This window comes from Pseudomonas sp. 2FE (genome assembly GCF_005503735.1).
In the GTDB taxonomy this organism is placed as follows: Bacteria; Pseudomonadota; Gammaproteobacteria; order Pseudomonadales; family Pseudomonadaceae; genus Aquipseudomonas.
The window spans coordinates 795,426-853,096 of record NZ_SCMO01000001.1 but is presented as its reverse complement, the minus strand read 5'-3'; the positions used below and the strand labels follow the sequence as shown (position 1 = coordinate 853,096).

Sequence of the window (57,671 nt, the reverse complement as noted above, 5' to 3'; positions counted from 1 at the left end):
CTTGTCGATACAGAGCGCAGCCGTCAGGCCAGCAGTTCCCAGCACCATCGCCTCACGCAGCGAGAGGCCTCGCGGACGCTTGATCGCCCAGGCGGCCGGCACCCGAATGTACTGAGCGAAGCCGCCCGCGGTGTTCATCCCCAGATCGTAACCGGTGATGATCACCTCATCGCCAATGACGAACTCGGCCACGCTCGACTCGGCCACCACGCCCGCCGCATCGATGCCTGGCGTATGCGGGTAGTTGCGGGTCACTCCGCGGTTACCGCTGGCCGAGAGTGCATCCTTGTAGTTGAGCGAGGAGTACTGCACGCGGATCAACAGCTCGCCGGCCGGCAGCTCGGAGGTGTCGCGCTCGACCAGCTCCTGCTCGAATACACCGGCCGCGCCTTCGCTGACCAGTAGCGCCTTGAATTTGCTCATCCCGCTCTCCTGACTACTAGAAACTCAGTTGGCCGAAACCTATTAGCCGCAGCATGATCACCAAAACCGCTGCTGCTGGAGCCGGCTCCACCAGCTCAGCAGCAACCGATCGAGCGCGACACTGGCCGCCAGGCCGACACGCTCCTGCAGGCTTTTCTTCTGCGCGTAGTGCAGTTGGAACACATCGGCCACTTTGGCACGCTCGGCGAGGTATTCATCGCTGGTCTTCAACTCGTCGACCAGTTGCTTACCTAGCGCAGCCTGGCCCAGCCAGATCTCGCCGGTGGCGACCTCAGCGATGGTCAGTTGTGGGCGGTAACGGGCAACGAAGTTCTTGAACAGCTCGTGAGTGATCTCCAGGTCTTCCTGAAACTTCTCGCGACCCTTTTCGGTGTTCTCGCCAAATATCGTCAGCGTGCGCTTGTACTCACCGGCGGTGAGCACTTCGAAATCAATTTCGTGCTTTTTCAGCAAGCGATGGACGTTCGGCAACTGCGCCACCACGCCGATGGAGCCGAGGATGGCAAAGGGTGAAGAGATAATTCTGTCGCCGATGCAGGCCATCATGTAACCGCCGCTGGCAGCGACCTTGTCCACGCAGACCGTCAGCGGAACCCCAGCCTGACGGATGCGCGCCAGTTGCGAAGAGGCCAAGCCGTAGCTGTGCACCATGCCACCACCGCTCTCCAGGCGCAGTACCACTTCATCCTGCGCCGTCGCCAGGCTCAGCAGCGCGGTGACTTCATGGCGCAGGTGCTCGGTAGCCGAAGCCCTGATATCACCATCGAAGTCCAGCACGAAGACGCGCGGCTTATGCTTGCCAGTCTTCTTTGCCAGCTTGGCGGCCTTAGCCTCTTGTTTGTGAATGGCCTTCAGTTGCTCCTTATCCAACACCGACTGCTGCAAACGCTCATGCAGCGCCTTATAGAAGTCGTTGAGTTTATGTACGTCCAACTGGCCGCCGCGCTTGCGATCTTTGCCGCGCAGGACGGCAATCGCCACCAGCACCACTAGAATGGCCACAACCAGCGTTACCGTCTTGGCCAGAAAGCCAGCGTACTCGGCTAAAAACTCCACGCGTTCCCCCTCAGGTTTCCTTGCGGCCGCCCGGCTTTAGGCGGCATTCATGTCGCCAAGCATACCGACGCAGCCTGTCGCCGACCAGCGGCGAGCATGGGCAGGCTGACTGGCAGCGAACAGGCACAAAGCGATGCCGCGCAATTCAAACAAGCGTATGTTTTTTCGTTGACAGGCCCAATCTATCCTCATACCCTCGCGAAACTTTCACCTTTGCAGGATGACGCTAACGTGGGCAGCATCTACCTGATTCGCCATGGCCAAGCCTCGTTCGGCGCGGCCGACTACGATGTGCTATCTGAGCTCGGTATTCGCCAGGCCGAAGTATTGGGCAAGCACCTGGTCGAGCTCGGCGTGCGCTTCGATCGTTGCCTGAGTGGCAATCTGCTCCGCCAGCAGCACACCGCCAAGGCCGCCCTCGCCCAGTTCAGCGCCGTTGGCCTGGCCGTGCCGGAAATCGAAACAGACACCGCCTTCAACGAATTCGATGCCGACGCGGTGATCCGCGCCCTGCTCCCGGACTTGCTTCCAGAAGAACCCGAAGCCCTGCATGTATTACGGAATGCTGCGCAGAACCGCGCCGAATTTCAGCGCCTGTTCGCGCGCCTGATCGGTCGCTGGATCTCCGGCGAGCATGACCAGCCGGGCCTGGAAAGCTGGCAAGGGTTCGTCGATAAAGTGCAGGCGGGCCTCGAACGCATTCTCGAACAAGCTTCCAGCAAGGATAACGTTGGCGTGTTCACCTCCGGCGGCACCATCACCGCGCTGCTGCGGCTGATTACTGGAGTGCCTTCGGACAAGGCCTTCGAGCTTAACTGGCAAATCGTCAACACCTCGCTCAACCGCCTGAAGTTCCGCGGTCGCGAGGTGGCCTTGGCTTCCTTCAACAGTCATGTGCATCTGCAACTGTTGAAGGCGCCGGAACTCATCACTTACCGCTGAGTTTCGGCCCACTGTGGCCCGCAAGGCCGCGAGAAAAACCTGAAAACTATAAAGGATCGAACCATGACCACAGTTGCTGACATCGCCCAAACCATGCAATCCAAGTTCAACTCCACCGCCGCCGCTGGCCTGGACCTGGTATTCGGCTTCAAAATCGAAGATGGCGAGAATTTCTTCCTGACTGTCAAGGATGGCGCTTGCGAGCTGAGCCAAGGTGAATCGGCCAACGCCAACGTGACCCTGATCATGAACACTGAAACCCTGCAAGGCATCACCAGCGGCGAAACCGACGGCATGCAGGCGTTCATGGGCGGCAAACTGCGCGCCGAAGGCGACATGATGCTGGCGATGAAGCTGGGCGAGCTGTTCCCGGTCTAAGCATCTAAGCTGGTGCAGCACGATAAAAACCGGAGTCTTGGGACTCCGGTTTTTTTTCGCCATCAGTCTGACTTCAGAGAGCGATCAGGCAGGCTGATTAACTGGCAACACGCTCGCCAATAAGGGACCGCGCAGCTTGTGACGCATCCCTAGCGGCATTAGATTAGCCAATAGTCGAAGGCCCCCATCATAAGTAGAAGGGATAAGTATGGCGCTTACTGACCAGTCCACCCGTATCCGCAATGGCGAAGAGCTCGACTCCGCCATCATTGACCAGTACCTCAAGGCGCATATTCCCGGCCTGACTGGCGAGCCACGCATCAGCCAGTTCCCCGGCGGTGCCTCAAACCTGACTTACCTGCTCGAATACCCGAATCAGGAGTTCGTCCTGCGGCGTCCGCCCTTTGGCCATAAAGCCAAATCGGCGCACGACATGGGCCGCGAGTACCGCATTCTCAATCAGCTCAACGCCGGTTTCCCTTACTGCCCGAAAGCCTACCTGCACTGCACCGACGAGTCGGTGATTGGCGCCGAGTTCTATGTGATGGAGCGGGTCAACGGCATCATTCTGCGTGCCGACCTGCCGCCCGAACTAAAACTGGATGAGTCGCAAACCCGTGCTCTGTGCAAAAGTTTCATCGACAAGTTCGTCGACCTGCACAACGTCGATTACCACGCCTGCGGCCTCGGCGACCTGGGCAAGCCGGAAGGCTATGTCCAGCGCCAGATCCGCGGCTGGGGCGACCGCTACGAGAAAGCCCTGACCCCCGACGCGCCGACCTGGGCAACCACCAGAGCCTGGCTGCAGGACAAGATGCCGGCCGACCATCACAAGTCGAGCATCGTGCATAACGACTACCGCTTCGACAACGTCATCCTCGACCCGGCCAACCCGATGCAGATCATCGGCGTACTGGATTGGGAGCTGACCACCATCGGCGACCCGCTGATGGACCTGGGCAACACCCTGGCCTACTGGATCGAAGCCAATGACCCGCCGCCGGTGCAACTGATGCGCCGTCAGCCGAGTAATGCGCCAGGCATGCTGACCCGCCAGGAGTTCGTCGACTACTACGCCGAGCGCTCGGGCATCGAGATCAAGAATTTCGACTTCTACTACACCTACGGCCTGTTCCGGCTGGCCGGCATAGTGCAGCAGATTTACTACCGCTTCTTCCACGGCCAAACCCAGGACAAACGCTTCGAGCAGTTCATTCAGATGAACAAGCTGCTGGAGCACATGAGCCTGCAAGTCATCGACAAATCGACGCTGTAATCCGGCTTAGAACTTTCGGCCCATAGCTCTAGCTTCATAACAAGGGGAACCCCATGTCCAAGACCACACTGTTCGACCTCGACGGCAAAATCGCCTTCGTCTCAGGTGCCAGCCGCGGTATCGGTGAAGCCATCGCCAAACTGCTGGCTCAGCAAGGCGCCCATGTGATCGTCTCCAGCCGCAAGATCGAAGGCTGCCAGGCCGTGGCCGACGCGATCATCGCGGCTGGCGGCAAAGCCACGGCTATCGCCTGCCACATCGGCGAGATGGAACAGATTCAGAGCGTGTTTGCGCAAATCCGCGAGCAGTTCGGTCGCCTGGACATCCTGGTCAACAACGCCGCCACTAACCCGCAGTTCTGCAATGTCTTGGATACCGACCTGTCGGCCTTCCAGAAGACCGTGGATGTGAACATCCGCGGCTACTTCTTCATGTCCATCGAAGCCGGCAAGCTGATGCGTGAGAATGGCAAAGGTAGCATCATCAACGTTGCCTCGATCAACGGCGTATCGCCGGGAATGTTCCAAGGCATCTATTCGGTGACCAAAGCTGCGGTGATCAATATGACCAAGGTGTTCGCCAAGGAATGCGCGCAGTTCGGCATCCGCTGCAACGCGCTGCTGCCAGGCCTGACCGACACCAAGTTCGCCTCTGCCCTGGTGAAGAACGACGCGATCCTGAATACCGCGCTGCAGCAGATTCCGCTCAAGCGCGTGGCAGACCCCAGCGAAATGGCCGGCACCGTACTGTACCTGGCCAGCGATGCGTCCAGCTACACCACCGGCGTGGCGCTGAACGTGGATGGCGGCTTCCTCTCCTGAGTGATCGCAACCATCGAAAAAGGGACCTTAAGGTCCCTTTTTTTACAACGTGCAACACCGCTCCGGTTATTGCCAGTCTTTCAACGCCTGATCCGCCGCCTGATTCAGCGGCTGCGCCAGCAAGCCCGTCGGCGACAGGCTGACGGCATACACGGCGCCATCTGCCATCGGCAGGTAAGTCACCCGCAGTGCCTGCGGCTTGAACAGAAAGAGATCGTGCTGCCCCAGCCGCAGCCAGCGCCAGAGATCGACGCCATACGGGCTGTGCGCCAAGGTTGCCTGCGCATGCTGGGCCAGTTCCTGCTGTTCGATAGCGAGGAAACGGCCGGAGAGTGTTTCCAGGCGGTAACCCGGTTGCAAGCCGATCAGCGCCGCCAAGCCTTGCCATTGAAACATCCGCGCATCCAGCTGCCAGAGGTCACCTTCCAGGGGCACAGTGCGCTCCTCTGCGCCTTCCAGCAGGTTGACGCGATAGCGTTGCGGGCCGTCCGCCTGAAAGCTCAGGGTCACCAGCGGCTTGCCTTCGGGCAGCGACGTGTAACCGAGCAAATCATAGGCGACCAGCCCGACCAGCCCGGCTAACGCCAGAAACGCCAAGCCAAAGGTGCCGCGCAGCCAGCCGAGAAACCAATGCCGATTGAACAGGATGCGCGCAGCGACCAACACGGCCAGCAATGCCAGCAGCGCTATGCCCCAAGCCAAACCGTCGTACTGCATAAGCCCAATTCCTTCCGCCTGAAATAGCCGGCATTATGCGCAGCAACCCCGCAGCCGAACAGCCAGCTCGCTGCACAATCGGACACTAGTCGACTTTTTATGCCCTTTCCTTTCGAGCTCGTGGTTGACCCCGCCACCCTGACGATTCTTGCTATCGTGGCTTTTTTAGCCGGTTTTATCGACGCCATTGCTGGCGGCGGCGGCCTGCTGACCATTCCAGCACTACTCACCGCCGGGCTGCCACCGCATCTGGTGCTCGGCACCAACAAGCTGTGCGCCACCTTTGGTTCGGCTACCGCCAGCTACACCTTCTACCGCCGCAAGTTGTTCGCTCCCCGGCAATGGCGTAACGCGCTGATCGGCACCGCGATTGGCGCCCTGCTCGGCGCCGGTTTGGCCCATTGGCTGCCAGCCGCCTGGCTGAATCAGATGCTGCCGGCAGTGGTCTTCGCTTGCGGGCTTTATCTGCTGTTCGGCCGCACGCCAGCCGCCCCGCTTAACCCGGATGCGCCCATCGCCACAGGTCGCCAGTGGCCACAGGGTCTGGGCCTGGGTTTTTACGATGGTGTTGCCGGGCCCGGCACCGGTGCCTTCTGGACGGTCAGCAGCCTACTGCTCTACCCGCTCAACCTGCTACGCGCCAGCGGCGTGGCGCGCAGCATGAACTTCGTCAGCAATGCCGCGGCGCTGGCGGTATTTATCGTCTCGGGGCAGGTTGCCTGGTTGCTCGGCATCAGCATGGGAATCGCCTTGATGGCCGGAGCATTTCTCGGTGCTCACACAGCCATCAAGGGCGGGGCGAAGTTTATCCGCCCGGTCTTCATTCTGGTGGTGTTGGCGCTGACCGCGCGGCTAGCCTGGCAACACTGGTTCGGCATGGCCTAGGCGGCGTGCCACATAGAGGTCGATCAGATAACGCGCAATCGAGCGCGCGGCCGGCAGTGGCGGCAGATTATCCAGCCTAAACCAGCGCGCATCCTCGATCTCGTCGGGCTGCATGACGATCTCGCCACCGGCATATTCGGCGTGGTAACCCAGCATCAGCGAATGTGGAAACGGCCAACCCTGGCTGCCCAGATACTGCAGATTCTGAATTTCCAGCCCGACTTCCTCGCGAACCTCGCGCGCCACGCAATGCTCGACCGACTCCCCCGGCTCGACGAAGCCCGCCAAGGTGCTGTACATGCCTGGGACATAACGCGGAGAACGCGCCAACAGGATCTCATCCCCGCGCGTCACCAGCACGATCATGCTCGGCGAGAGACGCGGGTAATGCTGCTGCTCGCAGCTCGGACAGTACATCGCCCGCTCAGTGGCCGAGCGCTGCATGCGAGCACCGCAACTGCCGCAGAAACGGTACTGATCGGCCCAAGTCGCGACCTGGGCGGCAAATCCAAGCAGCCTGAAAGTGTCGAAGTCGGCCTGCAGCAGGAACTGACGCAACCCTTGCCAGGCACAACCGGAAACGTCCGCTGCCTGGTCGAAATCAAGCAGATAGATCGGCTCGCCATCGAAATAGCCAAGGCCCTGTTCATCGCTAATCGGGAGATCCTGGCGCTTGAGCCAATCGCGAGGGAACAATACCCCGTTACTGTCGGCTAGAAAATTCTGTCGGTAATGCGCCAGTGCCCACCCGCCGGTTTGCTGGGGGTCGAGTACCGCAGGCTGCCAGCGCCGACTCATCAGGCCGCCACCGGCAGGCCCAAAGCGCGCACGCTGTCGGCGGCCAGATCCAACACGCTGGGACTGGTTTCCGGGCGCAGCACCGCACCGCCTTCCAAGTAGTATTCCAAGCTGGTCAGGGCATCGGCCAGGGTTTCCAACATCTGCTCGGACGGCATCTGCGGGGTCTCGAGCATCTGCTTCTGGATGTACTCGCCACAGGCGCCGACCAGGAGTGCCGCGCGCTCCTGATTTAGGAACCACAGCCCACCGCGCACAGCCTGCAGACTGAACGGGACATTGGCCAAGTGCAGCTTATCGCCATTCGATTCGAGATAAGAGGTGATCGCCCGCTTGGCCAAAGCCAAGCCTGCCTGAGCCTCGTCGACCACCACGATGCGCGCCTCGGTAAGCTGATGTTGGGCAAAGGAGGTCGCCTCGTCGCCGGGCTGCGCCTCGAGTAGGCGGCTGTCACGCCCCTCGCCGCGCTCCAGGCTGGCGACCATGCTTTCCACATAGAGCACCGCATCGGCCAACTTGAGCAGCATCTGCGGCTCCGCCGGAGTGGCTTCACTCCAGCCGGCGACCACTTGCAGCTGACTGCCGAGAGTCGCGCCAGCGGAGTTCAAGCCGACCATGCCGAGGGTCTTCGCCAGCTTGCCCAGCAGCGCATGCAAATGACTCAACCGTTCACTGTCGACCGTGCCGCGCTCGATCAAGTCGAGCAGGTCTTTGACACTGGTCAGCTCTTCACGAATCGCCGAAGACAACGAACGCATCACCGCCCGACCCGGGCCAGCCAGACGCTGGTATTCCTCTTCCAGCAACTGGTCGGTGAACGGCAGCGCCGTAAGCCCGAATGTCTCGCACATCTGAGTCGCCAGCGGGCCGCGGCTATCGGCCAACGCCACTAGATAAAGCAGCTCCTTGAGCAGGCTGCGCGGCGCTTCGTACTGAGCATTGCCAAGCAGTAGCTTGAGTTCGCGATCGATCCGCGCAAACAGCTGCTTGCGCGACTTACGCGGCAACAGTTGGCCATCGACCTGCGCTTCCAGCGCGGCGGCACCAATCCAGCACAGGCGCCCACGGGCTTCACCGGCAAACAGGTTATCCAGGCGACTCAGGGCACGACCCATGAGCCTCAGGCTAGCCTGCTGGTTTTGTTCACGAATGAAGCCGAGCAAACCGATTTGATACATATGCCGCAGACGTCGGGCTTCTGCGTTTTGCGCCACGGCATCGGGGGCCGGAGCGGTAGTCTGCGGGCGCACCTGGTCGAGCCGCGCGCTGAAGAAAAAGCTCTCCGGCAAGGCTGGCTGGGCGCCGGCCTGACGCAGATCGTTGATCGCCGGCAGCAGCAGCTCCGGCAGCTCTTGGCGATGGATCTCGACGTTTTCCAGATAGCGGCGCAACACATGCAGCGCATTGCTTAACGCCGACAACTGCCCATCACGCTCTTCACCCGCGCCGGCGGGAATGTCGGTCGCCTGTTGCAGCACCTCCTGTGCCAGTAACTCGGCACCGGCCAGCTCAATCAAATTGAGAGTGCCGCGCACTTGCTGCAGGTATTCGACGGCCTGCTGCAAAAGGCTGCCGTTGTGCCGCTCCGCAATAAACTGCTCGAGACTCAGCTCGGCTTCTTCCATGGTGGCGAACAACTCGTCGCGCACCAGACTAAGGGACGTGGCTCCAGAAACCATGGCCTAGTGCGCCTCCCGCGCCGATGATGAAAACAGTTGCTGGTACTGCATCAGTCGGCGAATTCCGGCTTTTGCTTGCTCATATGCGCGGTCATTGCCACACGTAAATCAGCGGATTGCAACATCGCGGCGTTCCAGGTCGCGATGTACTCCAGGCCATCGTCGACCCGGTGGTCGCGCATGTAGCCAATCATCTTCTTGGTGCCGCGGATGGCGATCGGCGACTTGCCCGCAATCTCGTGGGCGATGGCCAACACCCCGTCGAGGAGTGCCGCTGGATCGGCAAAGGTGCGATTGACCAGGCCGATGCTGCGCGCCTCTTCACCGCCGATGGTGCGCCCGGTAAAGGCCAGTTCGCGCATCATGCCGTCACCAATGATCCGCGGCAGGCGCTGTAGGGTGCCGACGTCGGCGGCCATCCCCATGTCGATTTCTTTGATCGAGAACTGCGCATCGACCGTCGCATAGCGCATGTCGCACGCCGAAATCAGGTCGATGGCGCCACCCAGGCAATAACCTTGAATAGCCGCCAGCACCGGTTTGCGGCAGGCATCCACGGCATTGAAAGAGGCCTGCAACTCGAGAATTTTGCGCCGCAGCGCTTCGGCGTTACGACCGACGTCTTTGCCCAGCTGACTGCCAGCCTGAGCCAACAGCATCAGGTCGATACCGGAGGAGAAATGCTTGCCGGCCCCTGACAGCACCACCACCCGAACTTCGTCGGTCACATCGATCCAGCGGAAGATCTCGATGATCTCCGTCCAGAAGTCGGCGTTCATGGCGTTGATCTTTTCCGGGCGATTGATCACCACATGGGCGATCTTATCTGCCAACTCGACACGAAAAGCTTTGTAGTCGGACACGACAGTCATCCTCGGCACAGGCGGCGCGGGCGCGCATAAAAATATTGTTATGGCTAAAACCGCCCAACTATAACAAGCGTGCCATAAATGTCGATGCCGGCCTCTGTGACGCAGGACACGCAGCCAGACTTCAAAACACTTTTGAGTAGCCGAGTTAAACTATTGATCTTTTTAGAATCTAGCTGTCAAGTTGTAGCCTCTTCAGAACCAGGATAAGACGATGTCCAACTCGCTCGCCGCTGCTTTCGGGCAGAACTTCCTCGGCCACTCGCCACGCTGGTATAAGCAGTGCCTCGTGCTTTTTTTGCTCATCAACCCGCTGCTGCTCTGGCTGCTGGGACCGGTGGCAGCCGGCTGGTTGCTGGTCGGCGAGTTCATCTTCTGCCTGGCCATGGCGCTCAAATGCTACCCGCTGCAACCCGGCGGCCTGCTGGTACTGGAAGCGCTGCTACTCGACCTGGCCAATCCAGAGGCGCTGTATCAGGAGCTGGTGCATAACTTCCCGGTGATTCTGCTGCTGATGTTTATGGTCGCGGGCATCTATTTTATGAAGGGACTGCTGCTCTTCCTGTTTTCTCGCCTGCTGCTCGATATCCGCTCCAAGCCGCTGCTGGGGCTGCTGTTTTGCCTGATGGCGGCTTTTCTCTCGGCCTTTCTCGATGCCTTGACCGTGACGGCAGTGATCATCAGTGTCGGCGTGGGTTTCTACTCGGTCTATCACCGGGTGGCCTCGGGTAAGAGCCCGCACGACGATTCCGCCGACGACTCCGATCAGGACGTGGTGGAGCTGCACCGTGAGGATCTGGAGGAGTTCCGCGCCTTTCTGCGCAGCCTGCTGATGCACGGCGCCGTGGGCACCGCCCTCGGCGGGGTCAGCACCCTGGTCGGCGAGCCGCAAAACCTGCTGGTCGGCCACGAGGTCGGCTGGAACTTTATCGACTTCTTCCGCGAGATGGCCCCGGTCTCCATGCCGGTGCTGGCCGCCGGGCTGGTGACCTGCGTGCTGCTGGAGAAGCTCGCTTGGTTCGGCTATGGCACTCAGCTGCCCACTGCGGTTCGCCAGGTGCTGGCCGACTTCAGCGCGGCGGAAGCGGCGCGCCGCACTCAGGCGCAACGAGCGGCGCTGGTGGTGCAGGGCGTGGCGGCACTGATCCTGATTCTCGGCCTGGCCTTCCATGTGGCCGAGGCGGGCCTGATCGGCCTGCTGGTGATCGTGTTGATCACCAGCCTCACCGGCATCACCGATGAGCACCAGATCGGCAGAGCGTTCCAGGACGCCCTACCCTTTACCGCCCTGTTGGTGGTGTTTTTCGCGGTGGTGGCGGTGATTCACCAGCAACAGTTGTTCACCCCGATCATTCAGGCAGTACTGGCACTACCGGCAGAGCAGCAACCGGGCATGTTGTTTATCGCTAATGGGCTGCTTTCGGCGATCAGCGACAACGTCTTCGTGGCCACCATCTACATCACCGAAGTGAAGCAGGCCTTCCTGGCCGGCAAGATGAGCCGCGAGCACTTCGAGGCGCTGAGCGTCGCGATCAACACCGGCACCAACCTGCCGAGCGTGGCCACCCCCAACGGCCAGGCGGCCTTCCTCTTCCTGCTGACCTCGGCCATCGCGCCGCTGGTGCGGCTGTCCTACCTGCGCATGGTGTGGATGGCGCTGCCTTACACCATCGTCATGAGCCTGCTCGGCTGGTGGGCCGTTAGCCACTGGCTGTAACTGATTCCGCCCCCCGACAGCCCCACCATCCGGCCCTGCGCGGCGCGCAGGGTTCCCGCCGGCCATCGCGCGCCGAAGGGCCATCCCTGACCCATCGGCACTTTCACGGCATCTCTGCCGCTCAACCCCCTGCACGACGATTGCGCTTGGCCTCCTGAAGGGGCGCTGTCCCCGCTCCACCTCTTGCTTCACATTCCTCAGGCAGCAGCGGCTTTGCTGGATGTGGGAGCGAATTTATTCGCGATGGGGCAGCACCGAGTCGCTCTTGTTCGCGGATAAATCCGCTCCTACAGGATGCAATCCACGGTATAGCAGCGTCCGTTCGGGCTGTCCTGATGTTGTAGGCCATGCACGTCGGCAACGAAGCCCGGGAAGCTGCAATCGAAGGTCCGCGCGAATTCCAGGTAATCGATGATCGAGCGCGTCGTCTTGGTAAAGCGCTCGCCCGGCATGATCAGCGGAATACCCGGCGGATAAGGCACCAACATCACCGCGGCAATCCGCCCTTGCAACTGGTCAATCGGCACCGCCTCGACCTCACCGCGCACCAGTTGATTGTAGGCATCCGCCGGTTTCATGGCGATTTCCGGCAGCACGGTATACATGCGTTTCAGCGCCTTGGCGGTAGCGTTGTCGCGGTAGCACGCATGCAGCGCGTCGCACAGATCGCGCAGGCCCATGCCGTTGTAGCGCGCATCGGCCTTGGCGATGGAAGGCAAGGCATCCAGCAACGACAGATTGGCGTCGTAATGCCGCTTGAACTCCAGCAACTCGGTGAGCAGCGTGCTCCATTTGCCCTTGGTGATGCCCATGGAGAACAACACCAGGAAGGAATACAGACCGGTCTTTTCCACCACCAGCCCACGCTCCCAGAGGAACTTGCTGACCACCGCCGCGGGGATACCGCGCTCACTGAGCGCCCCGCCAGCGCTCAGGCCCGGCGTCACCAAGGTGACTTTGATCGGGTCGAGCAGCACGTAGTCATCCGCCACCTCCCCGAAGCCATGCCAATCGGCTTGCGGCTTGAGCAGCCAGTCGCCGGTGGCCACATGGTCGATGCCTTCCGCCAACGGCGGCTGCCAGATGCTGAACCACCAGTCGTCCGCCGTGAGGTTCTGCCGCAGATTGGCCAGGGCGCGGCGGAAGCTCAGCGCCTCGTCGAAGGTTTCCTGGATCAGCGAACGCCCGGCCGGACCCTCCATCATCGCCGAGGCCACGTCCAGCGAGGCGATGATGCCGTACTGCGGCGAGGTCGAGATGTGCATCATGAAGGCTTCATTGAAGCGATCGCGATCCAGCTGCCGGCTACCGCCGTCTTGCACATGGATCATCGAGGCCTGGCTGAAGGCGGCGAGCAGCTTGTGGGTCGAGTGGGTGCTGAACACCAAGGGGCCGCTGTCCTCACGCGAGGTGCCCATGCCATAGCGACCGGCGTAGAACTCATGGAAGGCGGCGTAGGCGTACCAGGCCTCATCGAAATGCAGCACCTCGACGCTGTCGCCGAGGGTCTGCTTGATCAGCTCGGCGTTGTAGCACAGGCCGTCGTAGGTCGAATTGGTCACGACCGCCAACTTGACCTTCGGCGCCCGCCCCTTGGCCAGCGGACTGGCGTCGATCTTGGCTTGGATCGACTCGCGGGTGAACTCGCTCAGGGGAATCGGCCCGATGATGCCCAGCTCGTTGCGCGCAGGCGTCAGATAGAGCGGGATCGCGCCGGTCATGATGATCGCGTGCAGAATCGACTTGTGGCAGTTGCGATCCACCAGCACCAGATCGTCACGCCCGACCATCGAATGCCAGACGATCTTGTTCGCCGTCGAGGTGCCATTGATCACGAAGTAGGTGTGATCGGCGCCGAAGTTACGCGCCGCGCGGGCCTCGGCTTCCGCCAAGGGGCCGGTATGATCGAGCAGCGAGCCGAGTTCCGGCACCGACACCGAGAGGTCGGAGCGCAAAGTGTTCTCGCCGAAAAACTGGTGAAAGGCCTGCCCCACCGGACTCTTGCGATAGGCCACACCACCGCCGTGGCCGGGGGTGTGCCAGGAATAGTTGGACTCTGCCGTGTGCTGCACCAGCGCCTTGAAGAACGGCGGCAACAGGCACTCCAGGTAATTGCGCGCCGCGCGAGCTACCTGGCGGGCGAGAAAAGGCACGGTGTCTTCGAACAGATAGAGCAGACCGCGCAGCTGATTGAGATCGGTCATGGCTTCGGCCGGCGCGTTCTCGATGGTCACCTGCTCGCCCAGAGCGAAGATTGGCAGTTGCGGCGCGCGCACCCGCGCCACCCGGATCAGCTCGATCACATCGTGCAACAGGCGCTGGTTCTCGCCCGCACCTTCGGCAGCGACCAGGATGCAGGCCAGGCCATGGTGAGTCGACGCGACGATGCGCCCTTCGGCCGAACTGCCGGTGGCGATGATGGTGAAACCTTCCAGTTCCAGCTCGCGGGCAATCTCGCGTACCCGATCACCGGCCACGGTGTCGGCCTTGATGTCGCGGTGCACGATAAGGACGGGGAATTTTAGGTCTTTGTACATTGTCGCAGCGCCCTAAGAGTGGCGGAACCAGGTCCGCCTATGCCCTCAGCTTAGGCTCTGTTACAGAACCTGGGGCTCGCCCGATTGGACATAACCCCCACTGCTTCACGCTGTACGAAAAGGTCGCTGGCCGATAAATCGGCGCCAGCTTCAGGCTTCGATCTTCGGTTGCTCCATCTGCACCCAGAGCGGTGGAGCGCCGGCGGCCTTTTCGATAATCGCCAGCCGTGCGGCATGCGCGGCCAACTCTTCGGTACTGGCGCGGATCACCCGCGTAGGCTGACGATCCGCCGGCAAGCGGCGAATTTCACTGGCCTGACTACCGCCGCTGGCGCCATGGCCGTCCGAAGCATTGCCGGCCAGGGACAGGCTGGTCTGGCCACCCGTCATGTTCAGGTAGACGTCGGCGAGAATCTCGGCGTCGAGCAAGGCGCCGTGCAGCTCACGCCCGGAGTTGTCGACCCCATAGCGCTTGCACAAGGCATCGAGGTTGTTGCGCTGCCCCGGATGGCGCTCGCGGGCCATCAGCAGGGTGTCGAGCACCGAGCAATGCTCGGTGATGTCGGCGCGATCCTGCTGGCCGAGCAGGGCAAATTCGTTGTTGATAAAGCCGATGTCGAACGCCGCGTTATGGATGATCAGCTGCGCGTCTTTGATGAACTCGAAGAACTCTTGCGCCACCTCACGGAAACGTGGCTTGTCGGCGAGAAACTCATTGGTGATGCCGTGCACCGCGATGGCGCCCTCATCACTTTCCCGATCCGGCTGCAAATACACATGGAAATGCCGCCCGGTCAGGCGCCGGCCGATCAACTCGACGCAACCGATCTCAATGATCCGGTGGCCGTCGGTGACCGGCATACCAGTGGTTTCGGTATCGAGTACGACACTACGCATGCTTTAAGCTCCTCGCTTGCTCTACCCCACGATTAGCCAACTGATCGGCCCGCTCATTACCGGGATGGCCGGTATGGCCACGGACCCACTGCCATGTCACCTGGTGGCGGTTGACCTGCTCATCCAGTTGTTGCCAAAGGTCGGCGTTCTTCACCGGTTGCCTAGCCGCGGTTTTCCAGCCGCGCTTCTTCCAGTTCGGCAGCCACTCCTGCATGCCCTTCATCACGTATTCGGAGTCGGTGACCAAACGCACGTCGCACGGGCGCTTGAGTTCCGCCAGCGCGCGGATTGCTGCGGTCAGCTCCATACGATTATTGGTGGTCTCGGCTTCACCGCCCCACAATTCTTTTTCCACGCCCTTGAAAACCAGCAACGCGCCCCAGCCACCGGGACCGGGATTACCTTTACAGGCGCCGTCGGTGAAAATTTCGATCTGTTCGCTCATTAGTTTTACTGCTCAGGTGTCACTTTTCAGAATCACGCCGGCTGACCTTGGCCACCGGCATTGGCACCAGATTGCCCATAGGCACTCGCTGGGCCTGACGCAGTGGCCGCAAGCCGATCACCAGCTTACGCGCCACCAATAGATAGAAGCCCGCGCAAGGCATTTGCCAGGCACAGCCCCAAGTCTCCAAACGGCCCAGACGCGATTGCCAGGCACTCGAAGCAAGCGGCGGACGATAGCACCCGAAGCGGCGTTTCTCCAGCGCGAAGCCGAGCAGGTGCAGCCAGTCACTGACCCGCGTTGGTGCAATACAACGCGCCTCACGCAAGGCATCGCGGGCGAACACGTGGCGCAAGCCCCAACTGCTCCACGGATTGATGCCGATGATCAGCAGATGCCCGCCCGGGCGCACGCTGCGCGCCGCCTCACGGAGCAAACCGTGGGGCGACAGGCAAAAGTCCAGGCCATGCTGCAACAGCACCACATCCGCCGCGGACTCGGTAAGCGGCCAGGCCTGCTCCTCACAAACGATCTCGACCCCCGGCAACGGTGCGCCCAGGCGCACACTGCGCTGAATCTGCTTGGCGCCCGGCGGCAGCTCGGCCGATGGCCCGTAATGCACCAAATAACCGCCGAAGAAGCGGGCCAGTTCGTCTTCCAGTAAGCGCCGCTCTTCTTCCAGCAAGAGCTGGCCCAGCGGCCCGGCAAACCAGCCACGCGCGGCACTGATCAGCGCGAGCCACTCGGGGTCGGCCTGAGCGAAAGCCTGATCGGTCATAAGAGCCTCTCCGTCAATAAGCCTTGCTTGCGTGGCTGAACAAAAAACGCTTGGCGAGACAATTGCAGCCTAAGATGCGCCAATATGCTCAGCTTAGCGATTCAGACCATGATACAGATCGACGCCCTCCCTGCTTTCAACGACAACTACCTGTGGTTGTTACAAGAGACGACCAAACAGCGTTGCGCGGTGGTCGATCCAGGTGACGCGGCCCCGGTGCTGGCCTGGCTGGCCGCGCACCCGGGCTGGCAGCTCAGCGATATTCTGGTCACCCACCATCACTTTGACCACGTCGGCGGCGTCGAACGGCTCAAAGCCGCGACAGGCGCACGGGTGTTAGGCCCCGCCCAGGAAAACATCCCGGCCCGCGATATCGCCCTGCGTGAGGGCGATCAGGTCGAGGTGCTCGGCCGCCAGTTTCGGGTATTGGAGGTCCCGGGGCATACCCTCGGGCATATCGCCTACTACCATGCCGACCCGCAGCGACCCTGGTTGTTCTGTGGCGACACCTTGTTTGCCGCGGGTTGCGGCCGCTTGTTCGAGGGCACGCCCGAGCAGATGTACCACTCCCTCAGCCGCCTGGCCGCCCTGCCGGATGACACACAGGTTTACTGCACCCACGAATACACCCTCAGCAACCTGCGCTTCGCCCAGGCGGTAGAGCCGGAGAACCCCAGCATCGCCCAACGCCTGGCCGAAGTCAGCGCCTGGCGGGCTGCCGGGCGCATCAGCCTGCCGTCCAATCTGGCCTTGGAGCGGGCGACCAACCCCTTTTTACGCAGTAGCGAAACCAGCGTCATAGCGAAAGCCGACGAGCGGGACGGCGCCAGAAACCGGACACCGAGCGCGGTCTTCGCTAGCCTGCGGGCCTGGAAGGATCAGTTTTAAGGCCTTTGGCTACGGACCCGCGAGCCGGTTAAAACTTGACCACCTTGAGTACCCTTCCTAGAATCGCCCGACCTTTTCGCCTGGAATAACCTCCTAGCCAATGTCGTCATCAGCGCGCAAGACTCTCGATTTAGACGCATTGGCACGGGCCGCACGAACGCTTGTGGTGGTCTGCGCGGCGGCCCTCGCCGGCTGTCAGAACCTGGGCAGTAGCCGCGATGATGACCCCGGCCGCGACACCGATCTGGCGGTCGAGCTGCAACCGCAACCACATTCGCAATGGCTGACGGACACGCCTGAACCTGAAAAACCCCAGGACATCTGGGATCGGATGCGCGCCGGCTTCAAGCTACAGGACGAGATCGGCATCAACCCGCGCATCGAACAGCAGCGCCTGTGGTTTGCCAGCAAGCCCTCCTACCTTGAAAGCGCCAGCGGCCGGGGCAGCCTGTATATCCACTATGTGGTCGAACGCCTGGAAGAGCGCAACATGCCGCTCGAACTGGCCTTGCTGCCGGTCATCGAAAGCTCTTACAACCCCTTCGCCTATTCGCGCAGCGATGCTGCCGGCCTCTGGCAGTTCATCCCGTCCACCGGCCGCCACTTCAACCTGCAGCAGACCAGTTGGTACGACGGCCGCCGTGACATCACCGCCTCGACCAATGCGGCGATGAATTACCTCTCGCGCCTACATGAGATGTTTAACGGTGATTGGCTGCTCGCCCTCGCCGCCTATAACGCCGGCGAAGGCACCGTCAGCCGGGCCATTGAGCGCAACCAGAAACTCGGTCTACCGACCGACTACTGGAACCTGCCACTGCCCAAGGAAACCCAGGACTACGTGCCCAAGCTGCTGGCCTTGTCACAGCTGGTAATGGCGCCCGACGCTTACGGCATCGACCTCGACCCGATCGCCAACGAGCCGTATTTCGAGGTGGTCGAGATCAAGCAACGCATGGATCTGTCGCGCGTCGCCGCCATGGCCGATGTCGACGAGGATGAGCTGTACCAGCTCAACCCAGCCTTCAAGAAGCGCATCACCCTGGATGGCCCACAACAACTGCTGGTGCCCACGGAAAAAGCCGAACTGCTGGCCGCCAACCTGTCCATGATGAAGCCGCAAGAGCTGGTGGACTGGCAGGAATACCAGGTGCGCACCGGCGACAGCCTGCATGGCATCGCCAACCGCTATCACCTGACGGTGAACACCCTCAAGGAGATTAACCAGTTGCCGGGCAATCACCTGCGCGTCGGCCAGGTTCTCAGTATTCCCGCACAACCAGGGGTGAAACCTACACAACCGCTATTCCAGAACACCGCCCGCCGCGAAGAGGCGCCGCGCAGCTACCGCGTCAAGAACGGCGACAACCTGTGGCAAGTCGCCAAAGCCAACAATGTCGAGGTCAAAGACCTGCAGCGCTGGAACAAGCTCTCCGCCAACGGACTGAAGGCCGGACAGACGCTAGCGTTGCAAGGCAGCAAACCGGCGACGCGGAGCACCAGCAAAGGGCCTGCAAGCAAAGGGCGTGAAGCGATCACCTACTACAAGGTGCAGAAAGGCGACTCGATGTACCTGATCGCCAAACGCTTCAAAGTTGAGATGCAACACCTGAAAACCTGGAACCCCCGCACCAGTCACGAGCTCACACCCGGCCAGACTATTACCCTCTATCTCAGCGGCCGCTAACGCTGACTCAGCGCCTCCAGGCAGCGCCCAGTCAGCTGAGTGGCCCGCTGAAAAGCCATGCATGAACTGCTCATGTTTGGGCGCTCGCCCGGAAACCCGACTGTCGGCATACAGCTCGCTGATCTGCCGCGGCCCCGCCAGCAACGGCGCAATCCACTGTCGCCTTAGTGCCCATTTCCCCTGCCGCGGGGCTTACTCTTTTTCCTGCGGATACAAGCTGTTACTGTACCTACCAAGAAGCCCAAAGCCGCCACGGATCGGATCCCTCGCCTGATGCGTCCCCTCCTCTTGCTGTTCCTCAGTCTGGCCACGAGCTTTCCCGCTTTCGCAACCCTCAGCGAAAGCCACGGTTATGCCCAGTTCGGTGCACTCAAGTATCCCGCCAGTTTTACCCATTTCGACTGGGTCAACCCAGATGCGCCCAAAGCCGGCACCATCCGGGTAATGGCCTTCGGCACCTTCGATACGCTCAACTCCTACACGTTCAAGGGCAGCAGCCCATCGTCCACGCCCAATTTCCAGCAGTATGGGGTGACGGAGTTGAACGAACCGTTGATGGCCGGCACCGGGCAATACGACCCCTCCGGTGATGAACCAGCCTCCAGTTATGGCTTGATTGCCCAGTCGGTGGAATACAGCGAGGATCGCAGCTGGGTAGTGTTCAACCTGCGTCCTGAAGCGCGCTTTCATGACGGCAAGCAGATCACCGCCTACGACGTCGCGTTCTCCTACCGCCGGCTACTCAAGGAGGGGCATCCGCAGTACCGCACCAAGCTGCAGGAAGTGCAGCGGGTCGATATCCTCGGCCGTCAGCGCATCCGCTTCGTCTTCAAACGGGCCGGTAATCCCCTGCTGATCCTGCGCCTCGGCGAGCTACCGGTATTACCGCAGCACTACTGGAAAGACCGAGACTTCAAAGCCACCACCTTCGAACCGCCACTGGGTAGCGGACCGTACAAAATCACCAAAGTGCTACCCGGTCGCCAACTGCTGTTCGAACGGGTGAAAGACTGGTGGGGTGAGAAGTTGCCGGCCAACCGCGGCAAGTACAATTTTGACCGGGTCGAGGTGGAGTTCTACCGGGACAGCGATGTCGCGTTCGAGGCCTTCAAGGCCGGCGAATTCGATTTCTACATCGAGCACCAGGCAAAAAACTGGGCCAACGGCTACCGTTTCCCCGCCGTCATGCGCGGTGAGGTGATCCGCGCCGAGATCCCCCATCAAATCCCGACACAGACCCAGGGGCTGTTCATGAACAGTCGCCGCGCCACCTTTGCCGAGGGCAAGGTACGTGAGGCCATGGGCTTGATGTTCGATTTCGAGTGGACCAACCGCACGCTGTTCAACGACGCCTACACACGCGCCAAGAGCTACTACCCGAACAGCGAGTTCGCCGCCTTCGGCAAACCCGAGGGGCGCGAATGGCTGCTGCTCTCGCCCTACCGCAAGCAATTGCCCGCAAGCCTGTTTACCGAGCCCTTCAGCGTGCCGCAAACCGATGGGCGCGGCATCCCGCGGGAAACCCTGCGCCGCGCGCTGGGTCTATTAGCCGAAGCCGGCTGGAAACCCTCCGGGCAACGCCTGCTGAACAGTCGTGGTGAACCACTGCGCTTTGAGATTTTGCTGGTCAACCCGAACCTTGAGCGCATCCTCCAGCCCTATACCGAGAACCTCGCCAGCATTGGCATTCAGGCCAATCTGCGCACCGTGGATCGCGCCCAGTACAAACAGCGCCTGGACCAATTCGATTTCGACATGATTCTGATGACCCTGGCGCAAACCCTCAGCCCCGGCCTGGAGCAATGGCAGTATTTCCATTCCAGCCAGGTCGGTGTCAAAGGCAGCAAAAACTACGCCGGTGTCGCCCACCCGGTAATCGACAGCATGCTCGAGCAACTGCTGGCCGCGCAGTCCCGCGACGAACAGGTGGCGGCTGCTCGTGCCCTGGATCGCGTCCTGCTCTCACAGCACTACAGCATTCCCAATTGGTACCTCAACTATCATCGCCTGGCGTACCGCAACCGGTTCGCCTTCGTCACCACGCCGCCCTACACCTTGGGTTTGCGCGCCTGGTGGCTGAAGCCTACGGAGAACGCCCAATGACGAGCACTTTGCGCACCCTGCTGCACAGCAGCGGCGTCCTGCTCTTGAGCCTGGCCAGCCTCGGCCAGGCGGCGCCGAAACATGCCATTACCCTGTATGACGAGCCGGCCAAGTACCCGGCCGACTTCAAGCACTTCGCTTATGTAAACCCGGAGGCAACGAAAGGCGGCACCCTGCGTCTCGCCGGTAACGGTGGCTTCGACAGCCTCAACGCCTTCATCCCCAAGGGGGTTGCGGCGGATCAGCTCGGCCTGATCTACGACAGCCTGACCTATCACTCACCGGACGAGCCCTTTACCGAGTACGGTCTGCTCGCCGAAAAAATCGAGAAGGCGGCAGATGGCAGCCATGTGCGCTTCTATCTGCACCCGAAAGCCCGCTTCAACGATGGCACCCCGGTCACGGCCGAGGATGTGATCTTTACCTTCGAGACCCTACTCAAGAACGGCGACCCGCAGTACCGCAATTACTATGCGGACGTCGCCAAGGTGGTCGCCGAAAGCCCGCGGCGCGTGCGCTTCGACTTCAAGCATGCCGGTAACCGTGAACTGCCGCTGATTCTTGGCCAGCTGCAGATCTTGCCTAAACATTGGTGGGCCACCCGCGACTTCTCCAAGTCCAATCTCGAACCACCGCTCGGCAGCGGGCCTTACCGGATTACCTCCGTCGCCGCGGGGCGCACCCTCCGCTTCGAGCGGGTGAAAGACTGGTGGGGCAAGGATCTAGCGGCCAACCGTGGCTATTACAACTTCGACGCCATAGTCGTCGACTACTACCGCGACACGTCCGTGGCCCTGGAAGCCTTCAAGGCCGGCCAGTTCGACATGAATCTGGAGTATTCCGCCAAGGACTGGGCGACCGGTTACGACAGCCCAGCAGTGCGCGACGGCCGCATCATCAAAGAAGACATTGCCAACCACAACTCGGTGGGCATGCAGGCTTTTGCCTTCAATATCCGCCGACCGCTGTTCCAGGATCGCCGCGTGCGCGAAGCGATCGGTCTGCTGTTCGACTTCGAATGGTCGAACAAACAGCTGTTCTTCGGCTCCTACAAGCGCAACAGCAGTTACTTCGAAAACTCGGAAATGGCCGCCCATGCCCTGCCGGACGCCGAAGAGCTGAAGATTCTCGAACCCTTGCGCGCGCAGATTCCGCCGGAAGTCTTCAGCCAGGTCTACCAGCCGCCGGTCAACAATGGCGACGGCATCATTCGGGAACAGAAGCGTAAGGCCTATCAACTGCTGCTGGACGCCGGCTACCGCATCGAAAATGACAAGATGGTCGGCCCGGACGGCAAACCGCTGACGTTCGAGTTCATGCTCTACCAGACCAACATGGAGCGCATCCTGCTGCCGTTCATGCGCAACCTGGCCGAACTGGGCATCGACATGCAGATCCGCCGGGTCGACGCCTCGCAGTTCGTCAACCGCCTGCGCTCACGCGACTTCGACATGACCAACGCCACCTGGGGGCAGTCCAACTCGCCGGGCAACGAACAGCGCGAATTCTGGCACTCCAGCAGCGCCGACAGCCCCGGCAGCCGCAACTTCATCGGTCTGCGCGATCCGGCGATCGACCAACTGGTCGAGGGGGTCATTCGTGCCGACTCCCGGCAGAGCCTGATCAAGCACACGCGCGCCTTGGATCGCGTGTTGCTGTGGGGCCACTACGTGATACCCAACTACTACGTCGATACCTGGCGTGTCGCCCACTGGAATAAGTTTGGCCGCCCAGCCACCCCGCCCCGCTACGACTACGGCCTGATGACCTGGTGGCAAAGCAGCGAAACAGCCGATCCTGGCCCGCCACAGTCGCAAGCGCAGCCCCAACCAGCGCCCGAGGAAGCCGAATAAATGCTCGCCTATATTCTGCGCCGGCTGCTACTGATCATTCCCACCCTGTTTGGCATCCTGCTGATCAACTTCATCATCATCCAGGCCGCGCCCGGCGGCCCGGTGGAGCAGATGATCGCCAAGCTCGAGGGGTTCGAAGGCGCCACCAGCCGCATCGCTGGCGGCGGCGCGGAAGTGGCCGTAGCCGGCGCCAACTATCGCGGCGCCCAGGGCCTGGACCCCGAACTGGTGCATGAGATCGAGCGCATGTACGGCTTCGATAAACCGGCCCCCGAGCGTTTCTGGCTGATGCTAAAAAGCTACGCGCAACTGGACTTCGGTGAGAGCTTCTTCCGCGATGCCAAGGTCACCGACCTGATCATCGAGAAGATGCCGGTGTCCATCTCCATCGGGCTGTGGAGCACCCTGATCATGTACCTGGTGTCCATCCCGCTGGGGATCGCCAAGGCCACCCACCACGGCAGCAGCTTCGACGTCTGGACCAGCTCGGCGATCATCGTCGGTTATGCGGTCCCGGCCTTCCTGTTTGCCATCCTGTTGATCGTGCTATTCGCCGGCGGCAGCTATTTCGACTGGTTCCCGCTCAGGGGGCTGACCTCGAACAACTTCGACGAACTCAGCCTCGGCGGCAAAATCCTCGACTATTTCTGGCACCTGGTGCTGCCGGTAACCGCTTTGGTGATCGGCAACTTCGCCACCCTCACCCTGCTGACCAAGAACTGCTTCCTCGACGAGATCAACAAGCAGTATGTGGTTACCGCCCGCGCCAAGGGCCTCTCCGAGCGCCGCGTACTCTACGGCCATGTGTTCCGCAATGCCATGCTGCTGATCATCGCCGGCTTCCCCTCGGCCTTTCTCGGCATGTTTTTCACCGGTTCGCTGCTGATCGAGGTGATCTTCTCCCTCGACGGCCTCGGCCTCTTGAGCTTCGAGTCGGCGCTGAACCGCGACTATCCGGTGGTATTCGGCACCCTCTTCATCTTCACCTTGCTGGGACTGATCGTGAAACTGATCGGCGACATCACCTACACCCTGGTCGATCCGCGCATCGACTTCGAAAACCGGGAGGGTTGAGATGGCTATCACGCTCAAGCTGTCTCCACTCAATCAACGCCGCTTCGCACGCCTCAAGGCCCACAAGCGCGGCTGGTGGTCACTCTGGCTGTTCCTCGGACTGTTTGTCCTCAGCCTCGGTGCCGAGCTGATCGCCAACGACAAACCGCTGGCGGTGCATTACGCCGGCGAGTGGTACTTCCCGGTCCTCAAGCGCTACCCGGAGACCGCTTTCGGTGGCGAATTCCCGCTGGAAGCCAACTACAAGAGCCCGTATATCAGTGAGCTGATCGCCGAGAAGGACGGCTGGATCCTGTGGCCGCCGATCCCCTTCGGCTATTCGAGCATCAATTACGACTTGAAGGTGCCGGCCCCGGCGCCACCCTCGGCACAGAACCTGCTGGGCACCGACGATCAAGGCCGCGACGTGCTCGCCCGGGTGATCTACGGCTTCCGTATCTCGGTGCTGTTCGCCCTCACGCTGACCCTCCTCAGCTCGATCATCGGCGTGATCGCCGGCGCCCTGCAGGGCTTCTATGGCGGCTGGGTCGACCTGCTCGGCCAGCGCTTCCTCGAAGTCTGGTCGGGGCTGCCGGTGCTGTATCTGCTGATCATCCTCGCCAGCTTCGTGCAGCCGAACTTCTGGTGGCTGCTAGGCATCATGCTGCTGTTCTCCTGGATGAGCCTGGTCGATGTGGTACGCGCCGAGTTCCTCCGTGGGCGCAACCTGGAATATGTCCGCGCGGCCCGCGCGCTAGGGATGCAGAACGTTGCCATCATGTTCCGCCACATCCTGCCGAACGCGATGATCTCGACCATGACCTTCATGCCGTTCATCCTCACCGGCGCCATCGGCACCCTGACCGCCCTGGATTTCCTTGGCTTCGGCCTGCCTCCCGGCGCGCCTTCGCTGGGCGAGTTGGTCGCCCAGGGCAAATCCAATATGCAGGCTCCTTGGCTGGGGATCAGCGCCTTTGCCGTGCTGGGACTGATGCTGACCTTATTGGTGTTTATCGGCGAAGCCGCACGCGATGCCTTCGACCCGAGGAAATAAGATGGCCGAGAATCTGCTAGCCGAAAATTTGATTGAAGTGCGCGATCTGGCCGTCGAGTTCGTAATGGGCGGGGAGGCACAGCGGGTTGTGGAAGGCGTTAGCTTCGATATTCGTCGCGGCGAAACCCTGGCCCTGGTCGGCGAGAGCGGCTCGGGCAAATCGGTCACCGCCCATTCGATCCTGCGCCTACTGCCCTACCCGCTGGCCCGTCACCCTTCGGGCAGCATCCACTATGCCGGTCACGACCTGCTCAAGCTCAACGAGAACAAGCTCCGCGGCATTCGTGGCAACCGCATCGCCATGATCTTTCAAGAGCCGATGACCTCGCTCAATCCACTGCATAGCATCGAGAAGCAGGTCAACGAGGTGCTCGCCCTGCACAAGGGCCTGAGCGGCAAGGCCGCCACCAAGCGCACCCTGGAGCTGCTGGAGCTGGTCGGCATCCCTGAGCCACACAAACGGCTCAAGGCCTTCCCCCACGAGCTCTCAGGCGGTCAACGGCAACGCGTGATGATCGCCATGGCCCTGGCCAACGAGCCGGAACTGCTGATTGCCGATGAGCCGACTACTGCGCTGGACGTCACCGTGCAGTTGAAAATCCTCGAACTGCTCAAGCAATTGCAGGCCCGTCTGGGCATGGCACTGCTGTTAATCACCCACGACCTCAATCTGGTCAGGCGAATTGCGCATCGGGTATGTGTCATGCAGCGCGGTCGGATCGTCGAACAGGCGTCATGCGACGAACTGTTCCATGCGCCACAGCATCCCTATACCCAGGAATTGCTTGGCGCCGAACCCAGCGGCGAGCCGGCAGCCAACCCTGCTGGCGCACCACTGTTAGAAGTCGATGACCTGCGGGTGTGGTTCCCGATCAAGAAAGGGCTACTGCGCCACACGGTCGATTACGTGAAAGCGGTGGACGGCATCAATTTCAGCCTGCCTCAGGGCCAAACACTGGGCATCGTCGGTGAAAGCGGTTCCGGTAAATCCACCCTGGGTTTGGCCATCTTGCGGCTGCTTGGCAGTCAGGGCGCCATCCGTTTTCAGGGCCAGGCGTTGAACGGTCTGTCGCAACACGAGGTTCGCCCACTACGGCGGCAGATGCAGGTGGTGTTCCAGGACCCCTTCGGCAGCCTCAGCCCACGCATGTCGGTGGGCCAAATTGTCGGAGAAGGATTGCGCATCCATAAGATGGGCACTGAAACTGAGCAGGAACAGGCAATAATCGATGCACTCCTGGAGGTGGGTCTGGATCCGGAAACTCGGCACCGCTACCCCCATGAGTTTTCCGGCGGGCAACGGCAGCGGATTGCCATTGCTCGGGCATTGGTGCTGAAACCGGCGCTGATCTTGCTGGATGAACCTACTTCGGCGCTCGACCGCACGGTCCAGCGCCAGGTGGTGGAGCTACTGCGATCCTTGCAGAGCAAGTACAACCTGACTTACCTGTTCATCAGCCATGACTTGGCAGTGGTCAAGGCGCTCAGCCACCACTTGATGGTGGTCAAGCAGGGTCAGGTAGTTGAACAGGGGCCGGCAGAGGCTATCTTCGCCGCGCCACAGCACATTTATACACAGCAGTTGCTGGAAGCCGCTTTTATGGCGCCAGTGGCTGCCGATTAATCCTTGAAAGCAGGAAGAGGAATAACACATGGGTTTTCTCGCCGGTAAGCGCGTACTGATCGTCGGTGTCGCCAGTAAACTGTCCATCGCATCCGGCATCGCTGCCGCCATGCATCGCGAGGGCGCAGAACTTGCCTTCACCTACCAGAACGACAAGCTCAAAGGTCGTGTCGAAGAGTTCGCCGCAGGCTGGGGTTCCAGCGCCGAGCTGTGCTTCCCGTGCGACGTGGCCAGCGACGAAGAGATCGCCAAGGTCTTCGAAGCGCTGAGCAAGAAGTGGGACGGCCTGGACGTGATCGTCCACTCGGTCGGTTTCGCCCCGGGCGATCAACTGAACGGCGACTTCACCGAAGTCACCACCCGTGAAGGCTTCCGCATTGCTCACGACATCAGCGCCTACAGCTTCGTCGCCCTGGCCAAAGCCGGCCGCGAAATGATGAAAGGCCGCAACGGCAGCCTGCTAACCCTGTCCTACCTGGGCGCCGAGCGCACCATGCCGAACTACAACGTCATGGGCATGGCCAAAGCCAGCCTGGAGGCCGGTGTACGCTACCTGGCCGGCAGCCTTGGCCCGGAAGGCACCCGCGTCAACGCCGTCTCGGCCGGCCCGATCCGCACCCTGGCTGCTTCCGGCATCAAGAGCTTCCGCAAGATGCTCGCCGCCAACGAGGCGCAGACTCCGATGCGCCGTAACGTGACCATCGAAGAAGTCGGCAATGCCGGCGCCTTCCTCTGCTCTGACCTGGCGTCGGGCATCAGCGGCGAAATCATGTACGTGGACGGTGGCTTCAACACCACCGCCATGGGCGCTATCGAAGACTGATAAACGCTGCAAACGAAAAAGGCCGCTCAATGAGCGGCCTTTTTCTTGGGCAACGAACGCGCGCTTAAAAGCGCTCGATCTTCGCCTTTGCTTCCAGCTGGCTGCGGAAGGCAGCGAAATCCTGCTGGCCACTGCGCGAAGCCAAGAAACGGCGATACATGCCCTTCTCCTCGTCGCTCAGCGCCTCTTCCGGCTCACTGACACCTTTCAGCTGCAGCAACACGTAATCGCCATTGCCCAGCGTCACACCCACAAAGCTAGGTTTGTCGGCGCCTTCAGGTTTCGGCATGCGGAACAGCGCTTGCAGCACGACAGGCTCAACGCCTTCCTGGCTGCGCGTCGCCGCCTCCACAACCTTCCAGGCCTGACCGTCCTGAGCCTGCGCAACCGGCGTTTTGCCTTCACGCAGACTGCCGAGCAACGCCTGGCCTTTAGCTTCAACGGCTTCGCTAGCACGCACCTTAGCCAAGTGCTCGCTAATACTGGCGGCAACCTGCTCGAGCGGCAACTGTTGAGGCTTTTTGTGCTCTTTGGCGCGCAAGATCACCACCGTATCGGGATCCAGCTCGATAGCCCCACTATTGGCGCCCTCTTCCAGCACTTCAGGGCTGAACGCCGCCTGAATAACCTGGCGGTTAGCCGTCAGACCTTCGCCCCCCTCACGACCGAAAGCTGCGCTGGTCTTGACTACCAGCCCTTGCTCTTGCGCAGGCTGTGCCAGGTCGGAGGCCTCGAATGCAGAGTCTTCCAACTCTTTCGTCACTTCGACAAAGCGCTGCTCAACTTGCTGCGCTTTCAGCTCACGCGTCAGCTTATCTTTCAAACTGGCAAAGCTTGGGACTTCCGGAGCCTGTACGCCCAGCAGCCTGATCAGATGCCAGCCGTATGTGCTGCGCACTGGCGCGGATACTGCATTCTCCTGCAAGGCATAGAGCGCTTCTTCGAAGGCTGGATCGTAGACACCTGGGCCGGCATAACCAAGGTCACCGCCATTGGCAGCAGAGCCAGGATCTTGGGAGAACTCTTTGGCCAGCGCCGCGAAATCCTCACCTTGGGCCAGGCGTTTTTTGACTTCTTCGATCTTCGCCTTGGCCTGTTCGTCGCCCTGCTTATCGTTGACCTCAACTAGGATGTGCGCAGCTTGACGCTGCTCAGCCAGGTTGGAAATTTCCTTCTGATAGAGTGCCTGCAGGTCTTCGTCTTTGACTTCAACCTTGTCGAAGAAGGCATCCTTTTTCAGCTCAATATACTCGAGCACCACTTGCTCTGGGCTCATGAACTGGTTGGCGCTCTCGTCGTAGTAAGCCTTGATCTCATCATCGGTGAGCGTCACGACTTTGGCATCAGCCTTGAGGGTCAGGGTAGCGAAATCGCGGGTCTGCTTCTCAAGGCGGGCAAAGGCCTGAACCTCATCGTCGGTCACGAAGCCGCTACCAGCCAGCCCGGCACGCAGTTGGCCGATCAGCATTTCCTGCTCAAGCATCTGGCGGAACTGCAGACGGGTATGACCCATCTGGCGAATGACTTGATCGAAGCGATCCGAGCTGAACTTGCCATCCACCTGAAACTCCGGCGTTTGCAAAATCAGTTGATCGATAGCCGGTTGGGAGAAGGCGAAATCTGAATTTTTAGCACCTTGCAGCAGCAGCTTACGCTCGATCAGCCCCTTGAGGGCCGCTTCGCGTAGTAGTTTGTCGTCAAGCAACGAGGCATCAAAATCTTTGCCAAGCTTTTGCATCAACTGACGACGCTGCATTTCCACCGCCTGACTCAGCTCGCTCTGGCTGATTTCTTCGCCGTTAACGTCGGCGGCACTCTGGCGGTTACCCGTGGCATTGAAGATAGCGTCGAAGCCCGTCAGCGCCATCAAGGCGACGATGACACCGATAATGGTCTTGGCAATCCAGCCTTGTGAATTGTCCCTGATGTTCTGCAGCATGCGTCCCCCAGAAACGACCGTACTGAAATAAGCGGCCGTGGCGCGTGGGTAGAATCCGGATAGAAGAAAGGCGCACCCGAGGATGCGCCTTCTCGTAACTGGCGGAGCGGACGGGACTCGAACCCGCGACCCCCGGCGTGACAGGCCGGTATTCTAACCGACTGAACTACCGCTCCGCTGCCTGATCAGGAGTGACCCTGACCTGGATGGGCAAAGGCCCAAAAGACGCTTAGTTAACGGCGTCTTTCAGAGCTTTACCAGCTTTGAAACCTGGGATCTTAGCAGCAGCAATGCTGATCGGCTTACCAGTCTGCGGATTGCGGCCAGTGCGAGCTGCACGCTCTTTAACAGCAAAGGTACCGAAGCCAACCAGTACTACAGAATCACCAGCCTTCAGAGCGCCAGTGACGGATTCGATTACTGCGTCCAGCGCACGGCCAGCGACAGCTTTCGGGATATCAGCAGATGCGGCGATAGCATCAATCAGTTCCGACTTGTTCACTCTAAGTCCCCTTATTTCTGTTTGAGTTTATTTCTTAATTTTGGGTGAAAGCAAAGCGGGTGCTGGGTGGCCTGCTGACACAAGAAGAGCCGCTTTATAACAAGGGCTCTAAAAATGTGTCAAGGAAGCCCCCCGGCTAATGCGTGCTAATTCGCTCCTTGGAATCAGTCTCGCGCTTGTCATCCTTTGCAACCATCTCTGGAGCCGCATCAGGCAAGGGCTCCGGGGCGTATTGCAGCGCAATTTGCAGGACCTCGTCAATCCATTTAACCGGTTTAATCTGCAGGTCTTGCTTAATATTTTCTGGAATTTCTTTCAGATCGCGCACGTTTTCTTCCGGAATAATCACGATCTTGATTCCACCGCGATGCGCCGCAAGCAGTTTTTCTTTTAAGCCGCCGATAGCCAGAACTTGGCCACGAAGAGTGATCTCACCAGTCATGGCCACATCTGCACGCACCGGTATCTGCGTTAACGCTGAAACCAAGGCCGTGCACATGCCTACGCCTGCGCTGGGCCCATCTTTTGGCGTTGCGCCTTCGGGCATATGGATATGGATGTCACGCTTCTCATGGAAGTCCAGAGCGACTCCCAGACTTTTCGCCCGGCTACGCACAACAGTGAGCGCGGCGGTGATGGATTCAACCATCACATCGCCCAGCGAACCGGTCTTGATCAACTGTCCTTTACCCGGTACGACAGCCGCTTCGATGGTCAACAACTCACCGCCTACTTGCGTCCATGCCAAGCCAGTAACCTGGCCAATTTGGTCTTGCTGCTCGGCCAAGCCATAGCGATATTTGCTCACACCGAGGAAGTGCTCCAGCGAATCTGCCGTCACCAACACCTTGAAACGCTTCTCGCGGATGTGCTCTTTAACCGCCTTACGGCAAACTTTGGCGATCTGCCGTTCAAGACTACGCACCCCCGCTTCACGGGTGTAGTAGCGAATCATGTCACGGATTGCCGCATCCTCAAATTCCAACTCACCCCTTTTCAGACCATTAGCCTGTGTCTGCTTGGGCGCCAGATATTTGACCGCGATATTGATCTTCTCGTCCTCGGTGTAGCCCGGCAGACGGATTACCTCCATACGATCCAGCAAAGGAGCTGGAATATTCATGGAGTTTGCGGTGCAAAGGAACATCACATCCGAGAGGTCGTAATCAACTTCTAGATAGTGGTCATTGAAATTGTGATTCTGCTCAGGATCGAGCACCTCCAACAATGCCGAAGCAGGATCGCCACGCATGTCTTGGCCCATTTTGTCGATCTCATCGAGCAAAAAGAGCGGGTTACGAACACCAACCTTGGTCATCTTTTGAATCAAACGACCTGGCATTGAGCCGATATAAGTACGACGGTGACCGCGAATTTCCGCTTCGTCACGCACCCCACCCAAGGCCATGCGCACGAACTTGCGATTCGTTGCATGGGCAATCGACTCAGCCAGCGAAGTTTTACCAACACCCGGCGGACCCACCAAGCAAAGCACCGGGCCTTTGACTTTTTTTACCCGCTTCTGCACGGCGAGATATTCGAGAATGCGCTCCTTAACCTCCTCCAAACCGTAGTGATCGGCATCGAGGATCTCCTCAGCCTTAGCCAGGTCAAGACGCACCTTGCTTTCAGCCTTCCACGGCACATTTACCAGCCAATCGATATAAGAGCGCACCACTGTCGCTTCAGCAGACATCGGCGACATCTGCTTGAGCTTATTCAACTCGGCATGCGCTTTGATGTGCGCTTCTTTGGTCAGGCCGGCGTTTTCGATGCGCTTTTTCAGCTCATCGAGTTCGTTATGACCTTCTTCGCTATCACCTAGCTCTTTCTGAATGGCCTTCATCTGCTCATTCAGGTAGTACTCGCGCTGACTGCGCTCCATCTGTTTCTTCACACGGCCGCGGATGCGCTTCTCAACCTGCAACAGGTCAATCTCAGCATCCAACAATGCCAGCACATGTTCGACCCGCAGCGACAGATCGGTAATCTCGAGAATTTCCTGCTTCTGCTCGATTTTCAGCGCCATATGCGCCGCCATAGTGTCAACCAGGCGGCTTGGCTCATCGATGCTATTCAGTGATGAGAGCACCTCAGCGGGTACCTTCTTCCCCAACTGCACATACTGCTCAAACTGACTGAGCAAGCTGCGGGTAAAGACCTCCGACTCACGCTCAGCGGCGTCCACTTCCTCAATCAGCGCAACCTCCGCGCGGCAATGGCCGTCCACCTCGATAAAGCGCTCGATGGAACCGCGCTGCTCGCCCTCTACCAGAACCTTGACGGTGCCATCCGGCAGCTTCAGCAACTGCAGCACGGTAGCAACGGTCCCGACACGGTACAGCGCATCCTCAACGGGGTCGTCGTCTGCCGGATTTTTCTGCGCAAGCAGAAGAATCTGCTTATCGCCAGTCATTGCGGCTTCCAGGGCTTCGATAGATTTCTCACGCCCCACGAATAGCGGGATAACCATGTGTGGATAGACCACAACATCGCGCAGCGGCAAGAGAGGCAATTCGACGGTCGTCTTCATGATTTCGGCTCTACGGCGGCCATTCGGCCGTAAACAGATGGGAATACCCTTGGCCCTAAGATGGGGGCAGCCCCGAGAAAAAACAAGCACTGCAGCAGGAAATACAAAGGGGCCCGTAGGCCCCTTTGTACTCAAGTCACAGAGTTGATCACGCCTCAGGCACCGCCTTGGCTGGCGGCTCGCTGTTTGAGTAAATCAGTAGCGGCTTGGACGTGCCAGCGATGACGCTCTCATCGATCACCACCTTGCTAACCTCGGACTGCGAGGGAATCTCGTACATGGTGTCGAGCAACACGCCTTCAAGGATCGAACGCAGCCCGCGAGCACCGGTTTTACGCTCCAGCGCACGATGAGCCACAGACTTCAGCGCATCCGGACGAAACTCCAGATCTACGCCCTCCATCTCGAACAGCTTGGCGTACTGCTTGGTCAGAGCGTTCTTCGGCTCGGTAAGGATCTGCATCAATGCAGCCTCATCCAGCTCATCGAGAGTCGCGATGACCGGCAAGCGACCAACGAACTCCGGAATCAGACCAAACTTCACCAGGTCATCAGGCTCGACCTGGCGCAAGGACTCGCCCACCTTCTTACCCAGGTCGATGCTGCGCACCTCGGCATTGAAGCCGATGCCACCCTTGGTTGAGCGGCCCTGGATGACTTTTTCCAACCCAGAGAACGCGCCACCGCAGATAAACAGGATATTGCGCGTATCAACCTGCAGGAACTCCTGCTGCGGATGCTTGCGCCCACCTTGCGGTGGAACCGAGGCCACAGTGCCCTCGATCAACTTCAACAGGGCCTGCTGCACACCCTCGCCCGACACGTCACGGGTGATTGAGGGGTTATCCGATTTACGCGAAATCTTGTCGATTTCGTCGATGTAGACAATGCCCATTTGGGCCTTCTCAACATCGTAATCGCACTTCTGCAGCAGTTTCTGAATGATGTTCTCGACATCCTCACCGACATAACCTGCTTCAGTCAGCGTGGTGGCATCAGCAATCGTGAACGGTACATTCAGCAAGCGCGCCAAAGTCTCGGCCAGCAGGGTTTTACCCGAACCCGTCGGGCCTATCAGCAGGATGTTGCTCTTGCCCAGCTCGACATCGTCTTTCTTGTCGCGCTGATTGAGACGCTTGTAGTGGTTGTAGACCGCTACCGCCAAAACCTTTTTCGCCCGCTCCTGACCAATCACGTACTGATCGAGGATGGTGCTGATTTCCTTAGGTGCAGGAAGTTTATGCGCACTGCTCTCGGCCTGGGCTTCTTGCACCTCCTCGCGGATGATGTCGTTGCACAGGTCGACGCACTCGTCGCAGATGAAGACCGAGGGGCCGGCAATTAATTTGCGCACTTCATGCTGGCTTTTGCCGCAGAAGGAGCAATAAAGCAACTTGCCGTTGTCCTCGCCGTTGCGGGTGTCAGTCATTCGATCAATCCAATCCGGTAGGCTTGAAACACAAGATGAGGGCAAATGCGGGCATTTTCAAGCCCGCAAAGCGGCCACGCAGCGCTGACCGCAACATGACAGATTATTTAGCCAGCCAACTGACGTTTGCTAAGCACCTGGTCGATAAGGCGGTACTTGACCGCGTCATCACCACTCATGAAATTGTCACGATCAGTGTCACGGGCAATAACCTCGATCGGCTGACCTGTGTGATCCGCCAGAATCTTGTTCAGGCGATCACGAATGGTCAGGATCTCGCGGGCGTGGATCTCGATATCCGAGGCTTGCCCCTGGAAACCACCCAACGGCTGGTGAATCATCATCCGCGAATGCGGCAGGCAATAGCGCTTACCTGCTGCACCACCCGCCAGCAACAACGCCCCCATGCTGCAAGCTTGACCGATGCAGATGGTGGAGACATCCGGCTTGATGAATTGCATGGTGTCGTAGATCGACATGCCCGCAGTCACCGAACCACCCGGCGAATTGATATAGAGGTGAATGTCCTTGTCCGGGTTTTCCGCTTCGAGGAACAAGAGCTGCGCCGCCACCAGATTAGCCATGTAGTCTTCTACCGGACCAATCAGGAAAATCACTCGCTCCTTCAACAGGCGCGAATAGATGTCATAGGCGCGTTCGCCACGGGCGGTCTGCTCGATCACCATGGGCACCAGGCCGCCTGCGGCTTGGATGTCGGGCATTTGCTGCATAAAAGGATTACGGGACATGTATTCCGATCGCTCCCTAACTAGTCATGTCTCAAATACACATAAGCCAGCACGAAGGCTGGCTTATGGTTGCTCGAACTAAGGGTAGGGGTCAGGCTGCTTGCGGGGCTTCCGCCGGCTTGACCGCTTCTTCGTAAGAGACCTGCTTATCGGTCACATTGGCCTTCTGTAGAACAGTATCTACAACTTGTTCTTCCAGTACAACCGAACGGACTTCGTTCAGTTGCTGGTCGTTCTTGTAGTACCAGGACACGACTTGCTCAGGCTCTTGGTAAGCGGAAGCCATCTCTTGAATCAGCTCACGCACGCGGGCGTCGTCAGGCTTCAGTTCGAACTGCTTGACCACTTCAGCAACGATCAAACCCAACACCACACGGCGCTTGGCTTGCTCTTCGAACAGCTCAGCCGGCAGTTGATCCGGCTTGATGTTGCCGCCGAACTGCTGAACAGCCTGCACACGCAGACGGTCAACTTCATTACCCAGCAGGGCCTTCGGCACTTCGATCGGGTTGCTAGCCAGCAAGCCTTCCATCACCTGGTTCTTCACCTTGGATTTGATGGCTTGGCGCAGCTCGCGCTCCATGTTCTTACGAACCTCAGTGCGGAAGCCTTCCAGGCCGCCTTCTTTAATGCCGAACAAGGCGAAGAAGTCGTCATTCAGCTCCGGCAGCTTAGGCTCGGAGATGCTGTTGACGGTGACCGTGAATTCAGCCTCTTTACCAGCCAGGTCCAGATTCTGATAATCGGCCGGGAACGTCAGGTTGAGCACGCGCTCTTCACCGGCTCTGGCGCCGACCAGACCGGTTTCAAAACCCGGGATCATGCGATTGGAACCCAGCACCAGCTGAGTACCCTTGGCCGAACCGCCGGCGAATGCTTCGCCGTCGACCTTGCCAACAAAATCGATATTCAGCTGATCGCCGTCCTGGGCATCACGCTCAGCCTTCTCGAAGCGAGTGTTTTGCTTGCGCAGGATTTCCAGCATGTTGTCGAGGTCCGCATCAGCCACATCAGCCTGCAGACGCTCGATAGCAATGCCTTCAAAGCCAGCCACCTGAAATTCCGGGAACACTTCGAAAGTAGCGACGTATTCCAGATCCTTGCCCTTCTCGAACACCTTCGGCTCTACAGCAGGGGCGCCGGCCGGGTTCAGTTTTTGCTCGACAACGGCTTCGTAGAAAGTGGCCTGAATCAGATCGCCTAGAGCTTCTTGACGCGCAGCATCTTCATAACGCTGACGAATAACGCTCATCGGCACTTTGCCCGGACGGAAGCCAGGAACCTTGGCACGACGGGCAGTCTGCTGCAGACGCTTGTTGACTTCAGTCTCGATGCGCTCAGCCGGAACGCCAATGGTCATGCGACGCTCAAGAGCGGAAGTGTTTTCAACAGAAACTTGCATGGATATTCCTCGTTGCACAGACGTTAGCCGGCCGTTTCCGGCCCCAGAATCAAGGGCATGCATTCTAGTGGGTCAAACTGAAGAAGTCACCACACTGAGAAGCGGGCAGGAAAGCGGGAGGGAAACTATATAAGGTGGTGCGGACGGAGAGACTCGAACTCTCACGCCTTGCGGCGCTGGAACCTAAATCCAGTGTGTCTACCAATTCCACCACGTCCGCGTAACAGGCTTTGAAGCAAAGACGCCAGACTTTGAGGTCTGGCGTCTTTTCGAATATGGGGTGGACGATGGGGATCGAACCCACGACAACAGGAGTCACAATCCTGTGCTCTACCAACTGAGCTACGCCCACCATATTGCGTTACTTGTGCCAAACAGCCTATTGGCGTGCCCGGCAGGACTCGAACCTGCGACCATCCGCTTAGAAGGCGGATGCTCTATCCAGCTGAGCTACGGGCACTTATTCATCTGCATTCCGCATGAAGCGCAGACTTAAAGCTTTGGCTGCAGCGAACCAGACATCGACTCGCTCCGCCTTCTTACCCAGCGTCTGGCTGTGCTCGACAAGCGGGGCGAATGTTATAGTCAGCTTTCACTGCCGTCAACACTAAAACGTAAAAAATTCAGTGAGATAAAGGAGTTACGGGAAATTGCTGACCAGCCGCCTTTGCCCGCCCGGCTTGTCATGCGAGAATGCGCGTCCTTTTTCAATCATTTCCGATGGTTAACCAAGCGTCATGACCGCACAACTAATCGACGGCAAAGCGATCGCCGCTAGCCTGCGCCAGCAGATCGCCCAACGTGTCGCCGAGCGTCGCCAACAGGGTCTTCGCACCCCTGGCCTGGCGGTGATCCTGGTAGGCAGCGACCCCGCCTCTCAGGTGTATGTCTCGCACAAGCGCAAAGACTGTGAAGAAGTCGGTTTCCTGTCCCGGGCCTACGACCTGCCGGCCAGCACCAGCCAGACCGAGCTGCGCGACCTGATCGACAGCCTTAATGATGACCCGAGCATCGACGGCATCCTGGTCCAGCTTCCGCTACCGGAACACCTGGACGCCTCCCTGCTGCTGGAGCGCATTCGCCCAGATAAAGATGTCGACGGCTTTCACCCCTACAACATCGGCCGCTTGGCACAACGCATCCCCGTGCTGCGCCCCTGCACCCCTAAAGGCATCATGACCTTGCTGGCCAGCACTGGCGCCGACCTGTACGGCATGAATGCAGTCATCGTTGGCGCCTCCAACATCGTTGGCCGACCGATGGCGATGGAGCTGCTGTTGGCTGGCTGCACCGTAACGGTCACACATCGCTTCACTCGCGACCTGGCTGGCCATGTAGGCAATGCCGACCTGGTGGTGGTTGCAGCCGGCAAACCCGGGCTGGTCAAAGGCGAGTGGATCAAAGAAGGCGCGATCGTTATTGACGTCGGGATCAACCGCCAGGAAGACGGCAAACTGGTCGGCGACGTGGTGTACGAAACCGCCCTGCCTCGCGCCGGCTGGATTACCCCGGTGCCGGGCGGCGTGGGCCCGATGACTCGCGCCTGCCTGCTGGAAAACACCCTGTACGCCGCCGAACATCTACACATCTAAGTCGTACAGACGCAAAAAAGGCCGCAGAAGCGGCCTTTTTTATGGCAGAGACCTACTCCGCCAAACGCCAAGTCGTCCCGCCCTTGCCATCTTCCAACACCACACCCATCGCCGTGATCTGATCACGAATCCGATCCGACTCCGCCCAGTCCTTGGCCGCGCGCGCCGCCAAGCGGGCCTGAATCAGCGCCTCGACCTGCGCCGCATCGACTTTGCCTTCAGCACCAGCCTGCAGAAAAACCTCGGGCTCCAACTGCAGCACGCCGAGCAGACTGGCCAGCTCCTTCAGCCGCGCCGCCAATCCAGCAGCGGCATGCAGATCTCTATCACGCAGGCGATTCACCTCACGCACCAGCTCGAACAACACCGCACAGGCTTCAGGCGAGTTAAAGTCGTCGTTCATTGCCTTGGCGAAACGCTCGACGAACGCCTCACCACCAGCCGGAGCCGCGTTCGGCAGGCCTTTGAGCGAGTGATAGAAGCGCTCAAGCGCACCCTTAGCTTCCTTCAGGCTGTCTTCGGAATAGTTGATCGGGCTGCGGTAATGGCTCGAAACCAGCAAATAGCGCACAACTTCCGGGTGATACTTCTCCAACACTTCGCGAATCGTGAAGAAATTGCCCAGTGATTTGGACATCTTCTCGCCATCCACGCGGACGGCACCGGCGTGCATCCAGGTATTGGCGTAGGACTTACCGGTGGCCGCCTCGCTTTGAGCGATTTCGTTTTCATGGTGCGGGAACACCAGATCCGGGCCGCCACCATGAATGTCGAAGGTATCGCCCAGGCAGCAGGTCGACATCACCGAGCACTCAATATGCCACCCCGGCCGACCAAGCCCCCAAGGCGACTCCCAGCTCGGCTCGCCCGGCTTGACGCCTTTCCAGAGAACGAAGTCGAGCGGATCATCTTTCGCTTCGTCGACTTCGATCCGCGCACCGATGCGCAGGTCTTCGATCTTCATCCGCGACAACTTGCCGTAACCGGCGAACCTGCCGACTCGGTAGTACACGTCGCCATTCCCCGGCGCGTAGGCATAGCCCTTGTCGATCAGGGTCTGGATCATCGCGTGCATGCCAGCGATATGCTCGGTGGCGCAAGGCTCCTGATCCGGGCGCAGAACGCTCAAGCGAGCTTCATCCTCATGCATGGCGGCGATCATGCGAGTGGTCAACCGATCGAAGCTTTCGCCATTTTCCTGGGCGCGCCGAATGATCTTGTCGTCGATATCGGTGATGTTGCGCACATACGTCAGGGTGTAGCCGCTGTGGCGCAACCAACGAGCCACCACGTCGAAGGCCACCATGACCCGCGCATGGCCGATATGGCAGTAGTCGTACACGGTCATGCCGCAGACATACATGCTGACCTTATTACCTTCGAGCGGCTTAAGGACTTCTTTGGTTTTGCTGAGCGTGTTGTAGATGGAAAGCACGATTACTTATTCCTTAGAGCTGCTCTCAAAGCCAGCGAGCGCGGCACAACTTAACCCAGTGAGCGCTCGCCCTGACCCGATCCAGCCTTAACCCCAGGAGTCACGCAGTGTGACGGTACGGTTGAAGACCGGCTTGCCGGGCTTCGTGTCCTTCAGGTCTGCACAGAAGTAGCCTTCGCGCTCGAACTGGAAACGGTCCTCCGGCTGCGCCTGGGCCAGCGAGGGCTCGGCACGGCAACCGGCGAGCACCTGCAGGGAGTCCGGGTTGATGTTCTCCAGGAAGCTCGCGCCCTCTTCCGCCTTCTCGGGGCTTGGCGAGCGGAACAGGCGGTCATACAGACGCACCTCGCACTCGACGCTCTCTGCCGCCGGCACCCAGTGGATCACGCCCTTGACCTTGCGCCCTTCCGGGTTCTTGCCGAGGGTGTCCGCGTCATAGGAGCAACGCAACTCGAGGATATTGCCGTCGGCATCCTTGATCGCTTCATCGGCGCGGATCACATAGCTGCCGCGCAGACGCACTTCACCACCGAGCACCAGCCGTTTGAAGCCTTTCGGCGGCTCGCCTTCGACAAAATCGTCGTGATCGATATACAGCTCGCGGGAAAACGGCAGTGCGCGCACGCCCATGTCGGTTTTCGGATGGCGCGGCAGCTCGAGGTTCTCGACCTGGCCTTCCGGGTAATTGCCGATCACCACTTTCAACGGCCGCAGCACGCACATGGCGCGCGGGGCGCTGTGGTCGAGGTCGTCACGAATGCTGAATTCGAGCATGGCGACATCGACGATGCCGTCGGAACGGTTGGTGCCGATCATCTCGCAGAAGTTGCGGATCGACGCCGCGGTATAGCCGCGCCGACGGAAGCCTGACAAGGTCGACATGCGCGGGTCATCCCAGCCATTGACGTGCTTCTCGTCGACCAACTGCTTGAGCTTGCGCTTGCTGGTGACGGTGTAGCTCAGGTTGAGCCGGGAGAACTCGTATTGGCGCGGTTTGCTCGGCACCGACAGGTTATCGAGGAACCACTCGTAGAGCGGGCGGTGACCCTCGAATTCCAGGGTGCAGATCGAATGGGTAATACCTTCGATCGCATCGGACTGACCATGGGTGAAGTCGTAGTTCGGATAGATGCACCAGGTGTCACCGGTCTGGTGGTGATGGGCGTGACGAATGCGATAAAGAATCGGGTCGCGCAGGTTCATGTTCGGCGAGGCCATATCGATCTTCGCGCGCAGCACGCGGGCACCATCCTCGAACTCACCGGCCTTCATGCGCGCAAACCAATCGAGGTTTTCTTCGACGCTGCGTTCACGGAACGGACTGTTTTTGCCCGGCTCGGTCAGGTTACCGCGGTATTCACGCGCCTGATCCGGGCTCAAATCGCAGACATAAGCCTTGCCAGCCTTGATCAGCTCGACCGCCCAAGCATGCAATTGATCGAAATACTGCGAGGCGTAACGCACCTCGCCGGCCCATTGGAACCCCAGCCACTTCACATCACTTTCGATGGCGTCGATGTACTCCTGGTCTTCCTTGGCCGGGTTGGTGTCATCGAAACGCAGATTGCATTCACCACCAAACTCTTCGGCCAGACCGAAGTTCACGCAGATCGACTTGGCGTGACCGATGTGCAAGTAACCATTCGGCTCCGGCGGGAAGCGCGTGACGATTTTTGTATGCTTACCGGCATCCAAATCCGCCTGAACAATCTGCCGAAGAAAGTTGGCAGGGACCGCTGGGCCCGCTTTGGGATCAACAGTGGCATCGAGAGTGGGGTCGAGAGTGGGCTTGCTCATGGGATCCTTGAACGTACTAGTGCGCAGCCAGGGTAGGCCGACTAAATCAAAGCGCTTATCATAGCCGAAGCTGTCAACCCCCTGACAGGCCTTCGATTTTCTCGACCGAGTGGATTTTCTCATGATCAAGCTGCATACCAATCACGGCGTCATCACCCTGAACCTCTTCGCTGACAAGGCCCCGGAGACCGTGGCCAACTTCGAGGAGTACGTCAAGGCTGGTCATTACGACAACACCGTATTTCACCGCGTGATCAGCAACTTCATGATCCAAGGCGGCGGTTTCGAGCCAGGCATGAAGCAGAAAGCCACTCGCGCCACGATCAAGAACGAAGCCAACAACGGCGTTTCCAACAAAATCGGTACCGTCGCCATGGCCCGCACCATGGAACCGCATTCGGCTTCCGCGCAGTTCTTCATCAACGTTGCCGACAACAACTTCCTCGACCACAGCGCACCGACCGTCCAAGGCTGGGGCTACACCGTGTTCGGTGAAGTGGTAGAAGGCATGGAGGTGGTGAACAAGATCAAATCCGTCGCCACTACCATGAAGTCCGGCCACCAGGACGTTCCGGTTGAAGACGTGATCATCGCGCGCGCCGAGATCGTTGCCGAGTAAGCCGTTTGATCAAGCTACTGATCTCCGATCTGCACCTTGAAGAACAACGCCCGGATATTACCCGGGCGTTTCTGCATTTCCTCGCCGGTCGTGCCCGCACGGCCGACGCGCTGTACATCCTCGGTGACTTCTTCGAAGCCTGGATCGGTGACGACGCCATGAGCCCCTTCCAGCGCTCGATTGCCCAGGCCCTACGCGACCTGAGCGACAGCGGCACGCGCATTTACCTGATGCACGGCAACCGCGACTTCATGCTGGGGCAGGGTTTCTGCCGCCTGGCGGGCTGCACGCTGCTGAGCGATCCGTGCCTGGTCGAGTTGAACGGCGAAAGCGTGCTGCTGATGCACGGCGACAGCCTCTGCACCCAGGATCAGGCCTATATGCGCCTGCGCCGCTGGCTGCGCAACCCACTGACGCTCTGGGTGCTGCGCCATCTGCCGCTGACCACCCGGCACAAGCTGGCACGCAAACTGCGCAAAGAAAGCCGCGCACAGACGCAGATGAAAGCCAGCGAAATCACTGACGTCAGCCCGGAAGAAGTCCCCCGCGTGATGGCCGCCCATGGCGTACACACACTGATCCACGGCCATACCCATCGCCCCGCCACTCACCAGTTACAGGTCGACGGCAAACCCGCCCGGCGCATCGTCCTCGGCGATTGGGATAAGCAAGGCTGGGCGCTCCAAGTCGATGAGCAGGGTTTTCAGCAAGCGCCTTTTGCGCTGAGCTAATAGCCTGCGCCGCGATATGCCTCGCAAGCTGGCACCCTGCCACTTGACGACCCGCACTGCCACCCCCAGCATCGCCGCACTTTATCCGCTTTCAAGGAGCGATCATGCTGTTCAGCAAGGAGCAACTGTTCAAATACCTGGGCCTACCCGCCCTGCTCGCCGCTCTCGCCTACATCGCCTTCAACGGCGTGTTCTTCTATAACGAGGCCGGCTTCGCCACCCATGTCCGGACCATCTTCGGCGAAGAAAAGATCGTCGATGACGTCGGCTACGCCACTAAATGGTTCGGCCGCGCCACGCCCTGGAAGAAGGCCCTTAGCGTGCAGTCGGTACTCACCGAGGCCCTGGCGACCGACGACAACAGCGACAACGACTCCCTCGGCGCCACCATCGAAGCCTTCCCCATCGTGTTTCTCGGCAACGTCGACGCCAAGGTCGAGTCTTCCGCGCGCATTCGGCTGCCCAGCGGCGAAGCCTTCCTGAAGATCGCTCAGGAATACCGCAATCCGGAAAACTTCATCAAGACCGCCCTGGTCCCAGCGATCAAGGAAACCCTACAGGCCACCGCCTCGCTGATGAGCGCCGATGATTTCTACTCCGGCGCTCGCAGTGAGTTCGCCGCCGAGTTCGAAAACCAACTGAATGACGGCCTGTACCTGATCAAACGCAAAGAAGTACGCACCACTCGCGGCCACCAGCCTCAGCAGACCGCGATCCTGCAGGCCGGCAGTGAGCAAGGTGCTTTTGGCGACAACAACGTCAGCCAGTTCGTCACCGAGAAGGTCACCGACGCCAAGGGCATTCCGGTGCGCAAGCAGCAGCAATTTCGCAAATACGGCGTGGAAGTGGTGGAGGCGCGCATCACTAACGTCGACCCCAATCCGCAGTACAAGCAGCGCATGGTCAAGGTTCAGCAGGCCCTGGCCGACCTGGCGGTAGCCCGGCAAAACCGCCTGAAGGAAGAGGAAGAGAAGCTCCTGGTCACCGCCCGTGGCGAGAAAGACGTCGAAGCCCGACGCCAGGAAACCCTGCGCGACCAGATCGAACGCACCACGCTGGCTGAAACCGAGAAACAGCTCGCCGTAATCAACGCCCAGCGGGAAAAACAGCGCGCCGAGATCGAGAAGCAGACGGCTGAAGTGCTGCGTGACAAAGCCGCCATCACCGCCCAAGCGACCAAGACCACCGCCGATGCCGAGGCCTATGCCCGTGAAGCGGTGATCAAGGCCGACGGTGCGCTGCAGCCGAAACTCGACGCGCTGATCGCCATCAACAAGGTCTGGGCCGAGGCTGCCGCACAGGCGCCGGTACCCAGCGTGATGATGGCCGGCAGCGGCCAGGACGCCGGCAGCAGCCGTCAGGGCGAGATCGGTCAACTGATGGGTGTACTCGCCACCAAGGCCGCGCGGGATCTGGCGCTGGATTTGAAGGTGAAGGAGTAACCCTTCCCGAAACGAAAAAAGCGCCTGATCAGGCGCTTTTTTCTTGCCTATGAATCAGGCCGCGGCGCCGCTATGGAAGCGAAACTCGCTGTCCGGCGTCAGAATCGCCTCACGCTCGATTTCCGCAAAGAAGGCCACGCGCGCCTCAATCGACGCCCCGGCATAGTCCTGGGCCAGCTTCAGATAGCCTTGGTAATGCCGCGCCTCCGACTTCAGCAGCGAGCGATAGAACTTCCCCAACTCCTCATCGAGATGCGGCGCCAGACGGGAAAAGCGCTCGCAGGAGCGCGCCTCGATAAAGGCGCCAACGATCAGCGTATCAATCAACTTATGCGGTTCAGAACTGCGCATGTGCTTGTGCAAACGCTGGGCATAGAGCGCTGCGCTGATTGGACGATAGGGAATTGCGCGTTTTTTCATCAGCGCGGCGACCTGCTCGAAATGCCGCAGTTCCTCACGGGCCAATCGCGACATTTTGTATTGCAAATCGGCCTTTTCGATGTAGCGAAACATCAGCGTGATCGCCGTTGAGGCGGCCTTTTTCTCGCAGTTGGCGTGATCAATCAGCAGTACATCCTGATTCTGCAAAGCCTGGGCAATCCAGGCATCCGGCGTCGGGCAAAGCAGGAAAGAGTCAATTTCGGGGAGCGAGTGCATGATCTCACAGGGCGTCATTTCGACGCTGGCAGGCAGGCCTAGGGCGGGCCATTATACGAATGCAGGCGAAGACGACCAGTCGAGCGTTCGATATGAGTCATGAACATCGACTGCAGCCGGCAACTATAGTGGTTTAAGACATTCGCAATCACTCGCGGGGAGACGACCATGCAAGCCATTCGCAGCATTCTGGTGATAATTGAGCCTGAGCAACCGGAAGGTCTCGCGCTGAAACGGGCCAAGCTGATCGCTGGAGTGACTCAGTCGCACCTGCACCTGCTGATCTGCGACAAAAAGCACGATCACTCGGCCTTCCTCACCGACCTCAGCAGCACGCTGCAGCAGGAGGGTTACAGCGTTTCCAGCCAACAGGCCTGGCACGACAACCTGCATCAGACCATCATCACCACGCAGCAGGCCGAAGGCTGCGGCCTGGTGATCAAGCAACACCGCCCGGACAACCCACTGAAGAAGGCCCTGCTCACCCCGGATGACTGGAAGCTGCTGCGCTACTGCCCGGGCCCGGTCTTGATGGTGAAAACCGACAAACCCTGGGCCGGCGGCATCATCCTCGCCGCCGTCGATGTCGGCAACGCCGATGGCGAGCACCGCACGCTGCACGCCAGCATCATCAACCACGCCTATGAGATCGCCGGCTTGGCCAAAGCGAGCCTGCACGTGATCAGCGCCCATCCCTCGCCCATGCTCTCAGCCGCCGACCCGGTGTTCCAACTCAAGGAAACCATTGAGGCGCGCTACCGTGAGCAGTGCAAAGCCTTTCAGGCCGAGTACGACTTCAGCGACGAGCAATTGCACATAGAAGAAGGCCCGGCCGATGTGCTGATCCCGTTCATGGCCCACAAGCTCAACGCCGCGGTCACGGTGATCGGCACCGTAGCGCGCAGCGGCCTTTCCGGCGCGCTGATCGGCAACACCGCCGAGGTGGTGCTGGACACCCTGGAAAGCGATGTCTTGGTGCTGAAGCCCGATGCGATCATCGCCCATCTGGAAGAGCTGGTCGCACAGCGCTGAGCCCGTCGGCGGGTGCCTAGGCGCCCGCCCTGCCATATAACCATCTCCCACACGCTTAGACATAAATCGACTGACTCAGGCGACCAACTACCTGGCGTAAAACCAAACAGCCACCAGACTGACCCATTGAGTTGAGCGAGCAAGATCTGTTGTCCCTTGAACAGAAACGCTCGCCGGAGAGCACCTCGATGAATACCCCGATGGTCGAGGCATTCGTGTGGGTGTATTGCTTGAGCGGGCGGAGAGGCGCATGCAGGCGCGGCATTGAGGGCGGTAGACGCTAGCGTGCATCCTTTACCAGCAGCGCAACCCGCACGAAGTGGCGCAGCTCCTCCGGCAATTCGACCTTCTCAATTTAGATGCAGTGGAACAACAGCGCCAACGCTGTGGAGGCAGCTTTCGCAGTTGCATGAGCGATCAGCAGCAGTTCCGTGGTCATCAATGCCAGCTCGATTCAGGCGTCAACAATCGAACCGAGCAGGAGGAGTCGATTTCGGCTGTCGCGTGCATGATGTCGGTGGGTGAGCTTCCGGCTGAAAGACGGAGCGGCAAGGGTTGGCAACGAATGCGCCCTACCCGCCCGCAGGGATATAAGCCAACAGCGCTTGTGCCTCCGTCCACCTGAAAACCGTACTCGCACGCGGGAAGACACTCATGCATACCATCCGTAACACCTTGGTGGTGGTGGATTCGCAGCAGCCTGAGGATCTGATTCTGAACAGAGCCAAAATGATTGCCAGCGCCACCCAGTCGCACCTGCATCTGCTGGCCTGCGACAAGCGACTCAACCATTCCTCCTACCTGAACGACATGCGCGGCGCCCTGGAAAAGGAGGGCTTTAGCGTCAGCGCCCAACAGGCCTGGCATGAGAGTCCGCACAAGACCATCATCGCCGCGCAGCAGGCGGAGGGCTGCGGCCTGGTGATCAAGCAGCACCTGCCCGACCACCCGCTGGCGAAGCCCCTCATCACCCCCGAGGACTGGAAGCTGCTGCGCTATTGCCCCAGCCCGGTGCTGATAGTGAAAACCGCCACGCCCTGGACCGGCGGCACCATTCTCACGGCTGTCGACGTGGGCAACAGCGATATCGAACACCGCGTCCTGCATGCCGGCATCGTCAGCCACGGCTACGACATCGCCCAGCTGGCTGGCGGCACTCTGCACATGATGAGCGCCCACCCCTATCCCATGCTCTCGGCGCCCGACCCCGCCTTCCAGCTCAAGGAGAGCATCCAGGCTTTCTATCGCGAACAGTGCAAGACGTTCCAGGCCGAATTCAACATCAGCGCCGAACACCTGCATATCGAGGAAGGTTCGGCCGATGTGCTGATCCCGCACATCGCGCACAAGCTCAAGGCCGTGCTTACAGTGATCGGTAACGTGGCCCGTACCGGCCTGTCCGGCGCACTGATCGGCAACACCGCCGAGATGATTCTGGACACCCTGGAGAGCGACGTCCTGGTGCTCAAACCGGACGACATCATCAACCACCTGGAAGAACTGGCCGCTCCACCACCGAGCCCATCGGCGGAAGCCTCGTTATCCTCCTGGCCATATAACCATCGACCACACACTTAGGCACAAATCGATTGCCCCAGCCAACCAACCGCCTTGACCAATCGCCACAGGCCTACCATGCAGATTCACTAAGCGAGCAAGACCTGCTGTCCTTTTAATCAGCCCCAAGAAGAAGGAGAGGTCAGCCCGCAATCACGCCTCCCTGAGTTGAAGGAGATTGCCATGCGCTCGATTCAGAACATCCTGATAGTGATCCATCCGGAACCCGCCGCAGACTTCGCCCTCGGGCGCGGCAAACAACTCGCCAGAGCCCTCGGCGCCGAGCTCGAGCTTTTACTCTGCGACCCGCACCAAGCACATGGCGAGTACCTCGACCGACTGCTGGCCGAGCTGCGCCGGGAAGGCTTGCGCGCTCGTGGCGAGCTGGCGAAGGTGGAACCGAAGCATGCCTGCGCCGCCATTCTCGCTGCCCAACAGCGGCACGGCTGCGATCTGGTGATCAAGCAGCACCACCCCGATTCCCGGTTCAGGAAACTCCTCTCGCCTCCAGACGACTGGCAGTTGTCGCGCCAGCTAGCGGTACCCCTGCTGCTGGTCAAGAGCGAGCGCCCCTGGACGGGCGGCACCATCCTCGCGAGCATGGATGTCGACCACCAGGACGAGCAGCATCGCGCTACAAGGCAACGTCATGAATTATGCCGTCGACCTGTGCCGGCTGTTCGAAGCTGAGCTGCATGTCGTCAGCGCCTACGCCGTCCCTGCCTTGGATCTGGCCGATCCGGCCATCCACCTCGACCAGGCCATTGCCAGCCATTGCCATGACCAATGCCAATGGTTCCAGCACGAGTACGAGCTCGCCGAGCACCGACTGCATATCGGCGAAGGGCCCGCCAAAGCCCTAATCCCGCGGGTCGCCCGCGAACAGGGGGCGGTGCTGACCATACTGGGCACGATCGCCCGCAACGGGCTCGGTGGCATCCTGGTCGGCAATACCGCCGAGGCCGTACTGGACGGACTGGAGAGCGATGTGCTGGTGTTAAAGCCCCACGAAACGCCCGCTCGGTCAGTCGAGCAGAACAGCGACAGGGTGGCCTGAGCACGGGCACGGGCCGCTGCCGTGCGGAGCGCAGCGGCCTCTAGACGCGAAACTCTAAGCCTTCGCGGAGGAATTTCGGCGCGATATAGCGCTCGTAATGCGCCTCGGACAGCAGAAAGAACTCACGATCGATGGCGTCGCGCAGCTCAGGCAGTGCCCAACCGCGAAACTCGGGCAGCAAAGTCATGCCATAGGCGTCCAGCTGGCTGATGACGCGGGCGCCACGGGCTATCAGTTGATAGGCCCAGCAATACGCCGACTGTTCGGGGACGAAGCGGATTTTGCGCTGCTCCAACTGGGCGCGCAGACGAACGGCATCGAAAACATCCAACTTCGCCGTCATGACCTGTACCAGCAGGATTTCCAGACGTCGCCAAACCGCACGCTTCTCCTCATCGTTATAGAGGTTCCAGTTCACCACCTCGTGATGGAAGCGCTTGCAGCCGCGGCACACCAGATCACCGTAAACAGTGGAGCAGAGGCCGACGCAAGGCGTCTTGATACGTTGATTGGACATGGCGTGGCGGTACGAACAGAGGGGAAACAGGCGGGCATCTTAGCCCTTTGTCTTAGTAGGGTCACCCCAGCGCATGTGGGGCTGTGTCTTAACTTTGCTGGTGTTTTCCAGTAGAATCGGCCCGCCTTTTAGGCACCAATGTCCGTTAGAAGCTGTTTTCAAAGCGTCACGAGCACAGTTAATCCGGCAGGAATCCCGTTGGCGCTGGGCACTTCGAGTCTCGAAGGTCCAGCGTCAGCCCTCATCAGACATTCCTTTCGGCGTAAAACTTTGAAAACAGCTTCTGGATGGGGCCACTGAAACCTTGGCCAAGCGGCTCAAAAAGCCGCGAAGCGCATGCGTTCGGCGGTTTCCTGGATGAACATCCCGGACAACCCTATGGGATCACTGATGAGGGTAAAAACTGTGCTTGAAGCCTATCGCAAACACATTGCAGAGCGTGCCGCTCAGGGCATCGTGCCCCAGCCGCTAAACGCCGAACAAACCGCAGGCCTGGTCGAGCTGCTGAAGAACCCGCCCGCTGGCGAGGAAGCTGTCCTCGTCGATCTGATCACCAACCGCGTGCCGCCAGGCGTGGACGAAGCCGCCTACGTCAAGGCCGGTTTCCTTTCGGCGCTGGCCAAAGGCGAAGTCAGCTCGCCGCTGCTGGATAAAAAGCGCGCCGTCGAGCTGCTCGGCACCATGCAGGGCGGTTACAACATCGTCACCCTGGTCGACCTGTTGGACGACGCCGAACTGGCCCCGGTTGCGGCCAAAGAGCTCAAGCACACCCTGCTGATGTTCGACGCCTTCCACGACGTCGCGGAAAAAGCCAAGAACGGCAACCTTCACGCCAAAGCCGTACTGCAGTCCTGGGCCGATGGCGAGTGGTTCAAGAACCGTCCGACCTTGGCCGACAAGATCAGCCTGCGCGTATTCAAGGTTACCGGCGAAACCAACACCGACGACCTGTCCCCTGCTCCGGATGCCTGGTCGCGCCCTGATATTCCGCTGCACGCCCTGGCCATGCTGAAAATGGCCCGCGACGGCATCGTGCCGGATGAGCAAGGCGCCATCGGCCCGATGAAGCAGATCGAAGCCATGCGCAACGACGGCTTCCCGATCGCCTACGTCGGTGACGTGGTCGGTACCGGTTCCTCGCGTAAATCGGCGACCAACTCGGTACTGTGGTTCTTCGGCGACGACGTGCCTTATGTCCCGAACAAGCGCTCCGGCGGCTTCTGCTTCGGCAGCAAAATTGCCCCGATCTTCTACAACACCATGGAAGATGCCGGCGCACTGCCGATCGAGTTCGACGTTACCCAGATGAACATGGGCGACGTGATCGACCTTTACCCTCACGCGGGTAAAGTCACCAAGCACAACAGCGACGAAGTCCTGGCCACCTTCGAAATGAAGACCCCGGTGCTGCTCGACGAAGTCCGTGCTGGCGGCCGTATCCCGCTGATCATCGGCCGTGGCCTGACCGAGAAGGCGCGCGCCGAACTGGGTCTGCCGTCTTCCGATCTGTTCAAAAAGCCTGAGCAACCGGCTGAAAGCACCAAGGGTTTCACCCTGGCGCAGAAGATGGTCGGCAAGGCGTGCGGCGTCGCTGGCGTTCGCCCAGGTACCTACTGCGAACCGAAGATGACCACCGTCGGCTCCCAGGACACCACTGGCCCGATGACCCGTGACGAGCTGAAAGACCTGGCGTGCCTGGGCTTCTCCACCGATCTGGTGATGCAGTCGTTCTGCCACACCGCGGCCTATCCGAAGCCGATCGACGTCACCACCCACCACACCCTGCCCGACTTCATCATGACCCGCGGCGGCGTGTCCCTGCGTCCGGGCGACGGCATCATCCACAGCTGGCTGAACCGCATGCTGCTGCCGGACACCGTCGGCACCGGTGGCGACTCGCACACCCGTTTCCCGATGGGCATCTCGTTCCCGGCCGGTTCCGGTCTAGTCGCCTTCGCCGCCGCCACTGGCGTTATGCCACTGGACATGCCGGAATCGATCCTGGTGCGCTTCAAAGGCAAAATGCAACCGGGCGTCACCCTGCGTGACCTGGTGCATGCCATTCCTTACTACGCGATCCAGGCTGGCCTGCTGACCGTCGAGAAGAAAGGCAAGAAGAACGCCTTCTCCGGCCGCATCCTGGAAATCGAAGGCCTGGACAACCTGAGCATCGAGCAAGCGTTCGAGCTGTCCGACGCCTCCGCCGAACGTTCGGCTGCCGGTTGCACCATCAAGCTGTCGAAAGAGTCGATCACCGAGTACCTGAGCTCCAACATCACCCTGCTGCGCTGGATGATCGGCGAAGGCTACGGCGATGCGCGCACTCTGGAACGTCGCGCTCAAGCGATGGAAGCCTGGATCGCCAACCCGGAGCTGATGGTTGCAGATGCTGACGCCGAATACGCCGAAGTCATCGAAATCGACCTGACCGACATCAAAGAGCCGGTGCTCTGCGCGCCGAACGATCCGGACGACGCCCGTCTGCTCTCCAGCGTGGCTGGCGAGAAGATCGACGAAGTGTTCATCGGCTCCTGCATGACCAACATCGGTCACTTCCGCGCGGCCGGCAAGTTGCTGGATCAGGTCAAGGGCCAGCTGCCAACCCGTCTGTGGCTGTCGCCGCCGACCAAGATGGACGCACACCAGCTGACCGAAGAAGGCTACTACGGCATCTACGGCAAGGCTGGCGCGCGCATGGAAATGCCGGGCTGCTCGCTGTGCATGGGCAACCAGGCACGCGTTGAAGCGAATTCCACCGTGGTCTCGACTTCGACCCGTAACTTCCCGAACCGTCTGGGCGATGGCGCCAACGTCTACCTGGCTTCGGCCGAGCTGGCGTCGGTGGCTTCGATCCTCGGTCGCCTGCCGACCGTCGAGGAGTACATGGAGTACGCCGGTAAAATCGACAGCATGGCTGCCGACGTTTACCGCTACCTCTCCTTCGACCAGATCGCCGAGTTCCGTGAAGCTGCTGCGAACGCCAATATCCCGGTCGTTCAAGCCTAACGGCATAGCGTCAAGAAGAGCCCCGCCCAGTGCGGGGCTTTTTCTTTTCAATAGCACCTTGCGGGCGCGGCTAGAGCAGCTATTTTCCTGATTAGGGGCGGCCCCGTGCGGAGCGCTCCAACCTTCAGGAGTAGCCAAATGAAGCACTGGATTCTCGCTGCAGTCTGCCTAGTAGCCCTGAGTGGCTGTGCCAGTGAATACCTTATTTCCACCGTCGATGGTCAACTGCTGACCACCTACGACAAGCCCGAACTCGACAAAGATACCGGCATGCTGGAGTTCGAGGATAGCGAAGGCCGCGAACAGCACATCCCGCAGTCCCAGGTGAAACAAATCATCGAACGCTGAGGCCAGTCGTTTCTCAATCCAAACCCCGCTTCGGCGGGGTTTTGTTTTTCTTGTCTGGAGCAACTGCTGGCATATGGCTTGCTTGGAGTTCATCAGCAGAACTCTCTCCAACGGCGGAGTCAGTTCATAGACAATGGCGTCGCTTCCGGCTACCAACCTCTGGAGTAGCTGGAGCGGCGCTTTTTTGTTCAACGGCGGAACAAAACACATGACCGATAGCAGCAGTACACGCACAGACAACCTGGCCTGGGTCGCCGGCTCGGATGCCCCGGAAAAGAGCGCACTGGACCTGGGCTTCATGGCCCTGACCGACTCCGCCTCGCTGATAGTCGCGGCCACCCAGGGCTTCGCCCAGCCCTACGGCCTGACCCTCAACCTGCAGCGTCAGGCCTCCTGGGCGACCCTGCGCGACAAGCTGCTGAGCGGCGAGCTCGACGCCGCCCAGGCCCTCTATGGCCAGGTCTACGGCATCCACCTCGGTCTCAGCGGCCCGGCCACCGACATGGCCATCCTCATGGGCCTGTGCCAGAACGGCCAGGCGATCAATCTTTCCGAGCCGCTCAAACAGGCCGGCGTGACAACTGCCGAAGCACTGGCCGCGCGGGTGCGCCAAAGCGGTGCAAAACTCACCTTCGCGCAGACCTTCCCCACCGGCACCCACGCCATGTGGCTCAACTACTGGCTGGCCAGCCACGGCATCCATCCGCTGGAGGATGTGCACAGCGTCGTCGTGCCCCCCTCGCAGATGGTCACCCATCTCAAGGCCGGGCGAATCGACGGTTTCTGCGCCGGCGGCCCCTGGGGCGCACTGGCGGTGGAGGAAGGCCAGGGCTTCACCCTCGCCACCAGTCAGATGATCTGGGCCGATCACCCGGAGAAAGTCCTCGGCGTCACCCGTGAATTTGTCGAGCGCTACCCCAACACCGCCCGGGCGCTGACCATGGCCGTACTGGAAGCCAGCCGCTTCATCGACGCGAGCGACGAGAACAAGCGCAGCACCGCGCAGTTGATCAGCGGCAGCGAGTACGTCGACGCCCCGCTCTCGGCGCTCCAGCCGCGCCTTCTCGGCCAGTACCAGGACGGCCTCGGCCATGCCTGGCAGGACAAACACCCGCTGCGTTTCTTCGCCGATGGTAAAGTGAGCATGCCGTATCTCTCGGACGGCCTGTGGTTTATGACCCAGTTCCGCCGCTGGGGGCTGTTGCGTGATGACCCTGACTACCTCGGCATCGCCCAACAGATCCATCAGCTCGAACTGTACCGCGAGGCCGCCAGCGCCCTGGGTATCGCCGTGCCGGCCACCCCCATGCGCAGCGCCACCTTGCTCGATGGCAAAGTCTGGGACGGCTCCGACCCGGCCACCTATGCGCGCAGCTTTGCCCTGCATGCCCTGGCCGATGCGCCACAATCGCTAGCCCTTTAAGCCAGAGGATGACCTCCCTATGCTGCGAATCCTCCTGATCAACGACACCCCGAAGAAAGTCGGCCGACTCAGAGCCGCCCTGATTGAGGCCGGCTTCGACGTCATCGACGAGTCCGGGCTGACCATCGACCTGCCCGAGCGCGTCGAAGCCGTGCGCCCCGACGTGATCCTGATCGACACCGAGTCCCCCGGCCGTGACGTGATGGAGCAAGTGGTGTTGGTCACTCGCGACCAGCCGCGGCCCATCGTCATGTTCACCGACGAGCACGACCCCGGCGTGATGCGCCAAGCCATCCAATCGGGGGTCAGCGCCTACATAGTCGAAGGCATCCAGGCCCAGCGCCTGCAACCGATTCTCGACGTCGCCATGGCCCGCTTCGAGAGCGACCAGGCGCTGCGTGCGCAACTACAGGCCCGCGATGCCCAACTGGCCGAGCGCAAGCGCATCGAGCTGGCCAAAGGCATGCTGATGAAGATGAAAAGTTGCAACGAGGAAGAGGCCTATACCCTGATGCGCCGCCAGGCCATGAGCCGGCAGCAGAAACTGATCCAGGTGGCCGAACAGATCATCGCCATGAGCGAACTGCTGGGCCCCTGAGCCCCAGCAAGGTGGATGAGGACTTTTTCATCCACCTTGCTGCCAGCGGCCGCGGCGAAGATTCCTCTCGACAGCCGCCGGTCGCCCCGCTTATCTTCGCCTCCTGGCCAGCGCACTGGCCAACGTCGCTCGGACGGTTCCGGGCGCTTACGTCTTCGAGGAAAGCATGGCTGACCAAGCTTCGCGCCGCTTTGCGCGCATCGATCGTCTCCCCCCTTACGTTTTCAATATCACCGCCGAGCTGAAGATGGCCGCCCGCCGTCGTGGCGAGGACATCATCGACTTCAGCATGGGCAACCCCGACGGCGCCACCCCGCCGCACATAGTCGAGAAGCTGGTGCAGGTCGCCCAGCGCGAAGACACCCACGGCTACTCCACCTCCAAAGGCATCCCGCGTCTGCGCCGGGCCATCGCGCGCTGGTATAAGGAACGCTACGCGGTCGAGATCGACCCGGAAAGCGAAGCCATAGTCACCATCGGCTCCAAGGAAGGCCTGGCGCACCTGATGCTCGCCACCCTCGATCATGGTGACACCGTGCTGGTGCCCAACCCGAGCTACCCGATCCATATCTACGGCGCGGTGATCGCCGGCGCCCAGGTGCGCTCGGTGCCGCTGGTGCCGGGCGTGGACTTCTTCGCCGAGCTGGAACGGGCCATTCGCGAATCGATCCCGAAGCCGAAGATGATGATCCTCGGCTTCCCCTCCAACCCCACCGCGCAGTGCGTGGAGCTGGACTTCTTCGAGCGGGTGGTGGCCCTGGCCAAGCAGTACGACGTGCTGGTGATCCACGACCTGGCCTACGCCGACATCGTCTACGACGGCTGGAAAGCCCCCTCGATCATGCAGGTGCCGGGCGCCAAGGACATCGCCGTGGAGTTCTTCACCCTGTCCAAGAGCTACAACATGGCCGGCTGGCGCATCGGTTTCATGGTCGGCAATCAAGAACTCGTGAGCGCCCTGGCACGGATCAAGAGCTACCACGACTACGGCACCTTCACCCCGCTGCAGGTGGCCGCCATCGCCGCCCTGGAAGGCGATCAGCAATGCGTGCGTGATATCGCCGAGCAGTACAAGCAGCGCCGCGACGCCATGGTCAAAGGCCTGCACGAGGCCGGCTGGATGGTGGAGAACCCGAAAGCCTCGATGTACATCTGGGCCAAGATTCCCGAGCCCTACGCCCAGCTCGGCTCGCTGGAGTTCGCCAAGAAGCTGCTGGCCGAGGCCAAGGTCTGCGTCTCGCCCGGCATCGGCTTCGGCGATTACGGCGACGACCATGTGCGCTTCGCCCTGATCGAGAACCAGGATCGCATCCGTCAGGCCGTGCGCGGTATCAAGGCGATGTTCCGCGCCGACGGCCTGCTGGAGCCCGGAAAGCCGCGCAAGCTCGCCGGCAACTGAGCCTGCCTGCCCTTCTCGGCAATCGAGAAGGGCCTACCCGCCTGCACCAATCCCGCGCCCCAACCCCAAGCAGCGGCGTTCGGTGCACGCCAATGGGCCGCCCTGAGGCCCGGACTTATACCGGCCCGCAGGCGCTCACGAGGTTTTTCCAACCCTGGCCACGACCATGCAAACGCCTGCCAAGTCATTGATTTAAAAGCCAACTTACCAGGCTATCGAGGCAGCCGCGGGCTAGCCGGCAACCCGTATCCGGGTGGCTCAACGCAAAACCTGGCAAGCCCCTTGCAATTACCCCCTCAGCACCCGTCTTCAGATCGCCAACGGCGGTGATCAGGACGAATAGACAAAGACGTCAAAGGCACCCTGCCCCTTCCGGGCGGAGCTGTCTGCGACGTCTTTTTTCGTTTCTGACACATGAGGGATCACCATGAGTACCACTCGCAATCGCCGTAACCTGATTAAAAAAGCCCTGACTGGCCTGAGCTGCGCCGCCGTCTTGCTGCTCTCGCCGCTGAGCACGCAGATCGCCCTGGCTGCCAACCCGGAGAAGGAAGAGTTGAAGCTCGGCTTTATCAAGCTGACCGACATGGCGCCGCTGGCCATTGCCTATGAAAAAGGCTTCTTCGAAGACGAAGGCCTGTTCGTTACCCTGGAAGCCCAGGCCAACTGGAAGGTGCTGCTGGACCGGGTGATCACCGGCGAGCTGGACGGCGCCCATATGCTCGCCGGTCAACCGCTGGGAGCGACCATCGGCTTCGGCACCAAGGCCGAGGTCGTCACCGCCTTCTCCATGGACCTCAACGGCAACGGCATCACCCTGTCCAATGCGGTCTGGGAGGAAATGAAGAAGCACGTGCCGATGGAGAACGGCAAGCCGCTACACCCGATCAAGGCCGATGCGCTCAAGCCGGTGATCGACCAGTACAAGGCCAAGGGCAAGCCCTTCAACCTCGGCATGGTCTTCCCGGTTTCCACCCACAACTATGAGCTGCGCTACTGGCTGGCCGCCGGCGGTATCAACCCGGGCTACTACGCGCCGGCCAAGGGCGACATCACCGGCACCCTCAACGCCGACGCCCTGCTCTCGGTGACCCCGCCGCCGCAGATGCCGGCCACCCTCGAGGCTGGCACCATCAACGGCTATAGCGTGGGCGAACCCTGGAACCAGGCCGCCGTGTTCAAGGGCATCGGCGTACCGGTGATCACCGATTACGAAATCTGGAAAAACAACCCGGAAAAGGTCTTCGGTGTCTCCAAGACCTGGGCCGACGCCAACCCGGAAACCCACAAGCGTCTGATCAAGGCGCTGATCCGCGCCGGCATGTGGCTGGATGCGAACAACAACGCCAACCGCCAGGAAGCCGTGGAGATCCTCTCGCGCCCCGAGTACGTCGGTGCCGACGCCAAGGTGATCGCCAACTCGATGACCGGCACCTTCGAGTACGAGAAGGGTGACAAGCGTGAAGTCCCCGACTTCAACGTGTTCTTCCGCCACAACGCCACCTACCCCTACTACTCCGACGCCATCTGGTACCTGACCCAAATGCGCCGCTGGGGCCAGGTCGGCGAAGCCAAGCCGGACAGCTGGTACTTCGACGTGGCCAAGCAGGTCTACCTGCCAGACGTCTACAAGACCGCCGCCGCCGAGCTGGTCAAGGAAGGCAAGGCCAAGGCCGAGGATTTCCCGCCGGCCAGCGAAGAAGGCTTCCGCGCGCCGAGCAACGAGTTCATCGATGGCCTCACCTATGACGGGCGCAAACCGAACGCGTACATCAACCAGTTCAAGATTGGTCTGAAACCCGACTCCGTGCTGTAACGCAGCAACTGCCCAGGGAGCCGGACACGCCGGCTCCCCTCTGCTCCGAGGACAAGACGATGAGCAACCCCGCCGTCGCCCAGCCCATCCAAGACACCCTGAAATCCGCCCGCAGTGCTGCCATCAAGCGTTGGTTGCCCAGCGTGCTGATGCCCGTGATCGGCATCCTCGCCTTTCTGCTGTTCTGGCAGATGATTGCCGGCAGCATCGACACCAGCCTCGGTAAATTCCCCGGCCCGACCCAGGTAGCCAGCCAGTTCGGCACCCTGGTGGATGAGCACCTGGGCGAACAGAGAAAAGCCGATGCCTTCTTCGAACGTCAAGAACTACGCAACGCCGAGAAATTGGCCCAGGATCCCGAAGCCAAGGTCAGCATCCGCCCCTACACCGGCAAGCCGACCTTCTTCAAACAGATCTTCACCAGCCTCTACACCGTGCTGACCGGCTTCCTCATCGCCTCGTTGGTCGCCATCCCGCTGGGCATCGTCTGCGGCCTGAGCAAGCCGATCTACAGCGCAGTCAACCCGCTGATTCAGATATTCAAGCCGGTTTCGCCGCTGGCCTGGCTGCCACTGGTGACCATGGTGGTCAGCGCCGTCTACACCAGCAGCGACCCGCTGCTGGCCAAATCCTTCATCACCTCGGCGGTTACCGTGGCGCTGTGCTGCCTGTGGCCGACCGTGATCAACACCACCGTGGGGGTGGCCAACATCGACAAGGACCTGCAGAACGTCAGCCGCGTGCTCAGCCTGTCGCCACTCAGCCAT

Annotated in this window: 49 protein-coding genes, 4 tRNA genes and 1 pseudogene (2 of these 54 cut by a window edge); 29 read left to right on the top strand and 25 right to left on the bottom strand. The window is 60.4% G+C overall.

Annotated features, from left to right (window positions below; all coding sequences use genetic code 11):
* Positions 1–423: the beginning of a YhdH/YhfP family quinone oxidoreductase gene (locus FFS12_RS04060; protein ID WP_137885629.1), read on the bottom strand. Its footprint begins 570 nt before the window's first position; only the first 423 of its 993 coding nucleotides appear in the window; its start codon is at positions 421–423; the stop codon falls past the left edge of the window.
* A 57-nt stretch (positions 424–480) separates the two neighbouring features.
* Positions 481–1,500, bottom strand: a complete 1,020-nt coding sequence (sohB, locus tag FFS12_RS04055; protein WP_137885628.1) for a protease SohB — start codon at positions 1,498–1,500, stop codon at positions 481–483.
* 231 nt (positions 1,501–1,731) lie between these two features.
* On the opposite strand from sohB, the gene FFS12_RS04050 reads away from it, so the two are divergent.
* The 4 genes from FFS12_RS04050 to FFS12_RS04035 all read left to right on the top strand — a co-directional run bounded on the left by FFS12_RS04050 (position 1,732) and on the right by FFS12_RS04035 (position 4,917).
* Positions 1,732–2,442, top strand: a complete 711-nt coding sequence (locus FFS12_RS04050) for a histidine phosphatase family protein (protein ID WP_137885627.1) — start codon at positions 1,732–1,734, stop codon at positions 2,440–2,442.
* A 63-nt stretch (positions 2,443–2,505) separates the two neighbouring features.
* Positions 2,506–2,820: an SCP2 sterol-binding domain-containing protein gene (locus tag FFS12_RS04045; protein ID WP_137885626.1), complete on the top strand. Its 315-nt coding sequence runs from the start codon at positions 2,506–2,508 to the stop codon at positions 2,818–2,820.
* Between the two features lie 208 nt (positions 2,821–3,028).
* Positions 3,029–4,096, top strand: a complete 1,068-nt coding sequence (locus FFS12_RS04040; RefSeq protein WP_137885625.1) for a phosphotransferase family protein — start codon at positions 3,029–3,031, stop codon at positions 4,094–4,096.
* A gap of 53 nt (positions 4,097–4,149) precedes the next feature.
* Positions 4,150–4,917, top strand: coding sequence for an SDR family oxidoreductase (locus FFS12_RS04035; protein WP_137817105.1), 768 nt, complete (start codon positions 4,150–4,152; stop codon positions 4,915–4,917).
* 66 nt (positions 4,918–4,983) lie between these two features.
* Here the strand turns inward: FFS12_RS04035 and FFS12_RS04030 are convergent, their stop codons facing one another.
* A complete protein-coding gene (locus FFS12_RS04030) occupies positions 4,984–5,634 on the bottom strand; it encodes a hypothetical protein (protein ID WP_137885624.1) in 651 nt (216 codons plus the stop codon).
* A 99-nt stretch (positions 5,635–5,733) separates the two neighbouring features.
* On the opposite strand from FFS12_RS04030, the gene FFS12_RS04025 reads away from it, so the two are divergent.
* The gene (locus FFS12_RS04025) at positions 5,734–6,519 is read left to right on the top strand and encodes a TSUP family transporter (RefSeq protein ID WP_137885623.1); all 786 of its coding nucleotides are present in this window, start codon (positions 5,734–5,736) and stop codon (positions 6,517–6,519) included.
* On the opposite strand, the gene nudC is transcribed toward FFS12_RS04025, so the two are convergent.
* From nudC to FFS12_RS04010, 3 genes are read right to left on the bottom strand one after another with little or no spacing between them, the layout of a single operon-like run.
* Entirely contained in the window at positions 6,487–7,317 is an 831-nt protein-coding gene (gene nudC, locus FFS12_RS04020; RefSeq protein ID WP_137885622.1) for an NAD(+) diphosphatase, read from the bottom strand. The genes FFS12_RS04025 and nudC overlap by 33 nt on opposite strands.
* Positions 7,317–8,996: a ferrous iron transporter B gene (locus FFS12_RS04015; protein ID WP_137885621.1), complete on the bottom strand. Its 1,680-nt coding sequence runs from the start codon at positions 8,994–8,996 to the stop codon at positions 7,317–7,319. Before FFS12_RS04015 ends, nudC begins: the two co-directional genes overlap by 1 nt.
* Before the next feature lie 50 nt (positions 8,997–9,046).
* The gene (locus tag FFS12_RS04010) at positions 9,047–9,859 is read right to left on the bottom strand and encodes a crotonase/enoyl-CoA hydratase family protein (protein ID WP_137885620.1); all 813 of its coding nucleotides are present in this window, start codon (positions 9,857–9,859) and stop codon (positions 9,047–9,049) included.
* A gap of 220 nt (positions 9,860–10,079) precedes the next feature.
* Here FFS12_RS04010 and nhaB point away from each other — a divergent pair, with 220 nt between their 5' ends.
* On the top strand, positions 10,080–11,582 hold the full coding sequence (nhaB, locus tag FFS12_RS04005) for a sodium/proton antiporter NhaB (RefSeq protein WP_137885619.1): 1,503 nt from the start codon (positions 10,080–10,082) through the stop codon (positions 11,580–11,582).
* Positions 11,583–11,869: 287 nt separating this feature from the next.
* On the opposite strand, the gene FFS12_RS04000 is transcribed toward nhaB, so the two are convergent.
* The 4 genes from FFS12_RS04000 to FFS12_RS03985 form a co-directional block, all read right to left on the bottom strand.
* On the bottom strand, positions 11,870–14,119 hold the full coding sequence (locus FFS12_RS04000; protein ID WP_137885618.1) for an Orn/Lys/Arg decarboxylase N-terminal domain-containing protein: 2,250 nt from the start codon (positions 14,117–14,119) through the stop codon (positions 11,870–11,872).
* Positions 14,120–14,269: 150 nt separating this feature from the next.
* Positions 14,270–15,016, bottom strand: coding sequence for a DNA polymerase III subunit epsilon (gene dnaQ / locus FFS12_RS03995; protein WP_137885617.1), 747 nt, complete (start codon positions 15,014–15,016; stop codon positions 14,270–14,272).
* Positions 15,009–15,461 carry a ribonuclease HI gene (rnhA, locus tag FFS12_RS03990; RefSeq protein WP_137885616.1) on the bottom strand — a complete coding sequence of 151 codons (453 nt, stop codon included), beginning with the start codon at positions 15,459–15,461 and terminating at the stop codon, positions 15,009–15,011. The genes dnaQ and rnhA overlap by 8 nt, the downstream gene beginning before the upstream one ends.
* A gap of 19 nt (positions 15,462–15,480) precedes the next feature.
* Positions 15,481–16,239, bottom strand: a complete 759-nt coding sequence (locus FFS12_RS03985; RefSeq protein WP_137885615.1) for a methyltransferase domain-containing protein — start codon at positions 16,237–16,239, stop codon at positions 15,481–15,483.
* A 108-nt stretch (positions 16,240–16,347) separates the two neighbouring features.
* On the opposite strand from FFS12_RS03985, the gene gloB reads away from it, so the two are divergent.
* Together gloB and FFS12_RS03975 are read left to right on the top strand one after the other, a co-directional pair.
* Entirely contained in the window at positions 16,348–17,127 is a 780-nt protein-coding gene (gloB, locus tag FFS12_RS03980) for a hydroxyacylglutathione hydrolase (RefSeq protein ID WP_137885614.1), read from the top strand.
* A gap of 100 nt (positions 17,128–17,227) precedes the next feature.
* Positions 17,228–18,814: a lytic transglycosylase domain-containing protein gene (locus tag FFS12_RS03975; protein ID WP_137885613.1), complete on the top strand. Its 1,587-nt coding sequence runs from the start codon at positions 17,228–17,230 to the stop codon at positions 18,812–18,814.
* Here FFS12_RS03975 and FFS12_RS20090 read toward each other — a convergent pair.
* A pseudogene (locus FFS12_RS20090) lies at positions 18,811–18,970 on the bottom strand (histidine kinase); the annotation flags it as partial. The gene FFS12_RS03975 and the pseudogene FFS12_RS20090 overlap by 4 nt on opposite strands.
* Positions 18,971–19,087: 117 nt before the next feature.
* Between FFS12_RS20090 and FFS12_RS03965 the strand changes: the two are divergent.
* The 6 genes from FFS12_RS03965 to fabI are packed head-to-tail and all read left to right on the top strand — an operon-like array spanning position 19,088 to position 27,324.
* Positions 19,088–20,917, top strand: coding sequence for an extracellular solute-binding protein (locus tag FFS12_RS03965; protein WP_137885612.1), 1,830 nt, complete (start codon positions 19,088–19,090; stop codon positions 20,915–20,917).
* Positions 20,914–22,770 (top strand): extracellular solute-binding protein, encoded by a 1,857-nt coding sequence (locus FFS12_RS03960; RefSeq protein ID WP_137885611.1) that lies wholly within the window; start codon positions 20,914–20,916, stop codon positions 22,768–22,770. The genes FFS12_RS03965 and FFS12_RS03960 overlap by 4 nt, the downstream gene beginning before the upstream one ends.
* The gene (locus FFS12_RS03955) at positions 22,771–23,844 is read left to right on the top strand and encodes a microcin C ABC transporter permease YejB (protein ID WP_137817120.1); all 1,074 of its coding nucleotides are present in this window, start codon (positions 22,771–22,773) and stop codon (positions 23,842–23,844) included.
* Between the two features lies 1 nt (position 23,845).
* Positions 23,846–24,877 (top strand): ABC transporter permease, encoded by a 1,032-nt coding sequence (locus FFS12_RS03950; protein WP_137885610.1) that lies wholly within the window; start codon positions 23,846–23,848, stop codon positions 24,875–24,877.
* A gap of 1 nt (position 24,878) precedes the next feature.
* Positions 24,879–26,501 carry an ABC transporter ATP-binding protein gene (locus FFS12_RS03945; protein ID WP_171011805.1) on the top strand — a complete coding sequence of 541 codons (1,623 nt, stop codon included), beginning with the start codon at positions 24,879–24,881 and terminating at the stop codon, positions 26,499–26,501.
* A 28-nt stretch (positions 26,502–26,529) separates the two neighbouring features.
* Complete coding sequence (gene fabI / locus FFS12_RS03940; protein ID WP_137885609.1) at positions 26,530–27,324, top strand: enoyl-ACP reductase FabI; 795 nt, start codon at positions 26,530–26,532, stop codon at positions 27,322–27,324.
* 64 nt (positions 27,325–27,388) lie between these two features.
* On the opposite strand, the gene FFS12_RS03935 is transcribed toward fabI, so the two are convergent.
* The 10 genes from FFS12_RS03935 to FFS12_RS03890 all read right to left on the bottom strand — a co-directional run bounded on the left by FFS12_RS03935 (position 27,389) and on the right by FFS12_RS03890 (position 36,338).
* Complete coding sequence (locus tag FFS12_RS03935; protein ID WP_137885608.1) at positions 27,389–29,263, bottom strand: SurA N-terminal domain-containing protein; 1,875 nt, start codon at positions 29,261–29,263, stop codon at positions 27,389–27,391.
* Positions 29,264–29,362: 99 nt separating this feature from the next.
* Positions 29,363–29,439: transfer RNA gene (locus FFS12_RS03930), tRNA-Asp, on the bottom strand.
* 53 nt (positions 29,440–29,492) lie between these two features.
* Entirely contained in the window at positions 29,493–29,765 is a 273-nt protein-coding gene (hupB, locus tag FFS12_RS03925) for a nucleoid-associated protein HU-beta (RefSeq protein ID WP_003239952.1), read from the bottom strand.
* Positions 29,766–29,901: 136 nt separating this feature from the next.
* Positions 29,902–32,298, bottom strand: a complete 2,397-nt coding sequence (lon, locus tag FFS12_RS03920) for an endopeptidase La (protein ID WP_137885607.1) — start codon at positions 32,296–32,298, stop codon at positions 29,902–29,904.
* A 148-nt stretch (positions 32,299–32,446) separates the two neighbouring features.
* Positions 32,447–33,727 (bottom strand): ATP-dependent Clp protease ATP-binding subunit ClpX, encoded by a 1,281-nt coding sequence (gene clpX, locus FFS12_RS03915; RefSeq protein ID WP_119956546.1) that lies wholly within the window; start codon positions 33,725–33,727, stop codon positions 32,447–32,449.
* Positions 33,728–33,834: 107 nt separating this feature from the next.
* Positions 33,835–34,476, bottom strand: a complete 642-nt coding sequence (clpP, locus tag FFS12_RS03910; RefSeq protein ID WP_137885606.1) for an ATP-dependent Clp endopeptidase proteolytic subunit ClpP — start codon at positions 34,474–34,476, stop codon at positions 33,835–33,837.
* Positions 34,477–34,567: 91 nt separating this feature from the next.
* Positions 34,568–35,878: a trigger factor gene (tig, locus tag FFS12_RS03905; protein ID WP_137885605.1), complete on the bottom strand. Its 1,311-nt coding sequence runs from the start codon at positions 35,876–35,878 to the stop codon at positions 34,568–34,570.
* Positions 35,879–36,013: 135 nt separating this feature from the next.
* Positions 36,014–36,098, bottom strand: a tRNA-Leu gene (locus FFS12_RS03900).
* 56 nt (positions 36,099–36,154) lie between these two features.
* Positions 36,155–36,230, bottom strand: a tRNA-His gene (locus FFS12_RS03895).
* 31 nt (positions 36,231–36,261) lie between these two features.
* Positions 36,262–36,338, bottom strand: a tRNA-Arg gene (locus FFS12_RS03890).
* 277 nt (positions 36,339–36,615) lie between these two features.
* Here FFS12_RS03890 and folD point away from each other — a divergent pair.
* Positions 36,616–37,470: a bifunctional methylenetetrahydrofolate dehydrogenase/methenyltetrahydrofolate cyclohydrolase FolD gene (gene folD / locus FFS12_RS03885; RefSeq protein ID WP_137885604.1), complete on the top strand. Its 855-nt coding sequence runs from the start codon at positions 36,616–36,618 to the stop codon at positions 37,468–37,470.
* A gap of 52 nt (positions 37,471–37,522) precedes the next feature.
* On the opposite strand, the gene cysS is transcribed toward folD, so the two are convergent.
* Both cysS and FFS12_RS03875 read right to left on the bottom strand, forming a co-directional pair.
* On the bottom strand, positions 37,523–38,905 hold the full coding sequence (cysS, locus tag FFS12_RS03880) for a cysteine--tRNA ligase (RefSeq protein WP_171011804.1): 1,383 nt from the start codon (positions 38,903–38,905) through the stop codon (positions 37,523–37,525).
* A gap of 87 nt (positions 38,906–38,992) precedes the next feature.
* Positions 38,993–40,702 carry a glutamine--tRNA ligase/YqeY domain fusion protein gene (locus tag FFS12_RS03875; RefSeq protein WP_137885602.1) on the bottom strand — a complete coding sequence of 570 codons (1,710 nt, stop codon included), beginning with the start codon at positions 40,700–40,702 and terminating at the stop codon, positions 38,993–38,995.
* A gap of 121 nt (positions 40,703–40,823) precedes the next feature.
* On the opposite strand from FFS12_RS03875, the gene FFS12_RS03870 reads away from it, so the two are divergent.
* From FFS12_RS03870 to FFS12_RS03860, 3 genes are all read left to right on the top strand, one after another.
* Positions 40,824–41,321 carry a peptidylprolyl isomerase gene (locus FFS12_RS03870; protein WP_137885601.1) on the top strand — a complete coding sequence of 166 codons (498 nt, stop codon included), beginning with the start codon at positions 40,824–40,826 and terminating at the stop codon, positions 41,319–41,321.
* A 5-nt stretch (positions 41,322–41,326) separates the two neighbouring features.
* Positions 41,327–42,052, top strand: coding sequence for a UDP-2,3-diacylglucosamine diphosphatase (lpxH, locus tag FFS12_RS03865; RefSeq protein WP_137885600.1), 726 nt, complete (start codon positions 41,327–41,329; stop codon positions 42,050–42,052).
* Between the two features lie 104 nt (positions 42,053–42,156).
* Positions 42,157–43,494 carry an SPFH domain-containing protein gene (locus FFS12_RS03860; RefSeq protein ID WP_137885599.1) on the top strand — a complete coding sequence of 446 codons (1,338 nt, stop codon included), beginning with the start codon at positions 42,157–42,159 and terminating at the stop codon, positions 43,492–43,494.
* A 54-nt stretch (positions 43,495–43,548) separates the two neighbouring features.
* Here the strand turns inward: FFS12_RS03860 and FFS12_RS03855 are convergent, their stop codons facing one another.
* A complete protein-coding gene (locus tag FFS12_RS03855) occupies positions 43,549–44,151 on the bottom strand; it encodes a tRNA-(ms[2]io[6]A)-hydroxylase (RefSeq protein WP_137817133.1) in 603 nt (200 codons plus the stop codon).
* A gap of 168 nt (positions 44,152–44,319) precedes the next feature.
* On the opposite strand from FFS12_RS03855, the gene FFS12_RS03850 reads away from it, so the two are divergent.
* The 4 genes from FFS12_RS03850 to FFS12_RS03835 all read left to right on the top strand — a co-directional run bounded on the left by FFS12_RS03850 (position 44,320) and on the right by FFS12_RS03835 (position 47,797).
* On the top strand, positions 44,320–45,183 hold the full coding sequence (locus tag FFS12_RS03850) for a universal stress protein (protein WP_137885598.1): 864 nt from the start codon (positions 44,320–44,322) through the stop codon (positions 45,181–45,183).
* A gap of 654 nt (positions 45,184–45,837) precedes the next feature.
* Positions 45,838–46,761 (top strand): universal stress protein, encoded by a 924-nt coding sequence (locus FFS12_RS03845; RefSeq protein ID WP_137885597.1) that lies wholly within the window; start codon positions 45,838–45,840, stop codon positions 46,759–46,761.
* Between the two features lie 162 nt (positions 46,762–46,923).
* Complete coding sequence (locus FFS12_RS03840) at positions 46,924–47,430, top strand: universal stress protein (RefSeq protein ID WP_137885596.1); 507 nt, start codon at positions 46,924–46,926, stop codon at positions 47,428–47,430.
* The gene (locus FFS12_RS03835; RefSeq protein ID WP_171011803.1) at positions 47,390–47,797 is read left to right on the top strand and encodes a universal stress protein; all 408 of its coding nucleotides are present in this window, start codon (positions 47,390–47,392) and stop codon (positions 47,795–47,797) included. Before FFS12_RS03840 ends, FFS12_RS03835 begins: the two co-directional genes overlap by 41 nt.
* A gap of 40 nt (positions 47,798–47,837) precedes the next feature.
* On the opposite strand, the gene FFS12_RS03830 is transcribed toward FFS12_RS03835, so the two are convergent.
* Positions 47,838–48,314, bottom strand: a complete 477-nt coding sequence (locus tag FFS12_RS03830; RefSeq protein WP_137885594.1) for a DUF1289 domain-containing protein — start codon at positions 48,312–48,314, stop codon at positions 47,838–47,840.
* A 405-nt stretch (positions 48,315–48,719) separates the two neighbouring features.
* Between FFS12_RS03830 and acnB the strand changes: the two genes are divergently transcribed.
* The 7 genes from acnB to FFS12_RS03795 form a co-directional block, all read left to right on the top strand.
* Positions 48,720–51,320, top strand: coding sequence for a bifunctional aconitate hydratase 2/2-methylisocitrate dehydratase (acnB, locus tag FFS12_RS03825; RefSeq protein WP_137885835.1), 2,601 nt, complete (start codon positions 48,720–48,722; stop codon positions 51,318–51,320).
* Positions 51,321–51,458: 138 nt separating this feature from the next.
* The gene (locus FFS12_RS03820) at positions 51,459–51,668 is read left to right on the top strand and encodes a YgdI/YgdR family lipoprotein (RefSeq protein ID WP_137817136.1); all 210 of its coding nucleotides are present in this window, start codon (positions 51,459–51,461) and stop codon (positions 51,666–51,668) included.
* Between the two features lie 208 nt (positions 51,669–51,876).
* Complete coding sequence (locus FFS12_RS03815) at positions 51,877–53,091, top strand: CmpA/NrtA family ABC transporter substrate-binding protein (protein WP_137885593.1); 1,215 nt, start codon at positions 51,877–51,879, stop codon at positions 53,089–53,091.
* Between the two features lie 19 nt (positions 53,092–53,110).
* Positions 53,111–53,689 (top strand): ANTAR domain-containing response regulator, encoded by a 579-nt coding sequence (locus tag FFS12_RS03810; protein WP_137885592.1) that lies wholly within the window; start codon positions 53,111–53,113, stop codon positions 53,687–53,689.
* 166 nt (positions 53,690–53,855) lie between these two features.
* Positions 53,856–55,088: an alanine transaminase gene (gene alaC / locus FFS12_RS03805; RefSeq protein WP_137885591.1), complete on the top strand. Its 1,233-nt coding sequence runs from the start codon at positions 53,856–53,858 to the stop codon at positions 55,086–55,088.
* 427 nt (positions 55,089–55,515) lie between these two features.
* A complete protein-coding gene (locus tag FFS12_RS03800; protein ID WP_137885590.1) occupies positions 55,516–56,904 on the top strand; it encodes a CmpA/NrtA family ABC transporter substrate-binding protein in 1,389 nt (462 codons plus the stop codon).
* 59 nt (positions 56,905–56,963) lie between these two features.
* Positions 56,964–57,671, top strand: partial view of an ABC transporter permease gene (locus FFS12_RS03795; protein WP_137885589.1) — the 5' portion only. Its footprint extends 282 nt past the window's final position; only the first 708 of its 990 coding nucleotides appear in the window; its start codon is at positions 56,964–56,966; its stop codon lies off the right edge, out of view.

Bases quoted from the DNA above. Each gene is read 5' to 3' on its own strand.
- FFS12_RS04045 (WP_137885626.1), top strand. From the start codon at position 2,506: ATGACCACAGTTGCTGACATCGCCCAAACCATGCAATCCAAGTTCAAC.
- FFS12_RS04040 (WP_137885625.1), top strand. From the start codon at position 3,029: ATGGCGCTTACTGACCAGTCCACCCGTATCCGCAATGGCGAAGAGCTC.
- FFS12_RS04035 (WP_137817105.1), top strand. From the start codon at position 4,150: ATGTCCAAGACCACACTGTTCGACCTCGACGGCAAAATCGCCTTCGTC.
- FFS12_RS04030 (WP_137885624.1), bottom strand. From the start codon at position 5,634: ATGCAGTACGACGGTTTGGCTTGGGGCATAGCGCTGCTGGCATTGCTG.
- FFS12_RS04025 (WP_137885623.1), top strand. From the start codon at position 5,734: ATGCCCTTTCCTTTCGAGCTCGTGGTTGACCCCGCCACCCTGACGATT.
- nudC (WP_137885622.1), bottom strand. From the start codon at position 7,317: ATGAGTCGGCGCTGGCAGCCTGCGGTACTCGACCCCCAGCAAACCGGC.
- FFS12_RS04015 (WP_137885621.1), bottom strand. From the start codon at position 8,996: ATGGTTTCTGGAGCCACGTCCCTTAGTCTGGTGCGCGACGAGTTGTTC.
- nhaB (WP_137885619.1), top strand. From the start codon at position 10,080: ATGTCCAACTCGCTCGCCGCTGCTTTCGGGCAGAACTTCCTCGGCCAC.
- FFS12_RS04000 (WP_137885618.1), bottom strand. From the start codon at position 14,119: ATGTACAAAGACCTAAAATTCCCCGTCCTTATCGTGCACCGCGACATC.
- dnaQ (WP_137885617.1), bottom strand. From the start codon at position 15,016: ATGCGTAGTGTCGTACTCGATACCGAAACCACTGGTATGCCGGTCACC.
- rnhA (WP_137885616.1), bottom strand. From the start codon at position 15,461: ATGAGCGAACAGATCGAAATTTTCACCGACGGCGCCTGTAAAGGTAAT.
- FFS12_RS03985 (WP_137885615.1), bottom strand. From the start codon at position 16,239: ATGACCGATCAGGCTTTCGCTCAGGCCGACCCCGAGTGGCTCGCGCTG.
- gloB (WP_137885614.1), top strand. From the start codon at position 16,348: ATGATACAGATCGACGCCCTCCCTGCTTTCAACGACAACTACCTGTGG.
- FFS12_RS03975 (WP_137885613.1), top strand. From the start codon at position 17,228: ATGTCGTCATCAGCGCGCAAGACTCTCGATTTAGACGCATTGGCACGG.
- FFS12_RS03965 (WP_137885612.1), top strand. From the start codon at position 19,088: ATGCGTCCCCTCCTCTTGCTGTTCCTCAGTCTGGCCACGAGCTTTCCC.
- FFS12_RS03960 (WP_137885611.1), top strand. From the start codon at position 20,914: ATGACGAGCACTTTGCGCACCCTGCTGCACAGCAGCGGCGTCCTGCTC.
- FFS12_RS03955 (WP_137817120.1), top strand. From the start codon at position 22,771: ATGCTCGCCTATATTCTGCGCCGGCTGCTACTGATCATTCCCACCCTG.
- FFS12_RS03950 (WP_137885610.1), top strand. From the start codon at position 23,846: ATGGCTATCACGCTCAAGCTGTCTCCACTCAATCAACGCCGCTTCGCA.
- FFS12_RS03945 (WP_171011805.1), top strand. From the start codon at position 24,879: ATGGCCGAGAATCTGCTAGCCGAAAATTTGATTGAAGTGCGCGATCTG.
- fabI (WP_137885609.1), top strand. From the start codon at position 26,530: ATGGGTTTTCTCGCCGGTAAGCGCGTACTGATCGTCGGTGTCGCCAGT.
- FFS12_RS03935 (WP_137885608.1), bottom strand. From the start codon at position 29,263: ATGCTGCAGAACATCAGGGACAATTCACAAGGCTGGATTGCCAAGACC.
- lon (WP_137885607.1), bottom strand. From the start codon at position 32,298: ATGAAGACGACCGTCGAATTGCCTCTCTTGCCGCTGCGCGATGTTGTG.
- clpX (WP_119956546.1), bottom strand. From the start codon at position 33,727: ATGACTGACACCCGCAACGGCGAGGACAACGGCAAGTTGCTTTATTGC.
- clpP (WP_137885606.1), bottom strand. From the start codon at position 34,476: ATGTCCCGTAATCCTTTTATGCAGCAAATGCCCGACATCCAAGCCGCA.
- tig (WP_137885605.1), bottom strand. From the start codon at position 35,878: ATGCAAGTTTCTGTTGAAAACACTTCCGCTCTTGAGCGTCGCATGACC.
- folD (WP_137885604.1), top strand. From the start codon at position 36,616: ATGACCGCACAACTAATCGACGGCAAAGCGATCGCCGCTAGCCTGCGC.
- FFS12_RS03875 (WP_137885602.1), bottom strand. From the start codon at position 40,702: ATGAGCAAGCCCACTCTCGACCCCACTCTCGATGCCACTGTTGATCCC.
- FFS12_RS03870 (WP_137885601.1), top strand. From the start codon at position 40,824: ATGATCAAGCTGCATACCAATCACGGCGTCATCACCCTGAACCTCTTC.
- FFS12_RS03860 (WP_137885599.1), top strand. From the start codon at position 42,157: ATGCTGTTCAGCAAGGAGCAACTGTTCAAATACCTGGGCCTACCCGCC.
- FFS12_RS03855 (WP_137817133.1), bottom strand. From the start codon at position 44,151: ATGCACTCGCTCCCCGAAATTGACTCTTTCCTGCTTTGCCCGACGCCG.
- FFS12_RS03850 (WP_137885598.1), top strand. From the start codon at position 44,320: ATGCAAGCCATTCGCAGCATTCTGGTGATAATTGAGCCTGAGCAACCG.
- FFS12_RS03845 (WP_137885597.1), top strand. From the start codon at position 45,838: ATGCATACCATCCGTAACACCTTGGTGGTGGTGGATTCGCAGCAGCCT.
- FFS12_RS03840 (WP_137885596.1), top strand. From the start codon at position 46,924: ATGCGCTCGATTCAGAACATCCTGATAGTGATCCATCCGGAACCCGCC.
- FFS12_RS03835 (WP_171011803.1), top strand. From the start codon at position 47,390: ATGAATTATGCCGTCGACCTGTGCCGGCTGTTCGAAGCTGAGCTGCAT.
- FFS12_RS03830 (WP_137885594.1), bottom strand. From the start codon at position 48,314: ATGTCCAATCAACGTATCAAGACGCCTTGCGTCGGCCTCTGCTCCACT.
- FFS12_RS03820 (WP_137817136.1), top strand. From the start codon at position 51,459: ATGAAGCACTGGATTCTCGCTGCAGTCTGCCTAGTAGCCCTGAGTGGC.
- FFS12_RS03815 (WP_137885593.1), top strand. From the start codon at position 51,877: ATGACCGATAGCAGCAGTACACGCACAGACAACCTGGCCTGGGTCGCC.
- FFS12_RS03810 (WP_137885592.1), top strand. From the start codon at position 53,111: ATGCTGCGAATCCTCCTGATCAACGACACCCCGAAGAAAGTCGGCCGA.
- alaC (WP_137885591.1), top strand. From the start codon at position 53,856: ATGGCTGACCAAGCTTCGCGCCGCTTTGCGCGCATCGATCGTCTCCCC.
- FFS12_RS03800 (WP_137885590.1), top strand. From the start codon at position 55,516: ATGAGTACCACTCGCAATCGCCGTAACCTGATTAAAAAAGCCCTGACT.